The sequence below is a fragment of the Epilithonimonas sp. KH_059 genome (assembly GCF_057838485.1).
In genome coordinates this window covers 115,344-173,014 of sequence record NZ_CM174468.1, presented here as the reverse complement: position 1 = coordinate 173,014, position 57,671 = coordinate 115,344, and the positions used below count along the sequence as shown (strand labels likewise).

Below are 57,671 nucleotides of genomic sequence, written 5' to 3'. Positions count from 1 at the left end.
AGATTGATAGCTATAGCGCATTTCAAGACAACAATCATTTTGCAAAAACAGGACTTGATGACTATCTCAAATACCATGAAATTCAACTCGTGGAAATCGTAGGCCTGGCTCTAGATTACTGCGTCAAATTCACTGCGATCGATGCCTTTGATTTAGGGTATCTCACTTGTCTCCATTTTAATGGAACACGAGCAGTCAATGTAAAACCGGACAACGGACGCGATACCATCTACGAACTTTTAGAAAAGGGAGTTACTATACTAGGGTAAAAAATTTATTTACGAAACAAAAAATGCAGCCCGAGGGTTGCATTTTTTTATTTTCTAAAGGTAGGTTTTTGCCTAGAGCATTTTCAAATTGTTTACCTCTTGCTCAGTAAGAATTCTCCAATGTCCTCTTTTGATATTCTTTTTGGTTAGCCCTGAAAACATTACGCGGTCTAGGGTTTCCACTTCGTATCCTAATTTCTGGAAAATACGACGAATCACGCGATTCCATCCCATGTGAATTTCGATTCCAATCTCATTCTTTGGTTTCCCTTCAATAAAGGAAATGCTATCTACTTCCGCAATACCTTCGTCTAGACGAACGCCTTCGGAAATAATTCTTAAATCGTCCGTAGAAAGTTTACGATCCAAAGTCACGTGGTAGATCTTTTTCACATTAAAAGAAGGGTGAGTCAACTTTTTAGTTAAGTGACCGTCATTGGTTAATAGAATGACCCCCATTGTAGTACGATCTAACCGTCCTACAGGAAAAAGTCGGTAGGGAGAGGCGTTTGCCACTAAATCCATTACGGTTTTACGAGCCTTTTCATCCTTCGTGGTTGAGATGTATCCTTTTGGTTTGTTTAAAAGTACATAAACAGGTTTTTCCGGCGTAATGTTCTGACCGTCGAAAACCACTCGGTCCGTTTTCTCGACTTGGTATCCCATCTCCGTTACCACTTTCCCATTCACTTCTACAAGCCCTTGGGTAATGAGTTCGTCCGCTTCTCTTCTAGAACAAATTCCAGAGTTTGCGATGTATTTATTTAAACGGATGGTATCTTTGTGAAGGTCTTTTTCAATTTTCTTTAAACGACGTTGTTGCACAAAATTACGTCCTCTATCCTCTCCTTTTTCGTCTCCTCTAGAAAATGGCTTCCTTGGATATTTCAAATCTCCTTTCGAATATTTATCTCTAGCATCAAACGGTCTTGATCCTCCTCTTTTGGGACGTGCTGAATTAAAGGACTTTGCCTCTCCTTTTGTGAAAAGTCTAGGTTCTCTAGAAGTCTGTGGCTCCTTAGGCTCTTTTGACTCTCTTGAGAAATTGGACTCTCTCGGTTCTTGCGTGCGAGGGCGCCGATCCCCTGAAGGGCTTGGTTTGGAGGGTCTTGGTTTTCTAGGTCTATCCGATTGATTTCGATCTTGGCGCATTTAACTAATATTTTTGCAAAGATAGTGATTTTGAAAATGGCTTTTCAAGATATTTACAATCTGTGCAAGAGTCCCTTCATTGGAGTCAAAACTCTACCCTTTCGTACGACTTGCTCAAAAAAAAGGACTGCATAAAATTTACGCAGTCCTCTATTTGTATTAAAAGATTCAAGTACGATCTTATCCCTTGAAAGCTTTAATTTTCTCTGTGAGTTTAGGAATGACATCAAAAGCATCTCCTACAACCCCATAATCAGCAGATTTGAAAAACGGTGCTTCTGCATCGTTATTCACCACGACAATGGTTTTCGAAGAGTTTACTCCGGCCAAATGCTGAATCGCGCCGGAAATTCCTACTGCGATATACAAATTGGGAGCAATCGCTTTCCCTGTTTGCCCTACGTGTTCACTGTGAGGTCTCCAACCTATATCGGATACAGGTTTTGAACAGGCCGTAGCGGCACCTAGTACTTCTGCAAGCTCTTCAATCATGCCCCAATTTTCAGGTCCTTTCATTCCTCGACCGGCAGAAACCACAATTTCGGCTTCTTTTAAATCTAGCTTTCCAGAAGACTGCTCATGAGAGATCACTTTGGTGTCTTCGTTTTGTACACTTAATGCTTTTTCTGTGGTTGAACCTTGCACTGGATTTTCTTTCACTCCATAGGAGTTCTGAGATACGGTTACAATCACCTTATTACTCGTCGCAACCGCGTTCATAATTCCTTTCCCTGAAAACGCTTTACGCTTTACAGTGAAGGGAGAAACACTTGAAGGCGCTTCCATTGCATTGGTAATCAAACTATATTCCTTCGCTACAGATAGCATGGGAGCCACCGAGGAGGCATCCGTCGTGTGAGGGAATACAATTACGGAACCGTCTAGTACTTCCCCAATTGCTTTTGCAACTGCTTTTGCACTAAAATTCTTTAGTCCTTCGTCTTTAATTTCAATGACTTCCGAGGCACCGTAACGGTATAACACATCAGAAGAATCACTCGGGTTAATGGAGATTGCAGTGACACTCTCACCCGATAGGTCTGCAATTGCTTTCCCATAGGAGACGGCCTCAAAAGCTGCTTTTTTATAAACTCCGTTTATTGTTTCTGCGTAGACAAATACTGCCATTTTATTTATTTTTTCTTCGTTAATACTTAGATTAGATTACTTTCGCTTCTTCATGCAAAAGTCTTACTAACTCGTCAAGATTGTCTGGCGAAACCAATTTCACAGCCGCACGAGGCGCTACTCTTTCAAAGGTTTCCGCTTTTACGCGAACGTCTTGTTGCTGGGGTTCTACCACCTCTAAAGGCTTGCTTCTTGCTCCCATAATTCCACGAATATTTGGTATAATCACCTCTTTTTCGTCTACGAGTCCTTTCTGTCCTGCAATAACCGCAGGAAGTTTAACTGAAATGGTTTCTTTTCCCCCTTCAATTTCACGAACGGCTTTAAGCTGCGCTTCTTCTACTTCTAATCCGACGCATGCATTCACAAAAGGAGAATCTAAAAGCTCGGCAAGCATTCCGGGAACGGAGCCTCCATTGTAATCAATAGATTCCTTTCCACACAAAATAAGGTCGTATGAACCTGCACCCGCCACTTGCGCAAGAGCCTTCGCCGTTGAAAAACTATCTTGAGGATCCAAATTCACGCGTACTGCTTGGTTTGCACCTGTCGCAAGTGCTTTGCGAATAATGGGTTCATTTTCTGCCGGACCCACGTTGACTACGGTGACCTCAGCTCCTGCACTGGTTTGAAGTTGAATGGCTCTACTGAGTGCAAATTCATCTAGAGGGTTAATCACCCACTGAATCCCATTCTTATCAAGAGACTCTCCTCCCGCAGTGAAATTAATTTTCGAAGTAGTATCGGGAACACTACTGATACAGACTAATATTTTCATGTATTTATATGTATTTTAATTGTTGCTAAAATAATAAAAAAAGTCTTATGCATGCATAACAAATTAAAGTTTTACTATTCAGTGCATTACGTTCAAATTTGTTTATTTTAAATCCGGTCGACTTGGCCGAATCTCGATCTTGCTTGGAAGCGCTCTTCGATTCATCTTCAGGATACTTTCAATCAGTTCTCCAAGGTCTTCCGGTTGAATCTTCCAATGGTCTTTCATCGAGGGATCGTTTCCATTAAAATGGGAGGATACGGTTCCGGGCATAATCGTGCAAACACTAATGCCGTATTTCCGTAGATCGAGCATCGCGGCCTGAGTGAATCCCACCACACCAAATTTACTTGCATTGTAGGCTGAACCGTTCTCAAAGAAATTGGTTCCTGCTAGAGAAGAAATACTAATGTAATACCCTTTGCTTTCTTTCAAGGCTTCTACCGTAGCTTTCAAGGTATAAAACGCACCGGTCAAATTGGTGTCAATCATTTGATTCCATTCCTCGGGGGAAAGTTCATCTACCGGTTTGAAGATTCCGACGCCCGCATTGGCAATGACCACATCAATCCGGCCAAATTTATCTAGAATTGCTTTGACAGCGAGTTCTTCTTTTTCAAAATCCCGAACATCCGAAACCACGCCGATTACGTCCATCGAAATACGACTTAGTTCTAGTGCTATTTTTTGGACGTCCTTTTCACTTCGACCGCTAATGGCCACTTTGTATCCACTTTTAAGCAGAAGCTGCGCCACTCCGTAACCAATTCCTTTGGTGGCTCCGGTAATGTATATCACTTTATTTTCCATGTCCTAAAAATACAAAAAACGCCCCAAAGTAGGGGCGTTTTCCAAGAAATTAATTAAACTTTAACCTTTCGCATAATTTTCAAAGAACAAAGGAATACTCTCAATACCTTTGTAAAAATTAAACAGTCCGTAGTGTTCGTTTGGCGAGTGAATCGCATCGGAATCAAGTCCAAATCCCATAAGAACAGACTTCGCTTCAAGCACTTGTTCAAACATAGCGGTAATCGGGATACTACCTCCGCTTCGGTAAGGAAGAACTTCCTTGCCAAAGGCGGTTTCCATGGCCTGTTTCGCGGCTAAATATTCTTTGGTATCGCTAGGCAGTACATAAGGCATTCCTCCATGATGTGGAGTGACTTTCACCTTTACATTGTCGGGTGCGATTTTATTGAAATACGCAGTGAATTTTTCTGTGATTTCGTCTGGAGTTTGGTACGGAACCAAACGCATCGAAATTTTAGCAAACGCTTTGGAAGGGATGACGGTTTTGGCACCCTCGCCTGTGTACCCACCCCAAATGCCATTGCAATCGAGAGTCGGACGAATGGAGGTACGCTCAAGAGTCGTGAATCCTTTTTCTCCTTCCACCCCAGAAAGCCCAATGCTTTGCATGAACTCTTTTGGATTGTCTTTAAGGCGATTCATTTCGGTGCGCTCTTCGCTGCTTACTTCTAAAACGTTGTCGTAGAATCCGTCAATTTTAATTCTTCCGTCCTGATCAATTAATTCCCCAATCATACGAGAAAGGACATGAATAGGATTTGGAACCGCGCCTCCATAAAGTCCAGAGTGAAGATCTCGGTTCGGTCCCTCGACTTCTACCTCGACATAACTTAGGCCTCTTAATCCTGTGGTGACCGTAGGCTGTTCTCTAGAATAAATATGCGTGTCTGAGATCAGGATGCAGTCGCAAGAAAGTTTATCCGTATTTTGCTTCACAAAGCCTTCTAAACTTTTGCTTCCTACTTCCTCCTCTCCTTCTATAATGAATTTCACATTGCAAGGCAAAGAATCGGTCTTAATCATGGCTTCAAATGCTTTCACATGCATGAAAAATTGCCCTTTGTCATCCGCAGAACCTCTGGCGAACACAGCTCCTTCTGGGTGAAGTTCCGTTTTTTCAATATAAGGTTCGAAAGGGGGTTTCTTCCAAAGATCAAGGGGATCTGGCGGTTGCACATCGTAATGCCCATAAACCAAAACGGTCGGCAAAGAAGGGTCGAGGATTTTTTCCCCGTACACAATGGGATACCCCTCGGTATCGCAAACTTCTACTTGGTCGGCCCCTGCATCTTTTAGGAATTGTGCCACTTTATCCGCACAATCTAAAACATCTTGGTTGTACGCTGGATCTGCACTAATGGACGCGATTTTCAAGAGTTCGAATAATTCGTCTAGAAAACGCGCTTTGTTTTGCTCAATGTAATTTAAGGTCTGCTGCATTATCAAATATTTACGTAATGTGTAAAAATAGCAAAAATGCCTTGCGGGGGCAAGACATTTCGCGAATATTTATGAGTTTAAACCCCTAACCTGGAAACGAAATCCTTAGGGACTGCTCTTTAAAAGTAAGGAATCTCCTTAGTGCGTAGTAGCCTGAGGTTCTACCTTGGTTGAATCTGCATTTATTGCAGGAGCACTTAAGGTATCTACAGCCATAGCCGCAGGTTCCTGTTTCGCCGTACGAGATTCCTCAGAATCGTAACGCTCTACTCCATCCTCCATGGCTAATACTCCTTGATTACCACCCGCAGCAATTTTTTTACAACTTACTAAAAAGGCACATACGGCCACAGCAAATACTAGTTTTTTCATACAATAGGGATTAAATTTAAGGCCCAAATAGTTTAATATAGGCCCAAATGCATTTCGTTCGCCAAAAGTAAGAAATACTTAAGACTCCGCAAAACGATTAAATTGATTTTAATACTATTTTTCCTTTTCCAGACTGCGTAAAGATAAGGTAATTCATGCCCCCGTCTTTCAGTTTGTATTTCTTTTTAATTTCCTCCGGCTTCAAGGGATGATTTTTTGAAATAATATTGAATTGGCTGCCTTTGGGTAGCGTAGAGGGATCTGTAATTTCCATGCGCAACACACGTCCTGGAAACTCCTTTACGAGTCGATCTGACGTATAAAGATGGGTATTTTTGGCTAGTTTTTCAAGTCCAAAAACATTTGCGATATGGGAAAAAGCTCCCGATTTCAAAAGGGCGTTGTTCGGTATGTAGATATACGTTTTCGGCTCACCATAAACGGGAGTAGCCTCAGCCTCTTCTCTAGTAAATACAAAATCCGGTTCGCCCGATTCTAAATTGACGCATTTAATAAGAACGGATTTCTCCCCAAAGTCCTTTTCCATATGAACCAAAACTTCTTTGACTTCGTTTTTTACAGCGACAATCTCTATTTTGCTCACCATATCCAGAACCTCAATCAAATAAGTAAGGTCAATCAAGGGGGAGAGTTTAACGAGTATCTTTTTTGAACGCTTAAGAAGCATGGATTGAATCTCTACTAGGTTAGGGGACAAATCTTCAAGCAAAAACACTTTCTTTTTCTGTGCATCTCTTCGCGCTGGATCCAGGTAAATCAAATCAAAATTCTCATTTGAATGACTTAAAAAATCATGTAGATCGCCCGTTTGAAATTCCGCCTCTTGCCCTAGAACATTCCAATTGTGCTTTACAATCTCAATTAGAGTTGAATTCTTTTCGATTAAAACCCTGCGTGTAAAGTCTTTAGATAAAAAGAAGGAATCAATTCCAAACCCAAGGGTTAAATCCAAAAAGGACTCTCCTTTTCGCCCCCTACTTTTGTACTCCGCTGTGGCTAGGGAAGAGCTTTGTTCTAGATTTAGATGTTCGGGAAACACAATGCCCTCGGTCCGTAAAAACGGATATTTTTTGGCTGCGATTTGCCTGCCCTTAATCTGCACCACGATCTCTCGCATACTCACCTTCTCAAAGGGAGATTTCTTTAGCATCAAAGAGCGCAGATCTTCGTTAGAATGCGTGTCTATAAAAAGTTGAACCTCGGGATCGAGAAGGGAATCGTAGTCCATTTCACCGTGGGAATAGAGGGTAATTGAAGTTCTTTTAAAGTTCAAACATTTCAGAAAGTCGAACTGCTTTGAGTGAATTCGGACTGTAAAGAGATTCCACCGTGCGAATTACTTCGTGCTTAGGATATAAGTTTACGCCAATGAGCTTAATTCTACCCTCCTGAACCCAACTCTGTTCTTTGCAGGCAGATTGGTAAATCTTCTGGGTAATGGATCCGTTTTCAAAGGCTTTTTCAAATCCGCCCTCCTTTTCGATTTCCAGAAACTCTGCCCATGCTTTTTCACAAAGCTGAAGCGTTAAGTCTTCTACATAATAACTCCCTCCAAGGGCATCCTCAAATACGTTGATGAGACTTTCGTAAGCGAGCACGATTTGCTGTTTGAACCCAATTTCTCGACTCCACTCCGTACCGGACTCTAGTTTATAATCGCTCGTATACAGCGCATCGGCGCCCCCTATCATGGCTGAAGAGAGCTCAAGGGTAGAGCGAATTAAATTGTTTTCTATATCCAGCTTGGATTTGTTTCGATTGCTGGTTTGCGCAAATATATAAGGGACTCCCGTCTTGTCATATTCGCCACAGAACTGATTGAAAAGAAGTTTAAGTGCACGAATCTTGGCAATTTCAAAAAAGTAATTGGATCCTACCGAGATGCGAAACAGAACCTCCTCTAGACACTCGGGTCCAAACACCTCCACAAGTTCTTTTAATTTTCCAAGTCCCACAGCAAGCTGCTGCACCATGCTTGCTCCTGCGTTCTGATAAAGTGTCAAATCGATGCAAAGCGCGCGCTCAAATCCTTTGGCTAAGAACTCTTTGCCGAGCTGATCGCTTAGTTTCTGAGTGGACTCCTCAAAAGGTTCAACCAGGGGAAAGACCCGATTTAAGTCCGTCAGAATATGCTCGCAAAGCTCTTTACTCGTTATAAACAAGGTTTTGTCCTCAAGGTCTTCCACATTGTTCTCCAAGGTAAAACTATACACATCTTGCTCTAGACTCTCATGGTAAGGGGCTACCAAGCTACTTGACTCTTCAAGTCGGGGTAGTACTCCTCTCTCTTTCTTTTCTTTTGCATAGATAGGTTTTACCACGAGTCCTTCTAAATTCTCTTTGGAAAGACTTTCGTATAAATCCTCAAGGTTTTGCTGTTTCTTTACAAGCTCTTCCCAGGCTTCTATGGAGATAGGTTCAGACATTTACTAGGCTTTAAGGGCACTAACGAGTAGTGGCAGGTTTAATATTACTTGAATCTACGACCAAAATGAAAATCTCTTCGTCGGGTTTACGCATGAAGTAATTCTCACGTGCGTATTTTTCTTTTTCGTCCTTGTTATTCATTAACTTTCGATAAAACGAATCGTTCTTCTCGTATTCGGTTTTGTAATAGTCAAGTTGGGTTTCGTATTTGTCAATTTCTTTGTTTAAATCATTGATAACCAAATACGAAGTACTGTCAAAAAGCGTCATCCAGACCAAAAAAGCCACAATCGTAATAAAATACTTATTCAGTACATACTTCTTCAAAAGCCTTACGGTTTTGGATTTGGGTTTTAGGTCTTTGATTTGCGATTTCGACATTACATAGATTTTTTCAAAGAATTGTTAATCACTGTGGTTAAAAAGTCAATCGCCACATTGTTATGTTTCATATTGGGAACAATTAAATCGGCTTCGTTTTTTGAGGGCTCAATAAATTCCTTATGCATAGGCTTTAGGGTGGTTTGATAGCGATGCAAAACCTCGTCTAAGTCCCGTCCCCTTTCTTGGGTATCGCGGCGAATCCGGCGAATAAGTCTCTCGTCCGAATCGGCATGGACAAACACCTTCAAATCGTATTCTTTGATAAGTTCCGGGTGGGTTAATACCAAAATACCCTCCACAATCAATACATTTTTCGGCTCAATGGTTACATGGTCACCCGTACGACTGTGCGTCACAAAGCTATAGATGGGTTGATCTATGTTTTCTTTGTTTTTAAGTTTCTTTACATGGCTTGTAAGAAGCTCAAAATCGATGGATTTTGGATGATCATAATTGAGCGATTCCCTTTCATGCAGGGAAAGATGCTGGTTGTCATGATAATAATTGTCTTGTGAAAGCACGTTTACGCCTTCTGTACTAAGTTGTTGAAGAATTTTGTTTACCACTGTGGTTTTTCCACTTCCAGTTCCTCCTGCGATACCTATGACCAGCATGTTTAAATATTTTTTTACAAAGATAATATTTTAATTAAAACCAAGGAGACTTTGCCCCTACCTCCTTAGCCAATTCCAAATACAAAGTGCACCACGGCTAGAACGCGAGCGAAAAACTCTCGCACCTGGTTTCGGTAAAAGCTCTCAGGTCTGGATATATCTTGCGCATCAAAACCCAGGGCATTCATTTTCATATTTCTAGCAAAAAACAGAGCTCTAAAATTGTGGAACCCTTGGGAAACAATAATCACATTGCTTTCCAAATAAAGTTCTTTGCACCGATCGATACTCTCTTTGGTGCTCAGCCCTTTGGAATCTTTTAGAATAATATTTGCAGGGACTCCTTCTTGGTACACAAGAAAGTTCTTCATGGCGGTAGGCTCATCGTAGCCTCTGCTTTTCTCTCCACTCACTATAATCCGTTTGATCTTGCCGTGATGGTACAAAAGGGCAGCAGCCTCCATTCTTGCAATAAAATAGGGATTGGCATTGCCGCTCATGGTTTTAGGCGAAGTCCCTAAGACTAGGGCGGAGTTGCGCGGTGGAATCTTTGAAATTTTGGTATAGGTTCTCCCATTGGTTAGGGCAAAAACCCAAACATTGGCAAACATCATCACTAGAACGGCAAGTTCTAAGACTCGAAGCAAAATTTTCAATATGTTTAAAGCGACTCTCAAAGTTGATCGAAATCTAAGACAATTTTTTCTTTTAACGCGTAAGACATACAGGCTAAGATTTGCCCTCTGGATTCTTCGCTTTGGGTTAAGTATTCGTTTTCAAGAAGTTCGACCTCTCCTTCCACTAACTTGCACTGACACGACCCACAAATTCCCGATTTACAAGAAAAAGGCAGCTCGAAATTTTGAACGGATAAACTTTGCAGAAGTTTGTTTTTGTTGGAATCCAAATCGGTTTCGTGCCACTGCCCATTGTACAGAAATTTAACATGGACGGGACTAATGTGCGGAAGCTCCACCTCGACCGGATAGATATCCTCGTTATAGGATTCAAAGAGTTCAAAATGAATTTGCTTCTTGGGAATCCCGTTCTCGTAACAGGCTCTAGCGATCGATTTAATCATCTCCCCCTTTCCACAGATAAGCACGTGATCCACGGCATCCCATAGGGTAGATTCGTCGTCCGTGTCATCGATCATCATCACTTGATTAATGATCAAATGCACTTTTTTCGCGTCCAGTCTGCCTTCCAAAAAAGCATTCCCAAGCTTTTCCCTGGAATAAAAATAGTGAACGCTAAAGCGCTCTCTGTTTTCCATTTCCAACGCATCAATTTCCTCTTTGAACGCAACCTCATTTCTTGTTTTATTGCCATAAAAAAGAAAAAGGCGTGTGCGCGGCTCTGTTTTCAGTAGGGTTTTGAAATGACTTAGGATCGGCGTAATTCCGATGCCCGCGGCGAAAGCCACAATGGTTCTAAACTCATGAGGTTTTGAGACAATTGTAAAGCGTCCTTTGGGCTCGGATACCTCCAAATAACTACCCACGGGGTGGTCTTTAATTAAACTAATTGTGGAACTCTGCTCATCGTTTACTTTAATTCCTAGACTCAAAAAAGACTCTCCGCTCATACCGGTCATGGAATAATCGTTCAGGTACTTCTCCCCCTTATGCTCATACTCCAGGGTCACATACTGCCCTGCAAGAAATTCAAAATTGGATTGTAACTGCGGAGGGATTTCCAGTTCCAAAGAAAAAGTACTTTTGGTAAGTTGTTGTTTTTTCGTTATTTTTAGCGGGTGAAACACACCCTTTTTGACTTTCTGTAAAGTTGATTCCATAGGTGTAACAAAACTAAGAAAAATTATGAAAAGAATTTGCCTCCTACTCGTAGTATCCCTAAGTATAGTAGCCTGTAAAAAAGAAACCCCTGTGAACGATGCAGATCTCTCTTCTCAGACTGCAGGAGATTCTGCTAGAGCGGAGACTCAAGCTGTAGCCAGCATTAAAGAAGTTACTCCTCAGGCCTTTAGTGAATCGCTTAAGCTTTCAAACGACACGCTTTACGTCACGAATTTCTTTGCCACTTGGTGCGGTCCGTGCGTAAGAGAAATGCCGCATTTCCAAGACAAAATCAAAGAACTTGAGGGGAAAAAAGTAAAATTCACCTTTGTAAGTCTTGATGAGAAATCCGATTGGAACACCAAAGTCCCTGAATTTGGAGACAAGTATCAAATCTTAGACAAGATTGTTTTACTGGACGGCCAGGCTTTAGGTGAGGATTTTTTCAAATCCAACTTTGAGTCTTGGGAAGGAGCCTCTATTCCTTTCACTCAGTTCCGTCAGGGAATTCAAAAGAAAGAAATTGTCGGAATGATGACCCAAGAGCACATGCAGGAGCAGTTTTCTGCCTTTACCATCAAGTAACGCGGCCTCCTTTTACGAAACAAAGCAAATTGAAATCCTTCCCCCGAAAACAAGCCCTAAACTTTAAGACTTTATGTCTACTGCTTGTTGTGCTCGCTTTGGTGGGTGTGGGAATCAATTTAAGCATTGGGTATTTGGATTTATCTTGGCAAGACTTTTTTTTCTCCACTCCCAACCAAAGCATTGCTTCTCTTCGAATCCATCGAGTCCTGGTCATGATTCTGGCGGGAATAAGCATTCCCACCTCGGGGTTTTTGCTTCAAGAATACTTTCAAAACCCGCTTGCGGGTCCTTCCGTTCTGGGAATTAGTTCGGTGGCCAGTTTGAGCGTTGCACTTTATATATTTCTTTCGTACGATCTAGAAGTTCCTGAATTTTTACAAAACGGCTTTATTTCACTTACAGCCATTGTAGGAAGCTTTCTTTTGATGCTCGTACTAATGTTAATCTCTAAGCGCTTTGAGGATCCTTCTTTCTTAATTATTTTCGGGTTCCTTATTTCTGCTTTGGCAGGAGCAGTGGTCTCTGTTCTCCAAGTGTATGCGGACAATCAAAGTTTGAAAAACTACATCCTTTGGAGCTTTGGGGCAAACAATCAAGTCAATCAAAATCAACTTCTGGTCCTCGCTTTCTTTGTGATTCTAGGGTTAGGGGTGAGTTTTCGAGCTATTAAACCTTTGATAGGCAGTTCTCTTGGACTCCCGTACGCTCAAAGCCTCGGGGTCAATCTCAACCATTTAAAATACCTCGTGATTTTTGCTTCGTCTCTTTTGTCTGCGAGCGTGACCGCATTTCTAGGCCCTATCCTATTTATTGGAATTGTCGTACCCCATTTTTCAAGGATGCTTTGGAATCCTTCTAAACTATGGCACCAATGGATTTTAAATATGCTAATCGGAGTTCTCATCATGCTAGTTTTCTCCAGTATAAGTGAGCTTACGCTCTACCCTATTAATGTGATTACTTCGCTCTTTGGGATTCCAGTGATCTTGCTTATGCTTCTAAAACCGAGAACTTCCTCATGAGCCTAAGTCCTTACATAGAATTAAAAAACGTCTCAATCGGCTATAAATTTCCGCTGATTTCGAAGGTAAATGCCACTCTTTCACAAGGAGAAGTGGTACTCTTGGTAGGAAATAACGGAGTGGGCAAAACCACTTTAATGCGCTCCCTGTTAGGACAAATACCGCTTCTTGAGGGAAGCATCCTCATGGATGGCAAGAACTTAAAGAATTTAAGTTCTGTAGAAAAGGCTCACCATACCGCCGTGGTGTTTTCCAAATCGAACGTACCGCCTCAACTTACTCTCTATGACCTTGTGGCCTTAGGGAAATACATTTACTATCCCTACTACATTAAACTAAGCCAATCTCATAAGGCAGAGGTGCAGGATATTATAGACAAGCTGGGACTTGAGTCCTACCAGCATCATTTGCTCTCGCAGCTCTCGGAAGGGAATCTTCAAAAAGCTTACATCGCAAGAGCTTTTTGCCAGAACTCGCCTTTTATATTGCTCGATGAGCCTACGGCTCATTTGGATGAACTCAACAAGATCATGATCTTGAAACTTTTAAGAGATCTCGCAAAATCCTACGGGAAGCTAATTCTATTCTCTTCTCATGATTTTCGGTTGGCCAAAGAATTTGCAGACAAAATTTGGCTTATCAAAGATTCTCAATTTTACAGCGGCGTTTCTGAGGATCTACTCTCGCAGCATCAAGAACTCATCCGACCCTTACTCTTTGATTTAAACCAAGGCTTTGTTCCTCCAGAGATAAAAGCGGGCCCACTTGAAAAGGAATTACTCTACTCTTTTTTGCAAAAACATTTTCAAAGCGATTTTTCTCAATTTAAGTTTGCTTCCTTTGAGGGCAAGTGGCAAGTCCATTTAGGGGAAAAAAAGTGGACTTTATCCTCCTATGAAGAATTACAGCGACTTTTACCTACCCTACTATAAATCAACTATTTACCTACTATCTTTTAATACTATGCATGCATAGTATTATGCAGCTCATACTATTTAAGCGCTTGATAATCAACAATTAACAAAAGATTAACAATTAAAATATATTATGCATGCATAAGATTTTCTATATTTGAAATAACGCAATCACATACACAATGAAAGTTACCTCAAAGGAGAAATCCGACAACATAGATTTGATCTTAAAGTCTACGTGGCTCGCAGTTTCCAAGATGTATTCAGACATGGCTTCCGAATACGACTCGACCGCAGCGCAGGCACTCACTTTACTCAAAATAGATCCCAAAGACGGCACCCGAAGCACGAATTTGGGACCCAAAATGGCCATTGAGCCCACTTCCCTCACCCGAATCGTGAAACTTTTAGAAGACAACGGGTATATATACAAAGAAAAGACGCAGCACGACAAGCGTGAGGTCATTATCAAACTCACGGAGAAAGGACTTCAACACCGGGACATTTCGAAAGATGTCGTTCTTAACTTCAATCAGATTATCGTGGATACAGTAGACAAGGAAAAACTCAAGGTTTTTCGAGAAGTGATGTCCACCATCTTAGAAACCGCTAAGCTATTAAACAATAAAAAGAAATAAATGAAACGCAGAATCAAACACGTGAGCGTTCTTGGATCTGGAATTATGGGATCTGGCATCGCAGCGCATTTCGCCAATATCGGCGTCGAAGTCCTGCTGTTAGACATTGTTCCAAATGAGCTCAATGCCGCAGAACAAAAAAAAGGCCTTAGCCTAGAGAGTAAAGCTGTACGTAATCGCATTGCGAACGAAAATTTAGAAAAGCTTAAAAAAGCAAACCCCGCTTTATTGTATTCCCCTACGTTCGCCTCCCGAATTAAGACGGGTAATTTTGAGGACGATTTAGAAAAGATTAAATCCACCGATTGGATTATTGAAGTGGTTGTCGAACGCATAGACATCAAGCGTTCGGTCTACGAGAAAATCGAGCAGCACAGAAAAAAAGGAACTCTGATTTCAAGCAATACTTCCGGTATTCCTATCAACCTTTTGGCTGAGGGTCGTTCGGAGGATTTCAAAGCCCATTTCGCGGGCACCCATTTCTTTAACCCTGTACGTTATTTGCCTCTACTTGAAATTATCCCTACGAAGGATACCCAGAGCGATGTTCTCGATTTCTACATGGAGTATGGATCTAAATACTTAGGCAAAACGACCGTTCTTGCAAAAGATACTCCTGCCTTTATCGCCAACCGTATTGGAGTTTTCTCCATCATGAACTTGCTTCATTCGGTAAGCGAACTAGGTTTAAACGTTACCGACATTGATAAACTAACAGGGCCTGTCATTGGCCGACCTAAATCCGCGACTTTCCGAACTGCGGATGTCGTCGGGTTAGATACCTTAGTGCATGTGGCAAAAGGCGTTCACCAAAGCGGAGTTGAACCGAACAATTTCAACGATGTTTTTCAACTTCCCGCATACATCGAAACGATGATGCAGAATCAGTGGTTAGGATCCAAATCCGGGCAAGGCTTCTTTAAAAAAGTGAAAAACAAGGACGGGTCCTCAGAAATCCTAGGCTTAAACCTCCAAACCATGGAGTACGAAGTGCAAGCAAAATCCAGTTTCCCGACCCTTGAACTCACCAAAGCAATTGATCGCCCCATTGACCGATTTAAAGTCTTAATTGGCGGAAAAGACAAAGCGGCTGAATTGTACCGAAAATCCTTCGGTTCCCTATTCGCTTATGTTTCTCATAAAATTCCAGAGATTTCAGACGAGCTGTATAAAATTGACGATGCGATGAGAGCCGGGTTTGGATGGGAAAACGGTCCGTTTGAGATTTGGGATGCCATTGGCGTAGAAAAAGGAGCAGCCCTTGCAAAAGAAGCAGGGTATGAAGTAGCTCCTTGGGTTCAAAATGTCAAGTCCTTTTACCAAGTTGACGACCAAGGACACAAACAGTTCTATACGCAAGAAGAGGAATCCTATAAAGGCGTCCCAGGACAAGAATCCTTTATTATCCTTGACAACATCCGAAAAGAAAAAACGCTTTGGAGCAATTCAGGAGCGGCCATTGTCGATTTAGGGGATGGAGTTATCAATTTTGAAATCCGTTCAAAAATGAATTCCTTAGGCGGCGAAGTTCTGGACGGACTAAACCGCGCCATTGAATTAGCGGAGAAAGACTACGAGGCCCTCGTAGTGGGTAACCAGGGGACGAATTTCTCTGTGGGAGCCAATCTGGCTATGATCCTAATGATGGCTATCGAGCAAGATTGGGACGATTTGAATATGGCCATTTCTTACTTCCAAAAATCCATGATGAGAGTTCGCTACTCCAGTGTTCCCGTCGTGGTGGCTCCCCATGGGATGACCCTTGGTGGTGGATGTGAAATGACCATGCACGCGGACCGAGTAGTCGCCGCAGCAGAAACCTACATTGGTCTTGTGGAAACAGGAGTGGGTGTAATCCCTGGCGGAGGTGGAACCAAAGAGTTCACCTTAAGAACCTCAAAAGAATTCAGCAAAGACGATGTGAAAACAAACCGTCTGCGCGATGTCTTTATGAACATCGCTATGGGAAAAGTAGCCACTTCTGCGTATGAAGCCTACGATATGGGAATTTTAGAACCTCACAAGGACCTTGTGGTGGTAGACAAAAACCGACAAATCAAGGAAGCGAAGAAAGTCGCTCTTCTTCTTGCTGAGCAGGGCTATACTCAGCCTATTGAACAAACCGTCACGGTGCTTGGAAAAGATGCCCTTGGAATGTTCTATGTAGGGACCGACCAAATGCTTGCAGGACGTTATATTTCAGAGCACGATAAGAAGATTGCGGACAAATTAGGCTACGTGATGGTTGGAGGAAACCTTTCTGAACCTACAGCCGTGAGTGAGCAGTACCTCTTAAACCTGGAACGTGAAACCTTCCTACAGCTCTGTGGGGAACGCAAAACGCTTGAGCGTATCCAGTATATGTTACAAAAAGGGAAACCCCTACGTAATTAATCTTTCATCTTAAAGAACAAAAAAATGTCAAAAGCAGCATATATCGTAAAAGGCTATAGAACAGCCGTAGGAAAAGCGCCCAAAGGAAGTTTGAGGTTCACAAGACCCGACGTCATGGCCGCAAGAGTAATTGAAAAACTAATGGCAGAATTGCCCGGTTTAGACAAAAACAGAATCGACGATTTAATCGTAGGAAATGCCATGCCTGAAGCCGAACAAGGGTTAAATGTCGCTCGTTTGATTTCCCTGATGGGACTCAACACGGAAAAAGTGCCTGGAGTGACAGTCAATCGCTACTGCGCCTCGGGTTCAGAAGCCATTGCCATTGCAAGTGCGAAAATCCAAGCAGGAATGGCCGATTGCATTATAGCAGGAGGTACGGAAAGTATGAGTTACATTCCGATGGGAGGCTACAAGCCCGTGCCTGAAGCCGACATGGCTAAAGCGAATCCCGATTACTATTGGGGAATGGGCTACACGGCAGAAGCTGTAGCCACTCAATTTAACATTTCTCGTGAACAGCAAGATGAGTTTTCATTCCGTTCGCATCAAAAAGCGCTAAATGCACTGGCGGAAGGGAAATTCGAAAGTCAAATCGTTCCTTTGCCTGTAGAGTATACTTTTTTGGATGAGAACCAAAAGGTACAAACCAAAAAGTTTGATTTCAAACAAGACGAGGGTCCACGAAAGGACACGTCCATGGAAGGACTTGCTAGACTTCGCCCTGTTTTTGCAAACGGAGGGAGTGTCACGGCCGGAAATTCATCTCAAATGTCTGACGGAGCTGCCTTCGTGATGGTTATGTCAGAAGATATGGTGAAAGAACTGGGGCTTGAACCTCAAGCGAGATTGGTGGCCTACGCAGCCGCTGGGTTAGAACCAAGAATCATGGGAATGGGTCCTTTGTATGCGGTTCCAAAGGCCTTAAAGCAGGCGGGACTTTCCTTAAAAGACATGGACCTTATTGAACTGAACGAAGCCTTCGCTTCGCAGTCCGTGGCACTGATCAAAGAACTGGATCTAAATCCAGACATTTTAAATGTCAACGGTGGAGCCATTGCACTTGGACACCCGCTTGGATGCACAGGAACGAAACTTACCGTACAACTAATGAACGAAATGAAAGCCCGAGGAGGAAAATACGGAATGGTGACCATGTGCGTAGGAACCGGACAGGGCGCAGCCTCTATTTTTGAAATACTATAACGAATAAAAAGTAAAAACAATGAGCGATACTGAAAACCGCACAATAAAAGGGGGTGAATTCCTAATCAAGGACATCCCAGCAGAAGAAATTTTCTCTCTAGAGGAACTTTCAGAAGAACAAAAAATGCTTCGCGATTCCCTTAAAGAATACATGGAACGTGAGGTCGACACAAAAAGAGAACGATTTGAGAAGAAGGATTATGCTCTGACTGAGGAGTGTATGAAACAACTTGGAGAACTTGGGGCTTTAGGAATTGCGGTTCCTGAAGCGTACGGCGGACTTGAAATGGGCTTTGTCACTACCATGCTTACCTGCGATGTGGTCTCAGGTTCAAACGGTTCTTTGGCTACCGCCTACGGTGCCCATACCGGAATTGGAACTCTCCCTATCCTACTCTATGGAACAGAGGAGCAAAAACAAAAATACTTACCGGCTTTAGCGACGGGAGAAAAGTTTGGTGCTTACTGTTTAACAGAACCGGACGCAGGATCCGATGCAAATTCAGGAAAAACCAAAGCAAAACTCTCCGCAGACGGAACTCACTATCTTGTGACAGGACAAAAAATGTGGATATCGAATGCAGGGTTTGCGGATACCTTTACTTTTTTCGCCAAAATTGAAGACGATAAAAACATCACCGGATTCGTGATCAATCGATCCGAACTTGAAAATCCAGAAAGCCTTACTTTAGGAGAAGAAGAACACAAACTGGGAATTCGCTCCTCCTCGACTCGTCAGGTCTTTTTCAATGAAATGAAAGTACCGGTAGAGAATTTACTTGGAGAAAGAAACAATGGATTTAAAATTGCCCTAAACGCACTGAATGCAGGACGTATCAAATTAGGAGCTGCCAATTTAGATGGACAAAGACGCATAACGAATCTTTCAATTGCGTACGCAAAGGAAAGAAAGCAGTTCGGCGTATCGATTTCCACCTTTGGAGCTATTCGTAAAAAAATAGCAGAAATGACGACGGGTATTTTTGTTTCGGAGGCCGCCGCGTACCGCGCAGCGAAAAACGTAGAAGACAAAATCAAAGAGAATGCAGCCTCTGGAATGGACCATCAGAAAGCAGAATTGAAAGCTTTAGAAGAGTTTGCAGTAGAATGTTCGATCTTGAAGGTTTACATCTCGGATTTAACCCAACACATCGCCGACGAAGGAATTCAGATTTACGGTGGAATGGGCTTCTCCGAAGACACTCCAATGGAAGCTGCATGGCGTGATTCCCGTATCGGTAGAATCTACGAGGGCACGAATGAAATCAACCGTCTACTAGCCGTAGGGATGCTAATCAAAAAAGCCATGAAAGGCGAACTTGATTTACTAAATCCTGCGATGGCGATCGGAAAAGAGCTGATGGGAATTCCCTCGTTTGATGTTCCCGATTTCTCCGAGTATATGTCGGAAGAAAAAGTGGTTCTTCATAACTTGAAGAAAGTCTTTTTAATGGTTTCTGGAGCTGCGCTTCAAAAATACATGACGGAGATTGAAAACCAACAGCATTTGCTTCTGAATGCCTCTGAAATCTTAAACCAGATTTACATCGCTGAATCCGCAATTCTGAGATCAGAAAAACATTTTTCAACCGATTCTGTAGAAGCGAACATGGCCAGACTCAATCTTTACAAAGCGGTGGAGAAAACCATCGTGGCAGCAAAAGAAGGAATTGTATCGTTTGCAGAAGGTGACGAACAGCGTATGATGCTTTCGGGTCTTAGACGATTCACGAAGTATACAAACACACCGAATGTAGTGGAGTTAACCGAGAAAATTGCGGCTCACTTCATTGACAAAGGAGCCTATTAAAAAAGAAGTATCCTTATTGAAAATAGTAGCCGTCTCAATACTGAGGCGGCTATTATTTTTGTAAATTATTTATAACAAAAAACTTTATTTCTTGTTTCTATTCGTACTGCTCGGCTCGTTTTACTGATTTCGTATTAGTACTTCGGGTCTATTTCATAACCACATAGGATGGATCCTCTAGAATATGAATGTCAATCACGGCATCTGCGTTGTTTAATAACTTTCGACAATCTGGACTTAGATGTTTTAAATGCAAAGTTTTGCCTTGTTTTGAATAGCGCTCGGTTAATTTATTTAGCGCATCGATTGCAGACATATCCACCACTTTGCTTTCCTTAAAATCGACCACAACTTTTAAAGGATCCCCTGAGGGATCAAATTTCTCGAGAAAAGCAGTTGTCGAGCCAAAGAACAATGGGCCATAGATTTCATAATGTTTCACACCTTCCGTATCGAGAAATTTACGGGCTCGAATGCGTTTTGCACTTTCCCAAGAAAACACAAGTGCGGCGAGTATTACCCCGATTAAAACGGCTAATGCCAAATTATGGCTAATGACTATGATTAAGGCCACTAGCACTCCGATCAAAATATCGGCTCTAGGCATCTTACGGATAATGCGAAAACTTGCCCATTCAAAAGTTCCAATGGCCACCATCATCATTACTCCGACCAAAGCGGCCATAGGGATTTGATCAATCACAGGACCCGCCACGAGAATAATTAACAAAATGCTTAGTGATCCAATGATAGCAGAAAGTCGTGTACGCCCTCCTGCACCAAGATTTACCATGGATTGAGCCACCATGGCACATCCGCCCATGGCACCAAAGAATCCATTGGTAACATTTGCTACACCTTGCGCCACAGCCTCTTTGTTGGAGTTTCCTTTCGTGGCCGTAATCTCGTCTACCATGTTTAAGGTCAAAAGACTCTCAATTAGTCCTACCCCAGCCATGACCAAAGCGTAGGGGAAAATAACCTGAAGAGTTTCGAAAGTAAAAGCTACATTGGGCACATGAAACTCGGGAAAGGAACCACTAACTGATGCAATGTCTTGAACTTGCCGAGTATCGATTCCCAGAAAATATACCAGGGCAAAAACCACCACAATAGCCACAAGAGAAGAGGGAACTACTTTTGTGAATTTAGGAAGCAGATACACAATAGCAATGGTCAAAAGAGTTAGAAATACCATTAAATAGAGGGCCGAGCCTTGTAACCAGCTTTCCGTTCCGTTTTGGAAAACCTTAAACTGTGAGAGTTGGGCCATGAAAATGATAACGGCAAGTCCATTCAAAAACCCATACATGACTGGCTGCGGAATTAAACGTACTAATTTTCCTAATTTTAAAACGCCGACTATCACCTGAATAAGACCTGCTAAGACCACGGCTGCCAAAAGGTACTCCACGCCGTGTGAACTCGCAAGCGCCATGAGTACTACAATAGTCGCCCCCGCTCCCCCTGAGACCATTCCAGGTCTACCTCCTAGAACTGCTGTCACAAGTCCCATTAAAAAAGCAGCATACAGTCCCGTTAAGGGTGAAAGACCTGCTAAAATAGCAAAGGAAAGAGATTCCGGAATCATCGTCATGGCCACGGTGAGACCTGCGAAAAGTTCATTTTTGAAATTTATTTTTTTTCGAAAATCAAAGAGATTGATTACTTTCTCCATAGGGACACGTTCAATAGGTAGGGATTAATTCAAAAAAATCTGAGAGAAAAGACTACTCACCCTTTCCATCTCCGACCTTAGTCCATAGACGAGCATGAGTTTTAGTTTGAAAAGAATAGGTTCCATCCCTGAGCTCAGCGCGGCCCATTGGGTTTCCGGTATTATGCTATAGCACTTTCCGTTTTGTTCCACAAAAAGAGCATTATCTACTAGCGAAACCCGAATGCGACTTACCACTTGGTAAAACGAAGTTTCGCTAAGTCTTTTAAACCCATCCATGCTTAATTCTTGACAAAGCTTATTAAATATTATTTGGCCTTCCGGCGATAAACTCATAGTAAAATCCGTTTTCGAGTTCAAAACTACTTAATAAGATTTAATTTAAAGACCCTTGCTCCTACTTTTTCACGAAAAATTGACACAATTAGTTTTTGTTCAAAACCAAAATAATAGTTAAATTTACTTTTCGGAACTTTCCCTTATATGACAAAACAAGAACTATTACACAAAGCAATTAAGATTGCCAACAAAGCGCACAAAGGTCAAACCGACCGCTATCACGCTCCTTACATAGCCCATGTTTTAAGAGTCTCCGCCGCAGGTCGCACACTCGACGAAAAAATTGTTGGAGCACTTCACGATGTGGTTGAAGACTGCCCAGAGTACAATTTGGAATACCTTGAAAGCGTTGGGTTTCCAAGCTATATACTCTTTGCCGTGAAATGCTTAAGCAAAATGGATCCTGAAGAAAGCTATAGCGACTTTATTTTAAGAATTGAAGCCTCCCCACTTGCCATTTCTGTCAAACTAAATGATTTAAGAGACAATATGGATCTTGCCCGGTATCCCGATGAACTTAGTTCTCACGATTTCAAGAGACTTCAAAAGTACCACAATGCGTACCGGTATTTAATTGCGAAATACTAAATGGAAAGTTAATCTGCGCTTGGGAAGCTATAGTCTTTTTCGTCGTCCGTGGAATCGATATTAATATTGAGCGCGAAATAAATGAAATTTATATTTTTATTCCCCTTGGAGGCAAATTCTCTTTGCCACAAATAACCGCCTGCGAGCCCAATGGTTTCGTCAACCTGATACCCTATACCACTATACAAACGATTCCGGGAGAAGGCATGCTCTGTTTTTGAAGGCGTAAAAAAGATTTCGTTGTACGCATTGACAGAAAGAGCTCCGGGTTCGATTTTCTTTTTATTTAAGGGCACCGAAACGTTTAAACGGTAACGAAATCTTGTTCTACCGCTTTTCTTATCTACGTCGGGTTCGTAAAACCAACTTTTCTCCGCTCGCACTCTATTTTCAAACTTGACGACTCCTTTTTGCAGGTTCACCACGTCTTGCAACCAAATTCTAAATTCTTCTTTGTCCAAATTATGCTCGGAATAATTGGCATACCTTCCGATTCCCAGCAAAGGTTTGTGATTGGAAGTTAAATTATACCCCAACCCTCCTTTGACTTCATAGTAGTCAGGATACGAAAAATCCTCAATTCCTCTTAGCTGAATTTCCCCAAAAACAAAAAATTTCGGGTGGAATTTGTAATTAATGCTCATCGAATTGTAGCTCGAGAGCTGCGCGCTATGAAGAACTGCCCAGAAAAAAGCAAGGAAGATGGATATTTTTTTCATGGGCGTAAAAGTACGAATTTTTATTGATTCTCTTTATTTGAAATCAAGTCTCATACTTGCTCCCACTTGAAAATAACGGCCCGGCATCGGTACGCCAAAGGCTTCGTGGTACTGCGTATTCGTTAAGTTCTGCAACAACAGAAAAAGTTCCACCTGTGAAAGCTCGTACTGCAGTTTCGCATCGAGGAGGTGATAACTATATCCGTCTGCTCTCGATTGGAAACGGTACACCCACTCACTGGTAAGATGCTTTGTCAAGCGATTCTCAAGTTTTCCGATTACCTGATGACGTTGATGATCGAGTACATATTTGGAAATCTCTGCTTTGGTGTCAAGCTCTTGATTTAAATAAGTATAGCCTAGGGAATAAGACTTTACGAAACGATTCGGTCGCATGGAGAGCTCAGCCTCAAATCCGAGGGTAGAAATATTCCCTACGTTTTGAGCCACCCAAGGATCCATAGGCTCGTTTTTAATCCAGTCAATTCCATTCTTCGTTTCTCGACCAAAGACACTCGCCTTGGCAAGAATCCCCTTATGCAAATACCGATATCCAAACTCATAGCTAAATGCATTTTCAGGACTTAAATCGGGATTTCCTATCTCGGTTTTGCTCACATAATACAAGTCTGTAAAAGTCGGGATGCGATGGACTCTTGCGGCGTTTGCATAAAGTTTATGGCTAGGATTAAAGTTGTACCCTAGATCAAGACCCGGATAAAAGAAGGAACCCACGCCAGAGTAATTCGCCCAAGTGATTCCAGGGACAATTTGCAATTCTTCCTCGAAGAAGGAAAAATGATGCTCAAAGAATCCTTGCGCTAAGAAACGGTTTCTTCCCCCAAGATTGTTACTCGCTAAATCCTCTTGTCTTAGTTCGATTCCAACACCGGAATACCCAAGTTTCGATGGGATTCCCACATTAATTTCCCCACCGTACGTATTGCCAATGTGCATATTTCGATAGCCCTGTGGCATGGCGCGGTCATACAGGTAGAGATCTTGTCCTCTTCGCCAAAATAGATTTGATTTAAGCTGGACCTTCCCCACGGCTTTCTCCAGTCCAATACTTACAACAGAAGCCTGAGTTTCTTCGTATTGTTCCGTGGCCAACGGCGAGGCATAAAACCCATTGGCTCCAAATTTCCTCTCCGTGAATCCTGCTTGAAATTTAAGTTTTCCCTCAGGGATACGAAGTTCATTTTGATAAAAAACATTTTGAATTTTATAATCGGTATTGTGTCGATAGCCCTCTGAGGCACTTGTTGAGGTTTGAAGTAAATGCCGGAAATTTTCCGTTCCTAGCGCAGCACTTGCGCTGAGTCCGTAGGAAGAGTAGTCCCCTAGTTCCGCTTTGATTCGAACATGATCCTTTTCACTTATCCTTGTGACTACATTGACAACCCCTGCGAATGCATTGTTACCAAAACGCCGCGCAGCAGGGCCTTTTACAATTTCAATTCTCTCTACATTCTCTAGATCCACAGGTATGTTAAAGGAATTGTGTCCAGTTTGCGCGTCGTTCATGCGGATTCCGTTAATCAAAATCAGGGTTTGTTCAAAAGAGCCTCCCCGAATTGAGACATCCGATTGAACACCGGACACGCCTCGGCGCTGTACATCAAGCCCTAAGGTTTGCTGCAGAATTTCATCCAAACTTTGCGCAGGAGAACTTTCAATATCCCGTCGGGTGATTACCACCGTATTTTCATTGAGAGTTTTATAAGAAAGTGACATGAATTTCCCTTCAATAGAAACTTCCTCTAATTCGGTTTCTTGACTCTGCCCAAAAAGGGACATCCCAACAAAAAGGGCGAAAATCGCGACTCTGGATCTTTTCATAAATGTAAAATTTTAACAAATAATCTAAAATTGTATAATCTAATAAATTGCCAAAAACACTTTATTGATGAGTATTTTGCGCAATTTTAGGGGCAAATATAATTATGTTTTTCGCAATACAACAAGGATAATTACACTATTTATCTATGGAAATTCTAATTTAAATTGGCGAAACCTATAAGAGCACTAATTCAGAAAATGGTTCCAAAGATTCTTCCCATCAATGCACCGCACTAGGCAAATATTTTTGCGTAATTTTGTGCTCTCGAATTTCAACATGAAAACATCTGATGCTATCGATATTAAGAAGGAGCTATTTGTCAAAAATGCCCATCTTAACAATCTCAAACATATTGACGTCCTGATTCCCAAAAACAAACTCGTGGTGATTACAGGCGTTTCCGGAAGCGGAAAATCTTCTCTTGCCTTTGACACCATTTATGCCGAGGGTCAAAGGAGGTACGTGGAAAGTTTAAGTTCCTACGCAAGACAATTTTTGGGCAAACTAGAAAAACCCAAAATTGACGACATCAAGGGACTAGCACCCTCCATTGCCATTCAACAAAAGGTAATTTCCTCTAATCCTCGATCCACGGTGGGTACTTCCACGGAGATCTACGACTATCTGAAATTGCTCTTCGCGCGAATTGGAAGAACCTTTTCACCCGTATCGAACCGCGAGGTCACCAAAGATACGGTGACAAGCATTATAGACTTTCTAAAAACCCAAGAGAAAGAAACCCCTTTTCTACTTCGTGTCCCGCTTCGTTTTACAAAAGCAGATTTCAGTGAAGTTTTGAAAACCTTGAAACTCTCGGGATTCAACCGACTTGAGGTCGATGGAAATGTAGTGGCTATTGAGGATCTTGAAAGCTTTGGATTTGTTCCTGAGCCTAAAATGGAAGTAAATCTACTCATTGAGAGGTTTTTCTATCAAGAGGAAGAAAGCTTTCTTCAACGTTTAGCCGATTCAATCCAACTCGCCTTTTACGAAGGAAGAGGCAATCTTTCGCTTAAAAACACGCAAACCCAAGTAGTTTTTGAATTTTCCAATAAATTTGAATTGGACGGCATTGAATTTCTAGAACCCAATGTTCATTTCTTTAGTTTTAACAACCCTCTAGGCGCCTGCCCTACCTGTGAGGGCTACGGAAAAGTGATTGGAATTGATCCCGATTTGGTGATTCCTAACAAAAGTCTTTCTTTGTACGAAGATGCGGTGGCTAGCTGGAGAGGAGAAAGCATGAGCGAATGGAAGAAAGAATTTATTAAAAAAGCACAAGACTTCCCGATTCATAAGCCTTACAATGAACTCTCCAAAGAGCAAAAGAATTACTTATGGAAAGGAGACGGTTCTAAAAACTTCCCTAGTATTGATCGCTTCTTTGCAATGGTGGAAGAAAACCTATACAAAATTCAGTACCGTGTGATGCTTTCGCGCTACCGCGGGAAAACCCTTTGCCCTACATGCGAAGGGCTACGACTTCGAGAAGAAACCCAGTGGGTCAAAGTAGACTCCCACTCTATTCAATCCTTAATCGAGCTGCCTTTGGATGAACTCCAAGTGGTAATGGAATCACTTGAACTAAACCCTTACGATCAAGAGGTGGCCAAAAGATTGCTTTATGAAATTCGAACTCGAATTGATTTTCTTTTAAAAGTAGGACTAGGCTATTTAAATTTGAACCGAACCTCCAATACCCTTTCCGGTGGAGAGAGTCAGCGAATCAATTTAGCCACAAGCCTTGGAAGCTCCCTCGTAGGGTCCATTTATATCCTCGATGAGCCCTCTATTGGACTCCACTCGAGAGACACCGAAAACTTAATCCATGTTCTAAAAAATCTTAGAGATTTAGGCAATACTGTGATTGTGGTGGAACACGACGAAGACATCATGCGCGCAGCGGATTATATCGTTGACATTGGTCCAGAGGCTGGCTACTTAGGTGGGGAACTTGTGTTTGCAGGGGATTTTACTGCCCTCAAGAACGCCGATACCTTGACCTCTAAATACCTAACCGGAAGACTTGAGATTAAAGTCCCAGCCAAAAGAAGAGAACCCAAAGAATATGTAAAAGTTCGAGGGGCTCGAGAAAACAACCTCAAAAACATGGATGTAGATCTACCCCTTGAGATGCTTACGGTCATTACCGGGGTTTCAGGAAGTGGAAAATCTACTCTCATGAAAGACATTGTGAAGAATGACATTCAAATTCAACTGGGACATGGAGGGAAACAAGGGGATTATGACAGTGTAAGTTTTCCTAAAAAATTAGTGAAAAACCTAGAGCTTATTGATCAAAATCCAATTGGGAAATCTTCCCGATCCAATCCCGTTACCTATCTAAAAGCCTACGATGACATTCGAGAGTTATTTGCAAAGCAAAAACTTTCCAAAATGATGGGATACAAAACCAAGCATTTCTCTTTCAACGTGGACGGCGGACGATGCGACGAATGCAAAGGAGAAGGCGTCATTAACGTGTCCATGCAGTTTATGGCAGACATCGAAATTGAATGTGAGGTTTGCAAAGGCGCGAGGTTCAAAAATGAGATTCTCGAAGTTAAATTTGACGACAAAAACATTTCAGACATCCTTCACCTCACGGTGGACGAAGCCCTTGCGTTTTTCCAAGACAACGAGGAAACCAAAATCGTGACCAAATTAAGACCGCTCCAAGATGTGGGTCTTGGTTATTTGCAATTAGGACAAAGCTCCTCTACTCTTTCCGGTGGGGAAGCCCAGCGTATAAAGCTGGCCTCTTTCCTTGTGAAAGGGTACACGACAGACAAAACCTTATTTATTTTTGACGAACCCTCCACGGGGCTTCATTTCCATGACATTCAAAAACTACTTACTTCCCTACAGGCTTTGATTGAACTGGGCCATTCGGTCATGGTCATTGAACACCAACCCGATATTATGAAATCAGCCGATTACATTGTGGACATCGGTCCTGAGGCTGGAAAACACGGCGGTGAGCTGGTTTTCACAGGTACACCCGAGGAACTTGCAAAAAACAAAGAGTCTCGCACGGCAGAATATGTCGCTGAAAAACTATAGATAAATCATGCTGATTTACAAATTGTTACCATCGATTAATCCACAAAATTTTGTGGATAAGACGTGAATCTTAACATTCTATTCATTTGGACTTTCATTTTTTTAAGTATCTTTGAAATGTACTCGAAAAAGAAAATCAAATGAAAATTCATTTTCCCATCGTAGAAATCCTCAAATATCGAAGATAAAATCTAGAGAGAAGCACCGTCGGCTTCTCTTTTTTGTTGTTGTTTAATCAAAAAAATGAGATGTCTTTATCTAGCAAATCCGTTCGGGGAGAACGGATTTGTTTTTCGTTGAGAATCTAGTATAGACTTCCTTTGCAAGGTTATTTCTTGAAAAGGGCAAGGATCTTCTTCTCGAATAGATTAAAGACAAGTCCACTTAATATAAAGGCGGACGCGCTTAGCTTCCATGGGGTTAGTTCTTCCCCAAGAAAAAGAGCCGTACTTAGAAAACCAACCACGGGAATCAAAAGGGTGTACGGAACTACAACCGAAGTGGCATACTTGTTCATTAAAAAAGCCCAAAGCCCATACGCTAAATGGGTAGAGAAATAAACCACATAAAGTACGGCCCCTACCGTCACCCACGAAATCTTCTGAATGGATTGTACAATGAGCTCGGGCCCGTCTACCAAAAACGAAGTCGCAGCCATAAAAGGAAGGGCAATCAAATTGCCCCAAACCACAAGGGCCAAAGGAGAGTCTGCATTAATCTTTTTCGTAAAGATATTTCCTAGTGCCCAAGATAGCGCAGCTAGAACCGTGAGCACCAAACCAATGAGAGTTACGCCTCCACCTACCTTCGAGGCCACGATCCCTAACCCTATAAAGGAAATGAGAGATCCTGTAATTTTAATAATCCCCGGTTTTTCATTAAAAAGCAAATAGGCTAGTCCAATCGAAAAGAAGACCTGGACCTGCACCACCAAGGAGGCAAGTCCGGGTGACATTCCAAAGTAAATGCCACTAAACATCAGTCCAAACTGAATGGCAAAATTAAAAAGTCCAAAGGCTACCAGAGTAAGAAAAGGCGCTTTGGGTCTAGGAAGAAAAAACACAAAAGGAATCGCAGACATCGCAAAACGAATCGTACAGAAAAGAAAGGGAGGAAGTTCCTTCAAGCCCACAAATATGGCGATAAAATTGAGTCCCCAAACCAGGACCACTAAAAGCGCAAACAAAAGATGTTTTGTAGACAAATGAGTAGCTGCGCTCATGGATTGAATTTCATATTAGGGTTTGTGTTAATGGAACTAAATTTGTTCTTGTCCAGTTCTTTTTGCGCGGTCCTGACTAGAAGGGCTTTTACCTTGATCGTCCTCGCTTAATTCTTCGGTAAAATTACGCAACAAAACCCTTAAATATCTATTTCTGCGCTTCTAATTTTTATTCTTCCAATTAAGTTAGATTTAAAGCGCTCATCGTATTGATTTTAGGAAAGTTACTCTCCACCAACGTTATGTGAATTCCCCAAATCCCATTCGCATTTCTACCCTCAACAGACTAAATTCATTCACCCAACCCCTATGAATATCGCTATGCACCGCACATCATAGCCAAATTACCATTTAATTTTTTTACCTTTAAAAAAAATTTGATATTTATGAGAAAACCAATTGTTCTATTGTTTTCCGCTTTTATCCTCAGTAGTTGCGCGGTCAACATGGGGTACGACGGAAAGGCATTTAAATCTTCTTACGAATCTATTAGTGCCCAGGATTTGAAAAAACACCTTTATATCGTAGCATCCGATGAGATGGAAGGAAGGGCTACCGGAAGCGAAGGGCAGAAAAAAGCGGGAAATTACCTGATTTCTGAATATGGGAAAATTGGGGTTTCTCATCCCGCATCGATGAGCAATTTCTATCAAAAAATTCCTTCTGCCTATTTCGGAAATCGTAGAGGAGCCACGCATCCTGATTCCGAAAACATTTTAGCTTATATCGAAGGGTCTGAAAAGCCTGAGGAACTTATCGTAATTTCTGCACATTACGATCACGTTGGTAAAAACAAGGAAGGAGTTGTATACAATGGAGCCGATGATGACGGAAGTGGTACAGTAGCCCTTCTTGAAATTGCAGAAGCTTTTAGCAAAGCTAAAAAAGACGGAAAAGGTCCTAAAAGATCGATTCTATTCCTTCACGTAACCGCGGAAGAAATTGGACTTCAAGGTTCTCGTTTCTATACAGAGAATCCCGTATTTCCTTTAGCCTCTACAGTTGTGAACTTAAACATCGACATGATCGGAAGAAGTGATCCTGAAAACGAAGGAAAGGATTATGTTTATGTAATCGGTTCTGAAATGCTTTCTTCGGAATTAAAAACCATTAATGAGGCCGCAAATAACAAAACGACGAAATTAGATCTGAACTATAAATACGACGATCCAGCGGATAAGATGAGACTATACTATAGAAGTGATCATTACAATTTCGCGAAGAACAATGTGCCTGTCGCTTTTTATTTTGACGGAATCCATGCCGACTATCACAAAACGACCGACACTCCTGACAAAATCGATTACGATCTACTTCAAAAGAGAACGCAACTCGTTTTTGCCACAGCGTGGGAACTTGCAAACCGTGACAACCGAATTATTGTCGACGGAAAGAACACAAGATAAACGAAAACAAAATAACACAAAGTCCCCAACTGCTCTTGCATTGGGGATTTGTTATTTGTATTTTTGTGTTCCCTATTTTCAATAGTAGGCGCAATCTAATGCCCTTTCAAGGCTCCATAGTTCAACGGATAGAATAGAAGTTTCCTAAACTTTAGATCCAAGTTCGATTCTTGGTGGAGTCACGAGCTAAGTTTGAAACTGTTTTTCAAAGTAGCACCTAAACTAATTCACCTTGGACTGGTTTCGAAATTCTACGGGTGTAGAGCCCACCTCATTTCGAAAGTACTTTCCAAAATGGGAATTGTCGCTAAATCCCAATTCCAAAGAAACTTGACGAACCGATAGATCGGAATGAGCCAAAAGTCGTTTGGCTTCTAAAACGGTGCGGTTTTTTATTAAAGTACCCGCCGCTTTTCCTAGTACTTCCTTCACCACCGCATTTAAATAGTTCGGGGTAATGGAAAGGAGCTTCGCGTAATCCTTTGTTAATTTCAGTTCTCTAAAATGCTGTCCAACCAGCAATACGAATTCCTGTACGAGGGCACTTTTGTGGTCTGTTTTATTATTGCGGTAGTTCGACTGCTCTGGACTTTGTTGAATCTTTAAAACGCATGCCTTCAGAAAAAGGCAAATGATTTCATTTGAAAACTCTTGGCCTTTTAAAAACTCGTAATATATACTTTCAAAAAGAACAGTCCAAGAACCCATTTCTTCTGGTGCCACATCAATATAGCTAGGCAAATTGTCTAACGCAGAGTCGCTTTTAATGGATTCATTTCCTGTATAAATTAGATTGTAGAAGGACCTAGAGAATAAAATCACATACCCTTTTAAATCTCCCTGCACGTTCCAGGAATGAATCTGATCATAATTGATAAAGAACAGTCGTCCTGCATTCAGTTCATACTCTTCAAAATCAATTACATGTGATCCATGTCCTTTTAAAGTGAAGATGAAGGTATAGAAATTATGACGGTGCGATTTTGAGAGGTGCTCTGCATCTTTCAAAAAGGTTTCAAATTCATATATGTTAAATCCATCGAAATCGCTTGCAGAACCTCGAATTGTATCAATCGTATATTTTTTAGGTGTTTTATTCCCTTTCATTTGTGAAGCAAAATTACCGAGTAAAGATAAAAAATACCAGCCAATCCTAGCCTAAAACTGCAAAGCAAACTTAGAAACAAACCTCAGGACCACTAGGCTTCGTGCAGAGGTTCTAGATTTTTGTAATCTTCCTCTAGCATTTTTGTAACGTAGTCCGAGTTCATTAAACTCAAAAGCCCCATATAGTTGATCTTGAAAGTCATGAAATCCCCAACCTTGTAAGGCCTATCTGAATTCTCAAGGTCCATTACAAGCATGTCCGAACTTCCGCCAATGATATTCAAATCCGGATCTGTCGGGGTAAGGTCACTTGGATTCATTTCTAAAAGTCCAATGTCCAGCAAGGCTCGTCTTGTGCTCTCCGAAAAATCTTGATCACTAAAATCCTTTTGTTCTCCTGTTAAGTTAAGGCCCAGGGTTCCCTCAGGGACATTGGGTTTGTTTTTAATCTCAATGATCTCTGCATGAAGCATAAAAACATCTTGGTGCATGGCCTCAATCTCTGTACTATCAAAGACATCCGTACCAAAATAGAGACTCTCTCCCACTCGGAAGTGGTTAATGTAAGAAGGCAGCTCGTTTCGAAGAATCAAGGGAATCGTCACAGAAGCACCGCCAGAGACATAAGGAATCCGGATTCCAAATTTCTGTTCAATCTCTAGTTTGCTTTCGTGAAGCTCCTTCATCTTTTCGTAGTCCGGTAGCACACCATTGAGACAAGTCAAATTGGTTCCGATACCGACAATCTCAATATTTGGAAGATCTTTGATCTTCTCAAAGAAACTTAAGAGGCGGCCGCGGACGACTCCTTCTCTTAACTCTCCCATCTCGACCATAATGAGTGTCTTATGAATCTTGCCAAGCTCAACCGCTCGTTTAGAAAGGTAGACCAACGTCTCTACTTCCGTATTAAAACTAACGTCTGCATACTGCAAAATATCATCCGCAAAAGTTATTGGAACCGGCTTTATATAAACCGTTTGGACTTCAGGCGAGATCCGTTTGATTGCCTCTAAATTAGAGATTCGAGAATCACAAAACTCTTCGATTGGAAGACTAAGTACTTCTTTTAAAAAGACCTCATTGCCACAAAGCACTTTGGTCACGATACTCCATTCAATGTAATGCTTCTTAAAGAGCGAGTCTAGGAAGAAGAAGTTATGATGGAGCTTTTCTTTATTAAGGGTTACAATGGACATACCTAGGAATTAAGTCTCATTTCGAGATACTTCGAAGTAAAGCCCAGTTTTTCATAGAGCTTTCTTGCAGGATTATCGGGCTCGCAGTGCAGAGCGATACCGCCTTCACAAACTTTAATGGTCTCTTCCATAAGGGTACGACCAATTCCTTTTCCACGATAGTCCTTATGGGTAGCGATATAGACTAGAATATTAGCCGGTATATATCCATCCATTCCTGTTTGGTTCACAATAACAGCGCCCACCAAGGTGGCCCCGTCTTGTGCGAGCAAAAGGTGTCCGCCTTTTCCGTTTGCAAAATCGGAGATATAATCTATCGATTTTGATATGTCTTCTTTGGAATCTCCAAATTCTTGGAGGTGCTCAAAAAGGAAGGACACAACCTCTTCTTGATGAGACTTTGAAATTTCAACATTTGAAAATTTTATAATTTGCATTGTAATGTTTTTTAAAGTTATACCGGGTACATTGGGTATGGAATCTGAACGTAAGTCTGAACCAAATTCTCAGGTTCATTCTTACGGTAAAAGAGCACAGGCACTTCGGATTTACTAATAATGTTTTCCGTAAAGTTATTTTTAAATAACTTCTTAAGACTTCGCTCTGTGGTCACATTTACTGCGAGTAGATCAGGACCGAATTTTGAGACTTGTGCTAGGATTTCCTTGGCAGGACTGTCGGTGGTTACCGTATCGACTCTTCCCACCTCAAGTTTTTTGCGTCGCATTCTCACTTTCAAGAATTTAAGCGCATTTCCAATCGGACGACTATCTTCCTCTCTTTTCTGAGAAGACCTCACTCCGAACAGATGCACAGTCGCCTTTTTTCGAAGCAGTACGGGCATCAATGAATTTAATTTTGAGATAACCCCGTCCACTTCTCTCACTGGGTAAATCACACTTCTAAGTTCCTTAATTTCACAGAATTCAGGAACTGTAATGACAGGCACTTCGCTCTGACTCACGACCGAATACGCTTTGTTTGTCGAAAAAAGGTTCGTAATCTTCTTGAGCCCTACGCTCATAAGAACTAAGTCTATGTTTTGTTTAGGAACGTAATCTCTAACGACAGCCGTTAACTCTCCTACCTGAGACTCTATAATCACAGGAATGTTCGCCTGGGACTCAATGGTTTCTTTTAGCTTTTGTAATTTTCTTTCTGAACGTTCGAGAATTGCAGCACCATGAAAAAAGAATTTCCCAGAAAAGGCGCTACCCGAACCTAATAAATTTGAATCCACCACATGCAATAGATGCAGTGTGGCTGAGTTTTGGGTTGCAATTTGCACCGCAAGATTAACCACGTTTAATGGGTTCCTTGAAAAATCCAAGGGAATTAAAATCTTTTTTATATCATGCTCCATAATTTCCATACGGTGCAAAGATAAAACAGACCATCTTTAAACTATGGGTAAATAATTACTGTTTATGGTACAATTTATCTTAATACCCGTTTGGAAGGGACTTCGATGAACCTTTCCTTCGTAAATCTCGAAAAATCGCCCTGTTTCAATAAATTCAAAATGATAGTACGGAATGCTCGGGTTTAAACGAAATCATTCTATCTTTTTTAAAAAATCAATTCCACTTCTAATCCTTCACTAGGTTATGGATAACAAAACAAAACCCGAGGCTGTAGCCTCGGGTTAAAGTTTTTAAGAGAAACTTAATTATTGTGCAATCGCACCTAATACTCGCTTCATGAAATGATTTGCAGCATCACGCTCACTCATTCCACCGTCTACCATAGACTTCATCTCCATTGCGCCACAAATATTAGAAATAATCTCACCAATGGCTTCTCTTTCTTCTTCTTTCACTGCTGGGGAATCCGCATAAATCTCAAGGACTTCTAACGCATTCTCCATCGCTTCATTGGAAGCTGATTTTGCTAAATTTTTATAAACCGGCAATTTCATTAGTAATATCTTTTAAATGTTCTTCTTTAGAAGTTACGACTTGATTTACGAAAGAACCATTGTTGTAAATGGCAAACGTAGGTAAATTGGTAACTTCCGCTAATTTTCTGCTCTCTGGGTATTTCTCCGCATCTACATAAACAAACTGTACTTCTGGATTTGCTTCCGCTAGTCTTTTTACTTTTGGCTTAAGCAATCGACAGTTTCCACACCATGCAGCACCAAATTGAACTAGCACTTTAGGGTTCTGGGATAATACCTCTTGTAAATTATCTTCTGTTGCTTCTATAAACATATGAATAGTATTTGTGTTTGATTTTTGGTGTTTAAACGAATTAGTTCAAACTCACGTTGCTAGACAAATAATCTGCAACTCCTTCTTTCGTTGCAGCCATTGCTGTTTTTCCTTCTTCCCAGTTTGCTGGACAAACTTCTCCAAATTTCTCAACGTGAATAATCGCGTCTAGAAGTCTTACGTACTCATCGATATTTCTACCTAGTGGTAGGTCATTGATTGTTTCGTGTCTTACCACTCCGTTTTTATCGATAATGAAAGTTCCTCTGTAGGCTACAGGAAGACCTTCAAATACAACTTTACCTGTTTCGTAATCACTTACATACTCTCCTGCTAATACTCCGTAATCCATGGAAATCGTTTTTGCTAAGTCTGCAACCACTGGGTATTTAACTCCTTCGATTCCACCGTTGTCTTTATTCGTGTTTAACCAGGCAAGGTGTGTTTCTTCTGAATCCGTTGAAACCGCTACTACCACTGCATCTCTTTTTTCAAATTCCGCTAATTTCGCTTGAAATGCATGAAGTTCAGTTGGACACACAAACGTGAAATCTTTTGGGTAAAAGAATAAAACGATGTTTTTCTCACCGATTGGTAATTTGAAATCAGAAACGATCTCTTCTCCGTCTAATACAGCTGGAGCTAAAAATTGTGGAGCTTGTTTTCCTACTAATGACATAATATATATTGTTTTTAAGTTCGCTGCAAATTTACGGCACTTAGGCCTCAAACTAAAACTTAATCAATAGATAAATACAATGAGAGAATTCGAATAATTAATAGGCTTTGTCTTCTTAAATCTGCGCATACCATTTGCAACAGAAGGTATGCGAAGGCAAAGACCCAATTCTTTTGCACGAAGTAAGGTCTAATTTAATTTTACTTTTATTTTAATGCAATAGAATCTGTATATCGATCGAGAGGATGTATTCCTCTCCTGTATTAGAATGAATTCCAGAACTAAATTTTAACCCCGCATTAAATTCCATTTTCACTTTTTGTTTCCGCATTTTCTTAAAATGGCTTTTTCTGACCTTAAACCATCGTCTTTTTTAAAAGATCATTGACAGTGTGGATGCTGAAAAATCACCGGTGTTTTTGTTAAAGGTCAATGGGTTGACAAGATTTAGCGAAATGAAATACATTAAATAAAGCTAAATATGACTGGAAAAAGAGGAAGGAAATTAAAAATAAAATCGGACACGAAACAGAACATATAAATCTTGACCTATTTTGATTTTTATTGATACTGCGCCAAAAAAAACGCTGTAAACATTTAAATTTACAGCGTTCTAGCTTATTTTGGTTTCCCAACCAGCGGAGAGAGAGGGATTCGAACCCCCGGACCTGTTACAGTCAACGGTTTTCAAGACCGCCGCATTCGACCGCTCTGCCATCTCTCCAAAAAACGAATAATTTCGTTTTCAGTGGTGCAAATATAAAGAGGTTTTCACTTTTGCACAACTATTTTACAAAGATTTATTACAACACCCTTATATTCAAGGTGAAAAATTAAGATTTGCCCGTATACATCCCTAGATAGACGGCTAATATCCCTCCTATTACGCTTAGAAGGACGTATAATAAGGCAATTGGCATCTGTGAATTCTGCATCAAGTTAGTCGTTTCTGAGGCAAAAGCGGAGAACGTCGTAAACCCACCACAAAAACCACCGATCAAAAAATATTTAGCGCCTGGTTCTTTCAAGAAAAAAACAGAGAAAAGTCCAATTAAGTAACACCCTATAAGATTTACTGTGAACGTTCCTATAGGAAAAGACCCGATGGATCCTAATTTTGGTGTATAAGCGGATACTAAAAAGCGAAGTACGCTTCCAAGTCCTCCACCTAAGAATACAAGAACTAGACTTTTCATTTCTTTCTAGTCTAATTCCGCAAGATACTTCTCGGCATCCATTGCTGCCATACATCCAGAACCGGCAGCCGTAATTGCTTGACGATAAATGTGATCTTGTACATCTCCGGCTGCAAAAACACCCGGTAAGTTGGTACGAGTAGAACCTTTCTCCGTCACAATGTATCCATTTTCATCTGTGGTAATCTGCTCTTTAAAGACCTCTGTATTGGGTTTATGTCCAATCGCAATAAAGATCCCATGCACCTCAATCTCCGAAATTTCGTTCGTTTGATTATTAAGGACTTTAGCTCTTTCCACCAGTCCGTTTTCTCCTTCAATTCCTACCAATTCATGAAAATATTTCACTTCGATATTCGGGGTGTTTTCCACACGGTGAATCATGGCTTTGGAAGCTCTGAATTCTCCTTTTCTAACAAGCATGGTTACTTTACTCGTTAATTTCGCCAAATAGGTGGCTTCTTCCGCTGCCGTATCTCCTCCACCGACAACGATGACATCTTTTCCCTTGTAGAAAAAGCCATCGCAGGTAGCGCATGCAGAAACCCCTCCACCAGAATAAGTCTTCTCGTCTTCCAAGCCTAAGTATTTTGCTGTGGCACCGGTAGAAATAATTACAGTTCTAGCTTTTAATTCCTTCTTTCCAGCCCAAAGTGTATGAACACCTCCTCTCTCTGAAGAAAATTCAGCCTTGGTAATCATTTCATAATGCACTTTGGTATCAAAACGCTCTGCCTGAGCCTGCAGCTGAAGCATCATTTCAGGACCTGTAACCCCCTGCGGATACCCGGGGAAGTTATCTACTTCGGTTGTAGTCGTTAACTGACCTCCTGGTTCAAGACCTGTATAAAGTTCTGGTTTTAAATCCGCTCTAGCCGCGTAAATCGCAGCCGTATATCCTGAAGGGCCGGACCCTACTATAAGGCAGTCTAAAATGCTTTCCATAAGTATTTGTCTATGTTTATATATGTTTACTTGCCCACAATTGGGCTCATTTTAAAAAATCAACGCTCAAAAGTCGTGATATTATCTGACTTTTTGCAGCTTTAATTCATGCATTCTGTCAATGATGCAAATTCAATAATTCATACGGTTACAAGTCGACTTTTACTTTGTCGACATTCAATATTTTGTAAACCAATTCACAGAGTAACTCCCCACTGTCAACAGCAGCAGATCCCACTCCACGTTCTCTCATATGGTAATCTCGAATAATTGATATCACACGGGTCGCTTGCTTTAAGTTATAACGCGAGGCCGCATCTCGCACCTCGTTTAGAAAAAAAGCATGACCCAGCCCCATGGTTTTTAAAACATCCTGCTGAGGCAATCCTTTCATGGTGTGAAAGAAGATGATATTGCAAAAATAGCGGTAAAACAAAGTGGAAGTTCCTCCACTGGATTTCGAGGACTTACTCATGAAATACGCAATTCGCATCGCTTTTTCCTTGTCTTTTTGTCCTATGGCTTTTTGAAGTTCGAAACTATTGAACTCTTTGCTAATTCCAATGTGGGTCTCTACTACTTTCCCATCGAGAACTTGATTTTCCTTTAAAATCAATTTGAGTTTGTCTAGTTCCGAGCGGATTCGAGAAAGATCATTTCCAAGATGGTCTGCCAGTAGTGCGGGAATGGAGGGCTCTACGGGAATTCCTAGTTTTTTGCATTCATTGGTGATCCACGCTCCAAGTTGATAGTCTTTAACCGGTTCACTTAAGAAAGCCATGGACTTCGACTTAAGCTTCTTCATGAACTTTTTACGTTCGTCCATTTTCTTGTGCTTGTAGGCCAGCACTAGGATAGTCGTAGGAATGGGATTCTCTACATAGGAACTGAATATTTCGCCTGCTTTCTCGTCAAACCGTAGATCTTGAGCCTCTTTTACAATAATAAGATTATAGTCTCCCATCATTGGAAATTGCTGCGCATAGGAAATGATTTGAGCTAGGTTTGTTTCCTTCCCATAGAGCACGGTTTGGCCAAAAGCCTTTTCGTCCTCTTGCAAAACTTCATTCTCTAACACGCTCACAGCCAAATCAATAAAGTAAGGTTCCTCACCGTGAAAAAAATAGATCGGAAGAAGTTCTTTATTTTTAATATTTTTGATGAGTAAATCTAATTCTTTCATACCTGTGCAAGTGCCAAAACTGAATTTTCCGAGGGACTTTGATTTTGCGATCCGTAGAGACAAAGATAAGTTTTTTATTTATGATTCAGTTCGCAAGACTTCGCTTTTACTTACCCCTGAGGAATGGGTAAGGCAGCATTGGATTCACTATTTCCTTCATGAGAAAGGCTATGCGCCTTCTTCCTTATTGTCTGAAAAAAAAATAACCCTTAACGGTCTTACCAAACGGCTAGATTTGGTTGTGACGGAGAAAACACGACCCAAAATTCTAATTGAATGCAAAGCCCCTAAAATACCGCTTTCGCAAAGTACCTTTGAACAAATTGCCCGCTACAATTCAATTGTCAAGGCAGAAACCATTCTCCTTAGCAATGGGCTTAATCATCTACTCGCTAAAACCACTGATAAAGGTTACGAATTTATAAAATTTGAATTTTAATTCTTCATGAGCACCCTATTTACAAAAAATCGATTTTTGTCCATTGTACCTCTTTTGGTCTTTGTCGTTACCTTTCTTGGATTTGGAATTTACAACCAAGATTTTTATGCCCTTCCTTCCCCTTTGGCTGCTCTCATGGGAATTGTGGCAGCCTTTGTTTTATTTAAAGGCACCCTTCAAAAGAAAATGGATACCTTTTTAAAAGGTTGTGGTGACGGACAGATTCTTACCATGTGTATTATCTATCTCCTTGCTGGCGCTTTTGCTGCGGTTTCGAAAGCGGCAGGCAGTGTCGATAGCATTGTGAATTTAGGAATGACCTATATATCCCCGCAATATTTTGCAGCCGGTATTTTTGTGATTGCCTCTTTCCTTTCTTTTGCCTCGGGAACTTCCGTAGGATCCATTGTCACGCTAGGTCCCATTGTGATTGAACTGGCAAGTAAGAGCGATTCTCCACTAGGTTTAGTGGGCGCCGCTCTCTTATGCGGAGCGATGTTTGGAGACAACCTTTCCATTATATCCGACACCACCATTGCGGCCACACAAAGTTTAGGTTGTGAAATGAAAGATAAATTTCGAGCAAATTTCAAACTCGCATTGCCTGCTGCGATTCTCGCACTTGGCTTTTTTATTTTTGCAGGTCGAAACGGATCTCCAAGTCCTATCGAGACCCCAAACCTGCATTTTGACCTTTTGTTAATTCTGCCCTACCTTATTGTCATTGCTTTAGCCCTGAAAGGAATCAATGTTTTTGTGACCTTATTTTTGGGGCTAGTTTCTGCCGCAATGCTTGGATTGTGGAACTCTAGCTTTGATTTCCTAACTTTAAGCAAGACCACCTACCAAGGATTTACCGATATGTCTGAAATCTTTTACCTATCTCTTTTGACAGGAGGTCTTGCCGCACTCGTAGAAAAAGCAGGAGGAATTCAGTATATTTTAAGTGCAATCAATCGACTCATCTTCGACAAAAAGAGCGCTTCTCTTGGGATTGGAGCACTTGTCAGTGCCACGAACCTTTGTGTCGCGAACAACACAATTGCGATTTTAATTTCGGGTAAAGTGGCAAAGGAAATCAATGACAAGTACGAGCTAGAAGCTAAAAACTCAGCCTCCATTCTGGATATTTTCGCCTGCTATATTCAAGGGTTTATTCCCTATGGAGCCCAGGTACTCATTCTAATATCCTTGAGTGGTTTTAAAATTGAGTATGTAGATCTTCTCTTAAATTCTTACTATCTTCACCTTCTACTTATTATAGCCCTTGGCTTTATCTTTTTCAAGAAGAAACCAGGGTCCAATGAACCATTAAAAACCGCTCATGATTAAAAACATCATATTTGATTTTGGAGGAGTCCTGATGGACTGGAACCCAAGATATTATTTCAAAGACTATTTCCAGGACGATGAAAAGATGGAATACTTTTTAGATTCTGTGGCCACAAATGAGTGGAATGCACAACAAGACAAAGGTAGACTCCTTAGTGAGGGAACGGATATACTTTTGAAACAGCATCCTCAGTGGGAAAAAGAAATTCGAGGGTACTACGACAACTGGACCACGATGCTTCGGGGAGAAATCCCTCACGGAGTAAGCGTTTTGAAAGAACTCTCCCAAACCTCTTATCATTTGTATGGGCTAACCAATTGGTCGCACGAAACCTTCCCCTATGCTCTGGAAAACTATGACTTCTTTCAACTTTTTGATGGAAAAATTGTCGTTTCTGGAGAGGAAAAATTAATAAAACCAGATCCTGAACTTTGGCACGTTTTACTTAGGCGTTATGAACTACAACCTGAAGAGTCCGTATTCATAGACGATAATTTTGAGAATTGTAAAACGGCAAAGAGTCTTGGCTTTCTTACCGTTTGGATTACAGAATCCACGGATTTAAAAAAGGAACTGATAAGTCTAGGAGTAGAGTTTAATTAATTTACGATTCTTCTCGATGCACGAGATCGGGCGAGAAAGCAGGAAGGCAAATGGAAACGTATTCGCATTCCTTAGAAAAGGGATTGCTATATCGTACTCTTGCTCCCTTCTCAATTAAGATGCTTTGTCCCTCTTCTAAATCGAGGACTTCCCCCTCGATTTCAAATCGTTTTTTGCCTCGCACAATCAGGGTGTATTCATCAAATTCGGGAGTCTGGAAGGGTTCAATCCAACCTTTTGGAGCCTTCATATGGGCTATGGATAAGCCCGGCGTTCCCATGGAATTCCCCCAATGTTCGAGAATCGTTTTCCCATCCGTGGTGGGTACGCGAAAGGGCGATTTTTGAACTTTATACTTTGGCATCTGGCGTAAACGTTAGTTTGGTTTCCTCTTTGATGACAGAGAGAACAATATGGCTGTGGTACTGGCCTATGTTAGGAATGTTCGCCACGACTTCCGTCATAAAACGGTTGTATTCTTTGATGTCTTTCGTCACTACCTTAATCATATAGTCGTAAGTCCCCGAAAGGCTTACTACCTCCAAAACCTTCGCTTCGGACATGATTTTGGTTTCAAATTCTTGGAGCCTTTCTAGGGACTGCTCTTTTAAGGTAATATTGCAATAGGCCGTCAGCTCAAAGCCCGCCTTTTCTTTGTTGATTACGGCGACGTACTTTTCAATAACCCCCGAACTTTTCATATTTTTAATACGCTCGTAGGTGGGTGAAAAGGAAAGTCCTACTTTTTCGGCTAAATCTTTCACCGAAATCGTGGAGTCTTCTTGCAGTAAGTTTAGGATTTTTTGATCCGTGGCATCAAGAGGTTTCATTTTTAAAATTTTTGTACACGTCGTTAAATTCATGGACGATTCGCTCTAAACTTAGATTTCCAATACTTCCAATGTGGGTATGAGAAAGACTCTTTTTTTGATAGTGGTAAGTCCCATTTTCAATCGAATTTCCTACTTTCCGATAGGCCTTGCGAAAACTATCTCCCTGAAGAACGAGCTCATTAATTTTTTCAACGCTGAAAAGATACTCATATTTTTTCTCATCCAGAAGATCTTTTTTCACCTCCATGTAGCCTAACATAAACTCCATGATTACGATAGAATCTTTTAAATCCGCGAGGGCAGGAAAAAGAATTTCTTTGGTGAGTTGATAATCCCGGTTGTACCCTGTCATTAGGTTATGACTTAACAAAGTTAACTCTGTAGGAAGAGCCTGAATTCGAGAACACTTTCCTCGAATCAATTCAAAAACATCTGGATTTTTTTTATGGGGCATGATGCTGCTACCGGTGGTAAGATCATCAGGAAACTCCACAAATCCAAAATTCTGATTGCTAAAAAGACATAGATCGTTCGCTAGTTTTCCAAGCGTAGAGGCAAGAGAGGCCATGGCGAAGGAGAGGGTCTTTTCCGCTTTGGTTCTTGTCATTTGAGCATAAATTGAATTGACATTCATCTTCTCTAAACCCAATTCACTTGTGGTATAATCTCGATCCAAGGGAAAACTAGAGCCGTATCCGGCGCCTGAGCCTAAAGGGTTTTTTGAGACAATGCTATAGGCTGTGGCAAGTATTTCAAGGTCTTCGCTAAAGGATTCGGCAAACGCACTAAGCCAGAGCCCAAAAGAGGAAGGCATTCCAATTTGAAAATGGGTATACCCGGGCATGAGTTCCTTCTCGTATTTTCCAGCGAGAGAAATTAAAGTACCAAATAAAGAGCTTGTGGCCTGCGCGAGGCCTTTGGCCTCTTCCCGTAGAAAAAGCTTAATGGCCAATAAAACTTGGTCGTTGCGAGAACGTCCTGTATGGATCTTTTCACCCGGAGCCCCTACAGCCTGAATGAGAGAGAGTTCAATTTGAGAATGCACATCCTCTACCCCAGGTTCTATTTCAAAGTTCCCAGATTCAGTTCGGTCCAGTAGAATTTGTAGATGCGCAAGGATTTCACTGAGCTCCTGCTTTTCAAGGTACCCAATTTTAGAGAGCATTTTCACATGCGCGGTGGTTCCGAGAATATCATATTTAGCAAGTTGCAAATCAAATTCAGGGTCCTTACCGACTGTGAACTTTTCAATAATTTCTAGTCCTTTGCTCTTCGTAGAATTTTTTGCCCAAAGTTTGGTCACCTTGGCCTTCTCACTTGAAGTGTTCATATTTTAATTTTTTTTGGATAGAAATAGCTCAGTCAAAAGTCCGATATACTCCTGAACTCCGTTGTATAATTCTGCTTTGTAAATAAATTCGTCTGCCGTATGGGATCTGGTGGAATCTCCAATGCCCATTTTCACAGAATCAAAAGGCATAAGAGCCTGATCTGAGATCGTAGGAGATCCATAAAGCGTATGTCCTTTTGCCTGTGCAGAAAGAACAATTGGATGATCCAAATTAATCTTTGAGGAATTCAGTCGTAAAGATCTAGCCTTCACCTTTGCCTCCAATAGCGATTCAAAATAAGCGACCACCTCCTGATTCGAATAAAACTCATTGGTTCGTACATCAACGGTGAAATTCGTTTGGTCAGGGACCACATTATGTTGGTGGCCTGCAGAGACCATCGTGACGGTGGATTTTACCTCGCCCAGAAGGTCAGAGCATTTTTCAAATTTCGCATTACTTACCTTTTCAATTTCCTTAAGGGCTTTGTAAATCGAATGATCTGTATTGGGATGCGCTGCATGCGAGGGCGTGCCTGAAACCATACAATCTAAGACCACGAGTCCCTTTTCTGCTACTGCCAATTGCATCTGCGTGGGCTCGCCCACTATTGCAAAATCAATTCTACCCAAGTCTTTTAAAATGCTTGCAATTCCATTCTTCCCTGAAATTTCTTCCTCGGCACTTGCCGCGAAAATAAGATTATAAGGCAGCTTTTTTCGATAGAAGAACACAAAACTAGCCCATAATCCCACGAGAGAAGCTCCCGCATCGTTACTTCCCAGCCCATAGATTTTTCCCTCCTCCTCATAGGCCTCAAAAGGATCTCTCGAATAGGATTGGTTCGGTGCGACCGTGTCGTGGTGGGAGTTGAGTAGGATCGTTGGAAGTTTAGGATCAAAATATTTATTCCTTGCCCAAAGGTTGTTTTCTTTTCGCTGAAAAGGAATCTTCTCCATGGTAAAGCAAACTTCTAAAAAATCAGCCGTCTCATTTTCATGGGTACTGAGCGAGGGGGTTTCAATGAGTTTCTTTAAAATTATCTCGCTTTTACGCTGTAATTTTTCTATCATGATTCAAGGATTAATTGGGTTCCTACCTTCCGATCAATGAGCGCGGACTCAAGTCCTGTACTTGACAAAATTTGCACTCTCGCCACTCCTTTTTCTAAGGCCTTAAATCCCGTTTCTAATTTTGGAAGCATTCCTTTTGCCACCTTTTGGCTTTCTTTTAAATTCAAATACTCTTTCTTCGAGAGTACAGGAATAAGGCTTTTTTCCTCGTTCACATTGAGCAAAACCCCTTCTTTTTCAAAACAGTAAAGTAGACTGACCTCATAGCTCTCTGACAATTTAATCGCAATTTCTGAAGCTAAGGAGTCTGCATTCGTATTCAAAAGTTCATACTCCTCTCCTAGCGTCAAGGAACAAACAATCGGAAGCACCCCTAAACTCAAAAGTTGAGAGAACACTTCTAGATTTACATTTTGCACATCGCCTACTTGTCCGTAATCTACTGGGCTTACTTCTCTTTTTTTCGATTGAACGGATTTTAAATCCGCTCCGCTTAGTCCTAAAGAAGTTAGTCCAGAAGCACTAAATTTCGCTACGAGTTGTTTGTTGAGAAGTCCTGCGTACACCATGGTACAGAGTTCAAGGGTTTCCTTAGTGGTTACCCGACGTCCATCCACCATTCGCTGCTCGATTCCGAGTTTCTTTGCATAGTGATTTAAAAGGGTTCCACCGCCGTGTACAAGAACCAAGTTTTGAGGTTTGTGCTTTGAAACAATCTCAATTACCCGATTTAAGGCCGAAAGAGAATTTAGGATTTCGCCTCCTATTTTAAGGACCTTTACCTGCTGCTTTTCCATCCCTACTTTATAAAGTTCCTTCAAGGGTTCGTTCGAGTACGGTCTGCATAGCCACGGTACGATTGAAAGCTTGCTGATACACTAGGGAATTCTCACTATCCAATAGCGCATCGCTCATCTCCAGATTGCGTCGAACAGGAAGACAATGCATTACTTTAGCCTGAGGGTTCTTTTTTAGAAAATCCTCCTGTAACAACCAGTTTTTTTGCACACTCGGCATGGTGCCATAGTTTTCAAAAGAAGACCAGTTCTTCACATAGACAAAATCCGCATTTTCAAGAGCTTCTTCTTGATCATGATAGACCTTGGCTCCTTGTACAAATTCGGGACTTAAATCGTATCCTTCGGGATTTGCAATAGAGAAATCAACCTCTGCTGCATTCATCCATTCTGCAAAGGAGTTGGGCACACACTGAGGAAGCGCTTTGGAATGGGGCGCCCAGGAAAGAACGACTTTTGGTGCACGTTCTAATTTCCAGTTTTCCTGAATCGTGATTAAATCCGCAAAACTCTGAAGCGGATGCCGAGTGGCAGATTCTAAGGAAATCACAGGGACTTTTGCGTAGGTGACGAAGCTTTTAAAGACATCTTCGCTGTAGTCTTTTTCGCGGTCGCTAAGACCCGGAAAAGAACGAAGTCCGATAATATCGCAATATTCACTTAATACTCTCGCGGCTTCTTTCACGTGCTCCGAGCTACTGCCGTTCATCACTTCTCCGTCTTTAAATTCCCAAGTCCAAGCCTCGGAACCTGGACTCACCAAAAGTACCTGCATGCCTAAATTCGCAGCGGCCTTTTGACTACTAAGTCTCGTTCTTAAACTAGGATTTAAAAACACAAGACCTAAGGTTTTATTTTGACCTCCTTTTGAATTGCCGTAAAGATCTTTTTTGAGCTCATGGGCATGCAAAAGAAGCTCCTTTAGGTTGGTCACATCAGCGAGGGATGTAAAGTTTTTCATGATAAAATTTGTTTTAAAGCGTGAAGCAAAGCATCGACCGCTTTTTTGTTTATAGTTAAAGGGGGAAGAAGTCGCATCGTTCGGGGGTTTGAAGCACTGCCCACCAAAATACCGTGCTCAACTCTTAATTGCTGCGCAATAACAGAGGCCGGCCCTTGGAAATCAATTCCCACCATAAGGCCCTTGCCACGAACCTGCTCGATCTGAGAAATTTTACCTAATTCTTCCAATAAATAATCTCCTAGGTTCGCAGCGTTTTTAATAAGACCTTCATTTTCAATTACTTCTAAAACTGCAATGCACGCTGCACAGGCAAGGTAATTCCCTCCGAATGTAGTCCCCAGCATCTTTTTTTGCGAGGGAATTCGAGGGCTAATAAGCACACCTCCAACCGGAAACCCGTTCCCCATCCCCTTGGCAATTGTAATTAGATCAGGCCTAAGGGTGCTGTGTTGATGAGCGAAGAACCGACCGCTTCTAGCGTAGCCACTTTGCACTTCGTCGAGAATCATAAGGAATCCATGTTTTTTAGCTAACGTTTCAATCGTTTCAAGCATCGAAGAAGAAGGAAGGTGAACACCTCCAATTCCTTGAATTCCTTCTATAATCACACCTGCCAAAGAGTCTTTGTGCTCTTCCACAATCTGTGAAAACATTAGTGGGTTGTTAAACTCACAGAATATAAAATTCTCAGATTCATTGACGGGAGCCACAATTGAGGGATCGTCCGTGGCAGCCACTGCGGCAGAAGTTCTTCCGTGAAAGGCACCGTGAAACGCAATGAACTTTTTCTTCCCTGTAAAAAAAGAGGCTATTTTAAACGCATTCTCATTGGCCTCTGCGCCGGAATTGCAAAGAAACAGCTCATAATCCGCGTATCCACTTACTCTTCCCAAAAGTTCAGCCAACTTCTCTTGCAATGGATTTTGCACTGAGTTCGAGTAGAATCCGATTGAACTCAGCTGCTTGGAAAGAGATTCTTGGTAGTGAGCATGGCTATGCCCAATCGAAATCACGGCATGTCCTCCATAAAAATCCAAATACTGTTTACCGTTTTCATCCCAGAGATAGCAGTCTTTTGCTTTCACGATCTCTAAAGGAAGTCGAGAATAGACTTCAAATAATTTCATAATCCCTTTCTTTAAGGTTCTTATACTTTTTTCTTAATACACAGAAGCTTTTAACTGAAGTCCACAGGTGGGAGAAAGTCCTAGCATGAGGTTCATATTTTGTACCGCTTGCCCCGAGGCTCCTTTGATTAGATTGTCAATTGCTACGTGCACCGCCAAATCTTGCCCTACTTGCTCTAGGTAGATCAAAGCTTTGTTCGTGTTTACAACTTGTTTTAAATCAATCGGACCAGGAGAAACATGCACAAAATCGGAGTATTTGTATGCGTATTTATACGCTTCAATCACTTCGGACGAGGGTTTCTGAGTTTTCAGCATTAAGGTCACAAAAATCCCTCGGGTAAAGGCCCCGCGCCAAGGCACAAATTGAAAATCTATCGGTTTTTCCTGTACCACTGAGATTCTTTTTAAGATCTCATCGTTGTGTTGATGTGTAAAAGTCTTATACGGAGAAACATTGCCCGTACGCCAATTTGCATTTGTCGTATGAACAAGGGATTTGCCTGCGCCGGTGGATCCTGTAATCCCCACGCAGCTCACTTTGTCGATTTCTTGGATTTTCGCAAGCGGCAAGAGACCTAGTTGGATAGCGGTCGCAAAACAGCCCGGATTCGCAATGTGCGTAGCCTTTGCAATTTGATCCTGGTTAAATTCACTCAGGCCGTAGACAAATTTACTTTCGTCCCAAAGTTCATCCACCCGGAAATCATTGCCTAAATCTATAATTCTAGTACCTGTTCCCAAGTGCTCGTTATTTTCTGCCATCCAATTTCGGCTCTCGCCATGAGGAAGGCATAAAAAGATAACGTCTGCGGGCTCAATAATTTCTTGAAACACTAAAGAAGTCTCCCCTAGTAGATCTTTATGTACCTCTGAGACCGGTTGCCCTTGCATACTGGTAGAGGTTAAGAAGGAAATCTTTACGTAGGGATGGTAGAGAAGAATTCGTATTAGCTCTCCTGCCGTCACTCCGGTTGCACCTACAATGCCAACCGCTATTTGATTTTGCTCTTTACTCATGACTGTGAATTTGATGGTATATACTTAGGGCATTGGCGTAAATCTTAGAAAATCCTTTTGCATCCTGTGCGCTCCACCCCTTATTCACTTCTCCATACACGCCTGCGGCGCTCTGCATTAAATCATTAGGAGATTCTATTCCCTGAAGCGTAAAATAATGAGGATTAAGCTCAACAAAGACCTTCCCTGAAACCTTGTCTTGGGAGCTTTCGAAAAAGGCTTCGAGGTCTTTCATCACAGGATCTAGCACCTGCGCATCGTGCAGGTAATTGCCATACTGAAGCGCCAATTGGTCTTTCACGAGAAGCTGAGCTTTGCTAAGGGTATGCTTTTCTAGCAGATGGTGAGCCTTTAAAAGAATCATCGCTGCAGAGGCTTGAAAACCGACTCGACCTTTGAGTCCGATAATGGTATCTCCCACGTGGATCTCTCGTCCAATCCCGAAGGGCTGCGCTAAAGATTCAAGATATTGGATAGCCTCTATGGGCATTGAAAACTTTTTATCGTCCACCCCTATAACTTCTCCTTTCTCAAAGGTAAGACCTACTACAAGGGACTCTTTTGCTGTGACCTTTGTAGGATAAGCCTCTTGAGGCAAGGGGAGGTTTGAACTTAAGGTTTCTTTTCCTCCTACGGAGGTTCCCCAAATTCCTTTATTGATGGAATACATGGATTTTTTAAAATCCATTTGGAATCCATGGGACTGTAAAAACTCAATCTCCTGCGTTCTCGAATAGTTTAAATCTCGGATTGGAGTTAAGATTTCTACAGTAGGACAAAGAATTTGAAAAATCGAATCAAAACGGATTTGATCATTTCCGGCCCCTGTACTACCATGGGCTATATAAGTAGCTCCAATCTTCTTTGCATACAGAGCAAGGGCTGAAGCCTGATAGACTCTCTCTGAGCTAACAGAAAGCGGATAGGTATTGTTTTTAAGCACATTTCCATAAATCAAAAACCGAAGACAGTTTTGGTAGTAGGTCTTTTGCTCATCCAGTACATGAAAACTAGCCGCACCTAGTTCAAGTGCCCTTTTTTCTATTTCTTTCAATTCCTCGGGGCTAAACCCTCCGAGGTTTACCAAAACAGCATGCACCTCCAAATTCATACTCTTTGAAAGATACACCGAACAAAACGACGTGTCAAGCCCACCACTGTAGGCCAAAACTACTTTTTCCATAACCATTGTTTCTTATTTTTAAATTTTGCAAACAGCGGGAGACCTGCTTTTTTACTTTTTGTTAAGACCGGATCTTGAGCCCCTTTGTTCTTTTGGGCATGGGGATCGAAAAGCATAGCGGTGCACAGGCAGTTCTTTCGCTCTTTGCTTTTTAGAATTTCATAATTCACGCAACTTTCGCAACCCTTCCAAAACACATCGTCCTGGGTTAGCTCGTCATAAGTAACGGGAGCATAGCCTAGATCGCTGTTGATTTTCATCACAGCTCTACCCGTGGTTAATCCAAAGATCTTGGCTTGCGGAAATTGTGCTCTAGAATACGCGAATGTGGCAAGTTTAATTTTCTTGGCAAGTCCCTTTTCACGGAACTTTCTTTTGACAATTAAGCCTGAATTGGCGACATAGGTTTTATCGCTCCAGGTTTCAATATAACAGAATCCTGCCCACTCTCCTTTTGTAGTAAAAGACATGATTGCTTTGTTCTCTTCAATCTTTTGCTCCACATAGGAGGCACTGCGTCTCGCAATGCCGGTTCCTCTTGCAAGGGCTGATACTTCAATTTCTTGTAAAATTTCAGGCACATATTTTTTATGGGATGTTTGCGCCACGATTACTGTAAATTCAATTTCTTCTTCCACTTTTATCTAAAACAAAGTGCAAATTTAGATAATTTACCTTTACTTACAAAGAACAAAAGATAAATTATTTTAGAAAGAAGCTTAAAAAGGGTTTTTAATCTGAATAGTGTGGAATTGGAAGAAATTTTATCTATAGAAAAAACAGCCCCTTTTGATATCCGTCTATTGAGTTTCTTGTCGCTTATTTTTTGGCGAATATCGTTTCAATTCATTATAATCAACTGTCTATTCTTCGGGTACAGCAAATAACAAAAAGCCGCCTCAAAATTATATTGAGGCGGCTACTCTGTTTTACTAAGGATTTCCCTAGTTCTTTTTATTTAATTTCTTGAATTTAAAATAGGAAACGGTAGCTAAAAGAAGCATAGAACCAGTTCCTATGTAAACCCATGCCGGTACCGGAACTGGATCTCCTGCTGCGTAGGAATGGAGTCCACTTAAGTAATAGTTCACTCCGAAATAGGTCATAATAATTGAAGAAATGGCAAACATGCTTGCTACGTGGAACGCCCATCTTCCTCGAAGACCCGGTACGAGACGCATATGGAGAACAAAAGCATACACCATTACAGAGACAAAAGCCCAAGTTTCTTTCGGGTCCCAGCTCCAATAACGTCCCCACGATTCATTCGCCCAGATTCCCCCTAAAAAGGTTCCTACTGTTAAGGCATAGAGTCCAATGGTGAGGGACATCTCTGACACAATGGTGAGTTCCTTAATCGTTCTTTCGTTATGCAGTTTGTAGATATTCTTATTTGCAAGAAGGTAAAACACGAGGCATATAATTGCAATCACGAAGGAGAGTCCAAAGAACCCATAACTCGAAGTAATGATCGCTACGTGGATAATTAGCCAATACGATTTAAGAACCGGTACAAGCGGTGTAATCTGGGGATCCAGCGCAGAGCCTCCATGAGCAAAGCCCATCATAATCACCGCAACCATAAATCCAGCTGCCGGAATTAAGGCATTTGAATTACGGTACAAGGCAAACCCGGCTGTAATTCCAACCCAGGAGATAAATACGATTGCTTCGTATCCATTGCTCCAAGGAGCGTGTCCTGAAATGTACCAACGTCCTATTAAACCAAGTAGTTGCAAGAACCAACCGATTGCACCAATATAGAGAACAACCTTTATGAGTTTCGCGATGATGGCTTTCTTCTTAAATAGATCCACAAAACCTAAAAGGATGAGAAGTCCTCCAATTAGGGTATAGAATATTAACAAACGGAAGTTGATATCCACCTCATTCATGAAGACCTCCGCCTTTACTTTTGAATCGCTAGGAACTACATTTTTCCCCCAAGTTTGTTGGTAATTTGAAAGGTCTTGAAGTGCGGCATCTGCCTCAGCCCAATTTCCTGTTTGCTGTGCGTGAAGCACAGAGGAGAAATAAGGACCCATCACTTTTTGGGATTCCATGTCCGGTTCAAAATTTTGATCTAGCCAAGAATGCCATGTAGAGTTTGGATCGTTCTTCACCGGAACGATTCTCATGAATTGACCTGAGAAAAATTCATTAAAAATTTGAACTCTTTCGTTTACAGAAATTACTTCTTTATCGTAATTGGTTTGCTCTGCTGGTTTCTTTGCAAACGCAGCATTATAATCTTCCTCAAGAACGTAATTCAAATTTCCATTCTGATCCGATGGGAACAAATTCATAAGGGCTGTATACCCCTCATCATTCGCTTTGGTTTTTCTCTTGAGTTCGTCTCCTCCTTTGGTTCCCACTTTAATAAGGGGTACCATAGTCCAACTTGGTGTATCGGTATTAATGGATAAAAACCACTGCTCAGGAGTTAATTCCTTATCCCCTGTTCCTTTAAACTTATCTTTTTTATAAAGTTTACGAAGTACATTTAAAGCTTGTGTGCTCATCGGAACAATTCTTCCCTCGTAATTCTGTACGAGCAAATAAGCAAACTTATCCGCGTGCTCTTTGGAAATTCTAGATTTCCCGATGGCTTCGTCCGCCGAGATTACTCGTAGGGCCGTCATCGACTGTGCAATTGAATTCTGATTCGAAGCCTGTGGCTGGGTGGAAGCCGTAGCATTCGAATCGGTCGCATGAATCGTACCGTCCTCATGGGCATGGGTCGAGGCATTGGCTGCGCTTTGATTCGTAGCCCTCATTTGTGGACTTCCGTCTGAGGTGCCATGAGTTTCTATTTTCTGCGCATTAAGGCCGACGCTTAAAAGCAGTAAAAGCGCAAGAGTCGTATTTTTACGATTGATGTTCTTTAGCATGGTATTTAATTTTGAAAAGTGAGTGCCTTTCCAAAAGAAGATAATAAACATGGAGGTAAAGAGTAAGAAATACCCAATGTACGTCACAAGTGTTCCCCAATAATCATGGTTCACAGACAGGTGAGTTCCTCGTCTATCTTGGTCAAAACTGGCTTGGAAAAATCGATACCCCTTGTGATTAAGTACATGGTTCATGTAAATTTTATAAGGCGTCTGTTTTCCCTCGTCAATAATTTGAATGTGACTTTCGTACGCACTTGGAGAAGAACTTCCTGGATAGGTTTCCATCACAAAGTCATCTAATTTAAGTGCAAACGGTGTAGTGTAAATCTTAGGACCAAAGCCTAGCATAATGTTGATTCCGTCCAGGGTAATTTGTTTATACAAATTAGGATTTCCTCTTTCCACGACAAGCTCGACCTGTTGGGTTGTTTTTGGCCCTTGCACTTCTACAGTGAGTGCATCTGGGACAGCTTTGTCCTTGTTTCGATCTCCTTCAAAAGCAAGAAGGGAACCTTTTGTAAGTCCTTCTGGAACTACAATTCGAATGTCGTTAATTGTGTAGAGACTTCGAAGTGCCAAAGGCTCATAAACATTTGCCTTTACAGAACCACTGTCCTGCGTTGCCATGACCATATATTTAGAATCAACGGGTGTTTTCAAGGATAACGAACCGTCCGCATCTTTTTTAAACTCAATCGCTCCTTCAATCGGATTATTGAAACTCACGAGAGTTCCGTTTAAGGATTTAGACTCTCCTTCTTTCAAATAATAGTTGAGTCTTCCGCGATCGCCTGTTGTCACAAAGTGAAGGTACTCCTGCCCATCGGCACTCGCCACCAAACTGTCTTTTTTACGCTGGATATATTCAAGTGCTTTCACTTTCACTTTCTCTCCATGAAAATCATAATTGGCTTTAAAGTTATGATGAATAGGGGACATCATATACTGAACATCCTTATAACTAAGAACATCGCCTGATTTTTCCATTTGAATCTTAAAGAAGGTCTTGTCCGTAATAATTTCGTTCGAGGTTTCCCCTTCTCTAATGAGCATAATGCCCTCAAAACTAATGTATCTTGTAATGGCACCTCCTAAAAACAGAAGGATAAAGGACAAGTGAAACACGAGTACTGGCCACTTTTCTTTGCGCCACAAACGATAGCGTCCTATGTTTCCAATAAAGTTTAATATTAACAGAACCATCACCGCTTCGAACCATTTGGCCTCGTAAACAAGTGCCTTTGCCGTTGGGGTACCGTAATCGTTCTCTAGAAATGTGGCATAACCCATTGCTCCCGCATAAACTAAAAGCAGAACCGCCATGGTTCTAGTCGAAATTAAAATGCTTTGAATCTTTTTCATAATCTTGACGTTACCGACCTTAGAGTCGATTTTTACCGTTTGGATGCAAAAATACGCCCTATAATCTTAACACACGAATTTCCATCAAGATATTTCCATCTAAATTTGAGTCAAATCCCTGCAAAAGTTGGAGATTAGATATTCTGCTGCGATGGCCAAATTCTAAAGTAAAAACATTAAATTTGCCAAGATTGAACTTATGGAAAAGAAAATTAAAACCCCCTCTACAAGCCGCACGCTTAGCGATAACAAAACGCTTTCGAAACCGCGCATCTTTTTTGGCCTGTTTTTTATTCTACTGAGCCTCATACTCTTTTTGTCCTTTATTTCCTTTTTATTCAATTGGAAAGCGGACCAAAGCCAAGCAGGTAGCATGCTAGACAAAACAATAAAGTCCTCTAATTTCATTGGGAAGTTAGGCGATTATCTGGGCAACTTGTTTATTTTCCAGAGCGTAGGAATCGCAGCCTTCCTCGTTGCCTTCCTAATTTTAATGCTGGGTACCCTTATCTTAAAAAAGAAATATTTCAAACCTTGGAAAACCATTGGTCATTCCCTCTTTTTCATTTGTTGGCTTCCTATTTTCCTAGGAGCAGTCACCCAAGGAGAAGGTGTATTAAGCGGAGTTTACGGCTATCAAATCATGGATTTTTTAGCCTCCATGATTGGAAGTGTAGGACTATGGCTTGTATTAGGTTCCAGTATAGCACTTTACTTTATTCTTGAGTTTAATTTAAGACCCAGTGCAATCAAAAAAAGACTTAACGATATTAACGATAGTACCCTTGGAAAAGTCAAAGAATTTTTGCCAAGTTCAAATTCATTTGATCAAGAAGAGGAAATCGAAGATGAGACTGAGGAAGATTCTCTAGAATCTAAAACCCAGACTAAAACAGAGCCTAACTCCCCTCTTAGTGCTCAAAAAGAAACCTTGGCTAGTAGCGCTATTTCACTCACCCCCACACTAAACAACCCCGTGAGCGCAGTTCCAAAAAAGGAATTGAGTGAAAAAACAGAAACGACAAAGGAGGACTCCTTTGACTTCAACGTGGAAATTGCAAAGGAGGAAGATCAGTGGGATGAAATGGCACAAAAATCTGCAGACCTTGTGAAGGAATATGGACTTTTCGATCACCGATTGGAACTAGCCAAATTTCAAATGCCCACCCTCGAACTATTGAAAGACTATGGAAACGAAGAAATTTCCATTAACCAAGACGAACTAGAAGAAAACAAAAACAGAATTGTGGGACTGCTTAAAAACTTTAATGTAGGAATTTCCGAAATTAAAGCGACCATAGGTCCCACCGTCACACTTTACGAGATTGTGCCCGATGCTGGAATTCGGGTTTCTGCCATTAAAAAACTGCAAGACGATATTGCTTTAAATCTTTCAGCGCATGGGATTCGGATTATTGCCCCTATGCCAGGCAAGGGGACCATTGGAATTGAAGTGCCCAGAAAGAACCCAACCATGGTGTCTATGAAAAGCGTTCTCGCTTCTCAAAAATTCCAAAATACGGACATGGATTTGCCAGTGGTTTTTGGGAAAACCATTTCAAACGAAATCTTCATGGCCGATTTAGCCAAAATGCCTCACCTTCTGATGGCAGGGGCAACCGGTCAAGGAAAGTCTGTGGGGATTAATGCGATTCTAACCTCACTTCTCTACAAGAAACACCCAAGCGAAATTAAATTCGTGATGGTGGATCCTAAAAAAGTGGAGCTAACCCTTTATTCGAAAATTGAGCGCCATTACCTAGCCAAACTGCCGGGTACGGACGAAGCGATCATTACGGAAAACTCAAAAGTAATTGCCACACTGAACTCCTTATGTGTGGAAATGGACACTCGATACGATCTTCTAAAAAATGCATTTTGTCGTACCATTAAGGAGTATAACAAAAAATTCTCTGAACGAAAGCTGAATCCTGAAAACGGACACCGATACCTACCCTACATCGTTTTGGTAGTGGATGAATTTGCAGATCTAATTATGACGGCAGGGAAAGAAGTGGAACATCCAATTGCCAGACTAGCCCAGCTAGCAAGAGCCGTGGGTATTCACCTGATTGTAGCCACACAAAGACCTTCTGTGAACGTAATTACAGGGATGATTAAAGCGAACTTCCCAGCAAGGGCTGCTTTCCGTGTGATTTCCAATGTCGATTCCCGTACGATTTTAGATTCCCCTGGTGCCGAGCAACTCATCGGAAAAGGAGACATGCTTTATTTTAACGGAAATGAAATTGTTCGACTCCAGTGTGCCTTTGTTGACACCCCGGAAGTAGAAAGGATTGTGGATTACATTGGAGCTCAAAAAGGATACAGTTCGGCAATGGTTCTTCCAGATCCTCCCCAAGAGGAAGGTTCTTCAGGCACCGTTGAGTTTGATCCCAACGAAAAAGATGCCCTCTTTGAACAAGCAGCCAAAATTGTGGTCTCTACCCAACAAGGTTCCACCTCGATGCTTCAACGTCAATTAAAACTTGGATACAACCGAGCGGGTCGCATCATGGACCAATTGGAAGCAAGCGGTATCGTCGGTGGGTTTAATGGAGCCAAAGCAAGGGAGGTTTTGATTACGGATTTAAATGCTTTGGAACAATTTTTGGAAGAATTGCGCCCGTAAGCTAGGAAAGACTTGAAGTCGCAGCCTAAGGGCTGCCGGTTTAACTTTTGAAGAACTAGCTTATCCAAGAAAGAGTAATTCACAAAATTGAAAGTAACAATGATAAAAAAAATTGCCATAGCACTAGGAACCTTTGCATTTCTAGGTACCTTAAGCGCGCAGAGTGCGGATCAAAAATCGAGAACGATTCTCGATGCGGTTTCCAAAACCTATAAATCCAACCAAAACACGTACTTTAAATTTGCATACGGAACCGGTCCTTCAGGGAAGGTCACCCAAACGCAGACCGGGATCTTCTATACAACTCCCTCCAAGTACAAGCTAACGATTATGGACACCGAGCAACTTTTTGACGGATCCAAAGTATACAACATTAGCAAGGACGATAAGGAAGTCACCATTGCGAAGGCTTCTGGGAGCGAGATGATGTTCTCGCCTACCAATTATTTAGATACGTACAAGACCAATTACGAAACGACCTATGTCGGGAAACGCCAGCTCAATGGAGTTCAAACGGACCTCATTAAGCTAACCCCCGTAAAAAAGAGTGGGATTAAATATGTATTTATCTACGTAAACTCGCCGAAGAATCAACTGGTAAAAGTGGAACAGTATTCTTCAGACAACCAAGTGGCCGTAATTGCCATTCAGGACTACCGTGCAAACCAAAAATTAGAGTCTAATTTTTTCCAGTTTAACCGTCAAGCGTATCAAAATTATCTGATCACGGAATTATAATTCAAAAAATCCATAGAGAATAGAGTCACAAAGTTTTTGCTTTGTGACTTTTTAAGTATTTTTGTCCCAATGAAATTACTAGACCGCTATATAATTAAGACCTTCTTCGGGCCGTTTCTTTTTATCTTCAGCGTGCTGTTCTTCATTTTCATTGTGAACATCATCTGGATTCAGATGGCACAGTTCATGGGCA

Annotated in this window: 54 protein-coding genes, 2 tRNA genes and 1 pseudogene (2 of these 57 cut by a window edge); 18 read left to right on the top strand and 39 right to left on the bottom strand. The window is 41.4% G+C overall.

What is annotated here, in order from left to right:
* Positions 1-269, top strand: partial view of a bifunctional nicotinamidase/pyrazinamidase gene (pncA, locus tag AC3IRX_RS00805; protein ID WP_489210617.1) — the end only. It extends 337 nt beyond the left edge of the window; 269 of the gene's 606 nt are visible here — the last part of the coding sequence; its start codon lies beyond the left edge, outside the window; it ends in the stop codon at positions 267-269.
* A gap of 72 nt (positions 270-341) precedes the next feature.
* Here pncA and AC3IRX_RS00800 read toward each other — a convergent pair whose 3' ends face one another.
* From AC3IRX_RS00800 to AC3IRX_RS00745, 12 genes are all read right to left on the bottom strand, one after another.
* Positions 342-1,421: a pseudouridine synthase gene (locus AC3IRX_RS00800; RefSeq protein ID WP_489210616.1), complete on the bottom strand. Its 1,080-nt coding sequence runs from the start codon at positions 1,419-1,421 to the stop codon at positions 342-344.
* Between the two features lie 180 nt (positions 1,422-1,601).
* The gene (locus AC3IRX_RS00795) at positions 1,602-2,549 is read right to left on the bottom strand and encodes an electron transfer flavoprotein subunit alpha/FixB family protein (protein ID WP_489210615.1); all 948 of its coding nucleotides are present in this window, start codon (positions 2,547-2,549) and stop codon (positions 1,602-1,604) included.
* 31 nt (positions 2,550-2,580) lie between these two features.
* Entirely contained in the window at positions 2,581-3,327 is a 747-nt protein-coding gene (locus AC3IRX_RS00790; RefSeq protein ID WP_459084085.1) for an electron transfer flavoprotein subunit beta/FixA family protein, read from the bottom strand.
* A 102-nt stretch (positions 3,328-3,429) separates the two neighbouring features.
* Entirely contained in the window at positions 3,430-4,137 is a 708-nt protein-coding gene (locus AC3IRX_RS00785) for an SDR family oxidoreductase (RefSeq protein WP_489210614.1), read from the bottom strand.
* 60 nt (positions 4,138-4,197) lie between these two features.
* Positions 4,198-5,580 carry a dipeptidase gene (locus AC3IRX_RS00780; protein WP_489210613.1) on the bottom strand — a complete coding sequence of 461 codons (1,383 nt, stop codon included), beginning with the start codon at positions 5,578-5,580 and terminating at the stop codon, positions 4,198-4,200.
* Between the two features lie 138 nt (positions 5,581-5,718).
* Positions 5,719-5,952, bottom strand: coding sequence for a hypothetical protein (locus AC3IRX_RS00775; protein ID WP_489210612.1), 234 nt, complete (start codon positions 5,950-5,952; stop codon positions 5,719-5,721).
* Between the two features lie 97 nt (positions 5,953-6,049).
* Positions 6,050-7,201, bottom strand: coding sequence for a THUMP-like domain-containing protein (locus AC3IRX_RS00770; protein WP_489211493.1), 1,152 nt, complete (start codon positions 7,199-7,201; stop codon positions 6,050-6,052).
* Positions 7,202-7,235: 34 nt separating this feature from the next.
* Positions 7,236-8,399, bottom strand: coding sequence for a methylmalonyl-CoA mutase family protein (locus tag AC3IRX_RS00765; protein WP_489210611.1), 1,164 nt, complete (start codon positions 8,397-8,399; stop codon positions 7,236-7,238).
* Positions 8,400-8,418: 19 nt separating this feature from the next.
* Positions 8,419-8,781, bottom strand: coding sequence for an FtsB family cell division protein (locus AC3IRX_RS00760; RefSeq protein ID WP_489210610.1), 363 nt, complete (start codon positions 8,779-8,781; stop codon positions 8,419-8,421).
* Positions 8,781-9,398: a uridine kinase gene (udk, locus tag AC3IRX_RS00755; RefSeq protein ID WP_489210609.1), complete on the bottom strand. Its 618-nt coding sequence runs from the start codon at positions 9,396-9,398 to the stop codon at positions 8,781-8,783. Before udk ends, AC3IRX_RS00760 begins: the two co-directional genes overlap by 1 nt.
* 65 nt (positions 9,399-9,463) lie before the next feature.
* Complete coding sequence (locus AC3IRX_RS00750) at positions 9,464-10,012, bottom strand: SanA/YdcF family protein (RefSeq protein ID WP_489211492.1); 549 nt, start codon at positions 10,010-10,012, stop codon at positions 9,464-9,466.
* A gap of 59 nt (positions 10,013-10,071) precedes the next feature.
* Positions 10,072-11,196 (bottom strand): 2Fe-2S iron-sulfur cluster-binding protein, encoded by a 1,125-nt coding sequence (locus AC3IRX_RS00745; RefSeq protein WP_489210608.1) that lies wholly within the window; start codon positions 11,194-11,196, stop codon positions 10,072-10,074.
* Between the two features lie 25 nt (positions 11,197-11,221).
* On the opposite strand from AC3IRX_RS00745, the gene AC3IRX_RS00740 reads away from it, so the two are divergent.
* The 7 genes from AC3IRX_RS00740 (at position 11,222) to AC3IRX_RS00710 (ending at position 19,769) form a co-directional block, all read left to right on the top strand.
* The gene (locus tag AC3IRX_RS00740) at positions 11,222-11,782 is read left to right on the top strand and encodes a TlpA disulfide reductase family protein (protein WP_489210607.1); all 561 of its coding nucleotides are present in this window, start codon (positions 11,222-11,224) and stop codon (positions 11,780-11,782) included.
* A gap of 29 nt (positions 11,783-11,811) precedes the next feature.
* Positions 11,812-12,807 (top strand): FecCD family ABC transporter permease, encoded by a 996-nt coding sequence (locus AC3IRX_RS00735; RefSeq protein WP_489210606.1) that lies wholly within the window; start codon positions 11,812-11,814, stop codon positions 12,805-12,807.
* Entirely contained in the window at positions 12,804-13,739 is a 936-nt protein-coding gene (locus AC3IRX_RS00730) for an ABC transporter ATP-binding protein (RefSeq protein WP_489210605.1), read from the top strand. The genes AC3IRX_RS00735 and AC3IRX_RS00730 overlap by 4 nt, the downstream gene beginning before the upstream one ends.
* Before the next feature lie 164 nt (positions 13,740-13,903).
* A complete protein-coding gene (locus AC3IRX_RS00725; RefSeq protein ID WP_489210604.1) occupies positions 13,904-14,359 on the top strand; it encodes a MarR family winged helix-turn-helix transcriptional regulator in 456 nt (151 codons plus the stop codon).
* Entirely contained in the window at positions 14,360-16,753 is a 2,394-nt protein-coding gene (locus tag AC3IRX_RS00720; RefSeq protein WP_489210603.1) for a 3-hydroxyacyl-CoA dehydrogenase/enoyl-CoA hydratase family protein, read from the top strand.
* Positions 16,754-16,777: 24 nt separating this feature from the next.
* Positions 16,778-17,959 (top strand): thiolase family protein, encoded by a 1,182-nt coding sequence (locus tag AC3IRX_RS00715; RefSeq protein ID WP_489210602.1) that lies wholly within the window; start codon positions 16,778-16,780, stop codon positions 17,957-17,959.
* 19 nt (positions 17,960-17,978) lie between these two features.
* A complete protein-coding gene (locus AC3IRX_RS00710) occupies positions 17,979-19,769 on the top strand; it encodes an acyl-CoA dehydrogenase FadE (protein WP_489210601.1) in 1,791 nt (596 codons plus the stop codon).
* Between the two features lie 148 nt (positions 19,770-19,917).
* Here the strand turns inward: AC3IRX_RS00710 and AC3IRX_RS00705 are convergent, their stop codons facing one another.
* Both AC3IRX_RS00705 and AC3IRX_RS00700 read right to left on the bottom strand, forming a co-directional pair.
* The gene (locus AC3IRX_RS00705) at positions 19,918-21,447 is read right to left on the bottom strand and encodes a SulP family inorganic anion transporter (protein WP_489210600.1); all 1,530 of its coding nucleotides are present in this window, start codon (positions 21,445-21,447) and stop codon (positions 19,918-19,920) included.
* A gap of 24 nt (positions 21,448-21,471) precedes the next feature.
* On the bottom strand, positions 21,472-21,783 hold the full coding sequence (locus tag AC3IRX_RS00700; protein WP_459112608.1) for a hypothetical protein: 312 nt from the start codon (positions 21,781-21,783) through the stop codon (positions 21,472-21,474).
* 147 nt (positions 21,784-21,930) lie between these two features.
* Between AC3IRX_RS00700 and AC3IRX_RS00695 the strand changes: the two genes are divergently transcribed.
* On the top strand, positions 21,931-22,374 hold the full coding sequence (locus AC3IRX_RS00695) for a phosphohydrolase (RefSeq protein WP_489210599.1): 444 nt from the start codon (positions 21,931-21,933) through the stop codon (positions 22,372-22,374).
* Between the two features lie 8 nt (positions 22,375-22,382).
* Here the strand turns inward: AC3IRX_RS00695 and AC3IRX_RS00690 are convergent, their stop codons facing one another.
* On the bottom strand, positions 22,383-23,093 hold the full coding sequence (locus AC3IRX_RS00690) for a DUF2490 domain-containing protein (protein WP_489210598.1): 711 nt from the start codon (positions 23,091-23,093) through the stop codon (positions 22,383-22,385).
* 33 nt (positions 23,094-23,126) lie between these two features.
* On the bottom strand, positions 23,127-24,935 hold the full coding sequence (locus AC3IRX_RS00685) for a TonB-dependent receptor plug domain-containing protein (RefSeq protein WP_489210597.1): 1,809 nt from the start codon (positions 24,933-24,935) through the stop codon (positions 23,127-23,129).
* Between the two features lie 277 nt (positions 24,936-25,212).
* Between AC3IRX_RS00685 and uvrA the strand changes: the two genes are divergently transcribed.
* Positions 25,213-27,999: an excinuclease ABC subunit UvrA gene (gene uvrA, locus AC3IRX_RS00680; protein ID WP_489210596.1), complete on the top strand. Its 2,787-nt coding sequence runs from the start codon at positions 25,213-25,215 to the stop codon at positions 27,997-27,999.
* Between the two features lie 328 nt (positions 28,000-28,327).
* Here uvrA and AC3IRX_RS00675 read toward each other — a convergent pair whose 3' ends face one another.
* On the bottom strand, positions 28,328-29,221 hold the full coding sequence (locus AC3IRX_RS00675; RefSeq protein WP_489210595.1) for an EamA family transporter: 894 nt from the start codon (positions 29,219-29,221) through the stop codon (positions 28,328-28,330).
* Between the two features lie 386 nt (positions 29,222-29,607).
* On the opposite strand from AC3IRX_RS00675, the gene AC3IRX_RS00670 reads away from it, so the two are divergent.
* Both AC3IRX_RS00670 and AC3IRX_RS00665 read left to right on the top strand, forming a co-directional pair.
* The gene (locus tag AC3IRX_RS00670) at positions 29,608-30,627 is read left to right on the top strand and encodes a M28 family metallopeptidase (protein WP_489210594.1); all 1,020 of its coding nucleotides are present in this window, start codon (positions 29,608-29,610) and stop codon (positions 30,625-30,627) included.
* A 110-nt stretch (positions 30,628-30,737) separates the two neighbouring features.
* A tRNA-Arg gene (locus AC3IRX_RS00665) sits at positions 30,738-30,809 on the top strand.
* 40 nt (positions 30,810-30,849) lie between these two features.
* Here the strand turns inward: AC3IRX_RS00665 and AC3IRX_RS00660 are convergent.
* From AC3IRX_RS00660 to holA, 11 genes and pseudogenes are all read right to left on the bottom strand, one after another.
* Positions 30,850-31,734 carry an AraC family transcriptional regulator gene (locus tag AC3IRX_RS00660; RefSeq protein ID WP_489210593.1) on the bottom strand — a complete coding sequence of 295 codons (885 nt, stop codon included), beginning with the start codon at positions 31,732-31,734 and terminating at the stop codon, positions 30,850-30,852.
* Between the two features lie 92 nt (positions 31,735-31,826).
* Positions 31,827-32,933, bottom strand: a complete 1,107-nt coding sequence (locus AC3IRX_RS00655; protein WP_489210592.1) for an alanine/ornithine racemase family PLP-dependent enzyme — start codon at positions 32,931-32,933, stop codon at positions 31,827-31,829.
* Positions 32,934-32,935: 2 nt separating this feature from the next.
* The gene (locus AC3IRX_RS00650; protein WP_489210591.1) at positions 32,936-33,370 is read right to left on the bottom strand and encodes a GNAT family N-acetyltransferase; all 435 of its coding nucleotides are present in this window, start codon (positions 33,368-33,370) and stop codon (positions 32,936-32,938) included.
* A 17-nt stretch (positions 33,371-33,387) separates the two neighbouring features.
* Positions 33,388-34,296, bottom strand: a complete 909-nt coding sequence (locus AC3IRX_RS00645; protein ID WP_489210590.1) for a universal stress protein — start codon at positions 34,294-34,296, stop codon at positions 33,388-33,390.
* A gap of 306 nt (positions 34,297-34,602) precedes the next feature.
* Positions 34,603-34,851 carry a DUF6952 family protein gene (locus tag AC3IRX_RS00640; protein WP_459084117.1) on the bottom strand — a complete coding sequence of 83 codons (249 nt, stop codon included), beginning with the start codon at positions 34,849-34,851 and terminating at the stop codon, positions 34,603-34,605.
* Positions 34,832-35,161, bottom strand: a pseudogene (locus tag AC3IRX_RS00635) (thioredoxin family protein); the annotation flags it as partial. The pseudogene AC3IRX_RS00635 and the gene AC3IRX_RS00640, both read right to left, overlap by 20 nt.
* 25 nt (positions 35,162-35,186) lie before the next feature.
* Entirely contained in the window at positions 35,187-35,825 is a 639-nt protein-coding gene (locus tag AC3IRX_RS00630; RefSeq protein WP_459084119.1) for a peroxiredoxin, read from the bottom strand.
* A gap of 639 nt (positions 35,826-36,464) precedes the next feature.
* A tRNA-Ser gene (locus AC3IRX_RS00625) sits at positions 36,465-36,549 on the bottom strand.
* Positions 36,550-36,658: 109 nt separating this feature from the next.
* A complete protein-coding gene (gene crcB, locus AC3IRX_RS00620; RefSeq protein ID WP_459084120.1) occupies positions 36,659-37,021 on the bottom strand; it encodes a fluoride efflux transporter CrcB in 363 nt (120 codons plus the stop codon).
* Positions 37,022-37,027: 6 nt separating this feature from the next.
* A complete protein-coding gene (trxB, locus tag AC3IRX_RS00615) occupies positions 37,028-37,966 on the bottom strand; it encodes a thioredoxin-disulfide reductase (RefSeq protein WP_489210589.1) in 939 nt (312 codons plus the stop codon).
* 148 nt (positions 37,967-38,114) lie between these two features.
* The gene (gene holA, locus AC3IRX_RS00610) at positions 38,115-39,149 is read right to left on the bottom strand and encodes a DNA polymerase III subunit delta (RefSeq protein WP_489210588.1); all 1,035 of its coding nucleotides are present in this window, start codon (positions 39,147-39,149) and stop codon (positions 38,115-38,117) included.
* A 4-nt stretch (positions 39,150-39,153) separates the two neighbouring features.
* Here holA and AC3IRX_RS00605 point away from each other — a divergent pair, with 4 nt between their 5' ends.
* Genes AC3IRX_RS00605 through AC3IRX_RS00595 form a run of 3 tightly spaced genes read left to right on the top strand, consistent with a single transcriptional unit; the run spans position 39,154 to position 41,524 of the window.
* Positions 39,154-39,588, top strand: coding sequence for a type I restriction enzyme HsdR N-terminal domain-containing protein (locus AC3IRX_RS00605; protein ID WP_489211491.1), 435 nt, complete (start codon positions 39,154-39,156; stop codon positions 39,586-39,588).
* Between the two features lie 6 nt (positions 39,589-39,594).
* Positions 39,595-40,920, top strand: coding sequence for a Na+/H+ antiporter NhaC family protein (locus AC3IRX_RS00600; protein WP_489210587.1), 1,326 nt, complete (start codon positions 39,595-39,597; stop codon positions 40,918-40,920).
* Entirely contained in the window at positions 40,913-41,524 is a 612-nt protein-coding gene (locus AC3IRX_RS00595) for an HAD family hydrolase (protein ID WP_489210586.1), read from the top strand. The genes AC3IRX_RS00600 and AC3IRX_RS00595 overlap by 8 nt, the downstream gene beginning before the upstream one ends.
* Position 41,525: 1 nt before the next feature.
* On the opposite strand, the gene AC3IRX_RS00590 is transcribed toward AC3IRX_RS00595, so the two are convergent.
* From AC3IRX_RS00590 to AC3IRX_RS00540, 11 genes are all read right to left on the bottom strand, one after another.
* Positions 41,526-41,888: a cupin domain-containing protein gene (locus tag AC3IRX_RS00590; RefSeq protein WP_489210585.1), complete on the bottom strand. Its 363-nt coding sequence runs from the start codon at positions 41,886-41,888 to the stop codon at positions 41,526-41,528.
* Entirely contained in the window at positions 41,875-42,354 is a 480-nt protein-coding gene (locus AC3IRX_RS00585) for an Lrp/AsnC family transcriptional regulator (RefSeq protein WP_489210584.1), read from the bottom strand. The genes AC3IRX_RS00590 and AC3IRX_RS00585 overlap by 14 nt, the downstream gene beginning before the upstream one ends.
* Positions 42,341-43,687, bottom strand: a complete 1,347-nt coding sequence (argH, locus tag AC3IRX_RS00580; RefSeq protein WP_489210583.1) for an argininosuccinate lyase — start codon at positions 43,685-43,687, stop codon at positions 42,341-42,343. Before argH ends, AC3IRX_RS00585 begins: the two co-directional genes overlap by 14 nt.
* A gap of 3 nt (positions 43,688-43,690) precedes the next feature.
* Positions 43,691-44,761: a M20 family metallo-hydrolase gene (locus tag AC3IRX_RS00575; RefSeq protein WP_489210582.1), complete on the bottom strand. Its 1,071-nt coding sequence runs from the start codon at positions 44,759-44,761 to the stop codon at positions 43,691-43,693.
* A complete protein-coding gene (gene argB, locus AC3IRX_RS00570; RefSeq protein WP_489210581.1) occupies positions 44,758-45,558 on the bottom strand; it encodes an acetylglutamate kinase in 801 nt (266 codons plus the stop codon). Before argB ends, AC3IRX_RS00575 begins: the two co-directional genes overlap by 4 nt.
* A 7-nt stretch (positions 45,559-45,565) precedes the next feature.
* A complete protein-coding gene (locus AC3IRX_RS00565) occupies positions 45,566-46,519 on the bottom strand; it encodes a Rossmann-fold NAD(P)-binding domain-containing protein (RefSeq protein ID WP_489210580.1) in 954 nt (317 codons plus the stop codon).
* The gene (locus AC3IRX_RS00560; RefSeq protein WP_489210579.1) at positions 46,516-47,649 is read right to left on the bottom strand and encodes an aspartate aminotransferase family protein; all 1,134 of its coding nucleotides are present in this window, start codon (positions 47,647-47,649) and stop codon (positions 46,516-46,518) included. The genes AC3IRX_RS00565 and AC3IRX_RS00560 overlap by 4 nt, the downstream gene beginning before the upstream one ends.
* 33 nt (positions 47,650-47,682) lie before the next feature.
* Positions 47,683-48,669: an N-acetyl-gamma-glutamyl-phosphate reductase gene (gene argC / locus AC3IRX_RS00555; protein WP_489210578.1), complete on the bottom strand. Its 987-nt coding sequence runs from the start codon at positions 48,667-48,669 to the stop codon at positions 47,683-47,685.
* The gene (locus AC3IRX_RS00550; RefSeq protein WP_489210577.1) at positions 48,662-49,858 is read right to left on the bottom strand and encodes an argininosuccinate synthase; all 1,197 of its coding nucleotides are present in this window, start codon (positions 49,856-49,858) and stop codon (positions 48,662-48,664) included. Before AC3IRX_RS00550 ends, argC begins: the two co-directional genes overlap by 8 nt.
* The gene (locus AC3IRX_RS00545; protein WP_489210576.1) at positions 49,840-50,490 is read right to left on the bottom strand and encodes an N-acetyltransferase; all 651 of its coding nucleotides are present in this window, start codon (positions 50,488-50,490) and stop codon (positions 49,840-49,842) included. Before AC3IRX_RS00545 ends, AC3IRX_RS00550 begins: the two co-directional genes overlap by 19 nt.
* Positions 50,491-50,796: 306 nt before the next feature.
* On the bottom strand, positions 50,797-54,108 hold the full coding sequence (locus tag AC3IRX_RS00540; protein WP_489210575.1) for a cytochrome c biogenesis protein: 3,312 nt from the start codon (positions 54,106-54,108) through the stop codon (positions 50,797-50,799).
* 199 nt (positions 54,109-54,307) lie between these two features.
* On the opposite strand from AC3IRX_RS00540, the gene AC3IRX_RS00535 reads away from it, so the two are divergent.
* The 3 genes from AC3IRX_RS00535 to AC3IRX_RS00525 all read left to right on the top strand — a co-directional run.
* Entirely contained in the window at positions 54,308-56,740 is a 2,433-nt protein-coding gene (locus AC3IRX_RS00535; RefSeq protein ID WP_489210574.1) for an FtsK/SpoIIIE family DNA translocase, read from the top strand.
* A 99-nt stretch (positions 56,741-56,839) separates the two neighbouring features.
* Entirely contained in the window at positions 56,840-57,478 is a 639-nt protein-coding gene (lolA1, locus tag AC3IRX_RS00530) for an outer membrane lipoprotein periplasmic chaperone LolA1 (protein ID WP_489210573.1), read from the top strand.
* 69 nt (positions 57,479-57,547) lie between these two features.
* Positions 57,548-57,671, top strand: partial view of an LptF/LptG family permease gene (locus tag AC3IRX_RS00525; RefSeq protein WP_489210571.1) — the 5' end (the start) only. Its footprint extends 1,334 nt past the window's final position; the window shows 124 of its 1,458 coding nt (coding positions 1-124); its start codon is at positions 57,548-57,550; its stop codon lies off the right edge, out of view.

Excerpts from the sequence above, each read along its gene's own strand:
- AC3IRX_RS00730 (WP_489210605.1), top strand. The coding sequence starts at position 12,804 with ATGAGCCTAAGTCCTTACATAGAATTAAAAAACGTCTCAATCGGCTAT.
- crcB (WP_459084120.1), bottom strand. The coding sequence starts at position 37,021 with ATGAAAAGTCTAGTTCTTGTATTCTTAGGTGGAGGACTTGGAAGCGTA.
- argH (WP_489210583.1), bottom strand. The coding sequence starts at position 43,687 with ATGAACACTTCAAGTGAGAAGGCCAAGGTGACCAAACTTTGGGCAAAA.
- AC3IRX_RS00780 (WP_489210613.1), bottom strand. The coding sequence starts at position 5,580 with ATGCAGCAGACCTTAAATTACATTGAGCAAAACAAAGCGCGTTTTCTA.
- AC3IRX_RS00775 (WP_489210612.1), bottom strand. The coding sequence starts at position 5,952 with ATGAAAAAACTAGTATTTGCTGTGGCCGTATGTGCCTTTTTAGTAAGT.
- AC3IRX_RS00785 (WP_489210614.1), bottom strand. The coding sequence starts at position 4,137 with ATGGAAAATAAAGTGATATACATTACCGGAGCCACCAAAGGAATTGGT.
- AC3IRX_RS00655 (WP_489210592.1), bottom strand. The coding sequence starts at position 32,933 with ATGTCCATTGTAACCCTTAATAAAGAAAAGCTCCATCATAACTTCTTC.
- AC3IRX_RS00740 (WP_489210607.1), top strand. The coding sequence starts at position 11,222 with ATGAAAAGAATTTGCCTCCTACTCGTAGTATCCCTAAGTATAGTAGCC.
- AC3IRX_RS00535 (WP_489210574.1), top strand. The coding sequence starts at position 54,308 with ATGGAAAAGAAAATTAAAACCCCCTCTACAAGCCGCACGCTTAGCGAT.
- AC3IRX_RS00590 (WP_489210585.1), bottom strand. The coding sequence starts at position 41,888 with ATGCCAAAGTATAAAGTTCAAAAATCGCCCTTTCGCGTACCCACCACG.
- AC3IRX_RS00695 (WP_489210599.1), top strand. The coding sequence starts at position 21,931 with ATGACAAAACAAGAACTATTACACAAAGCAATTAAGATTGCCAACAAA.
- holA (WP_489210588.1), bottom strand. The coding sequence starts at position 39,149 with ATGAAAGAATTAGATTTACTCATCAAAAATATTAAAAATAAAGAACTT.
- AC3IRX_RS00540 (WP_489210575.1), bottom strand. The coding sequence starts at position 54,108 with ATGAAAAAGATTCAAAGCATTTTAATTTCGACTAGAACCATGGCGGTT.
- AC3IRX_RS00560 (WP_489210579.1), bottom strand. The coding sequence starts at position 47,649 with ATGAAATTATTTGAAGTCTATTCTCGACTTCCTTTAGAGATCGTGAAA.
- AC3IRX_RS00770 (WP_489211493.1), bottom strand. The coding sequence starts at position 7,201 with ATGGACTACGATTCCCTTCTCGATCCCGAGGTTCAACTTTTTATAGAC.
- argC (WP_489210578.1), bottom strand. The coding sequence starts at position 48,669 with ATGAGTAAAGAGCAAAATCAAATAGCGGTTGGCATTGTAGGTGCAACC.
- AC3IRX_RS00700 (WP_459112608.1), bottom strand. The coding sequence starts at position 21,783 with ATGAGTTTATCGCCGGAAGGCCAAATAATATTTAATAAGCTTTGTCAA.
- AC3IRX_RS00650 (WP_489210591.1), bottom strand. The coding sequence starts at position 33,370 with ATGCAAATTATAAAATTTTCAAATGTTGAAATTTCAAAGTCTCATCAA.
- AC3IRX_RS00660 (WP_489210593.1), bottom strand. The coding sequence starts at position 31,734 with ATGAAAGGGAATAAAACACCTAAAAAATATACGATTGATACAATTCGA.
- uvrA (WP_489210596.1), top strand. The coding sequence starts at position 25,213 with ATGAAAACATCTGATGCTATCGATATTAAGAAGGAGCTATTTGTCAAA.
- AC3IRX_RS00725 (WP_489210604.1), top strand. The coding sequence starts at position 13,904 with ATGAAAGTTACCTCAAAGGAGAAATCCGACAACATAGATTTGATCTTA.
- AC3IRX_RS00790 (WP_459084085.1), bottom strand. The coding sequence starts at position 3,327 with ATGAAAATATTAGTCTGTATCAGTAGTGTTCCCGATACTACTTCGAAA.
- AC3IRX_RS00720 (WP_489210603.1), top strand. The coding sequence starts at position 14,360 with ATGAAACGCAGAATCAAACACGTGAGCGTTCTTGGATCTGGAATTATG.
- AC3IRX_RS00690 (WP_489210598.1), bottom strand. The coding sequence starts at position 23,093 with ATGAAAAAAATATCCATCTTCCTTGCTTTTTTCTGGGCAGTTCTTCAT.
- AC3IRX_RS00640 (WP_459084117.1), bottom strand. The coding sequence starts at position 34,851 with ATGAAATTGCCGGTTTATAAAAATTTAGCAAAATCAGCTTCCAATGAA.
- AC3IRX_RS00685 (WP_489210597.1), bottom strand. The coding sequence starts at position 24,935 with ATGAAAAGATCCAGAGTCGCGATTTTCGCCCTTTTTGTTGGGATGTCC.
- AC3IRX_RS00710 (WP_489210601.1), top strand. The coding sequence starts at position 17,979 with ATGAGCGATACTGAAAACCGCACAATAAAAGGGGGTGAATTCCTAATC.
- AC3IRX_RS00745 (WP_489210608.1), bottom strand. The coding sequence starts at position 11,196 with ATGGAATCAACTTTACAGAAAGTCAAAAAGGGTGTGTTTCACCCGCTA.
- AC3IRX_RS00565 (WP_489210580.1), bottom strand. The coding sequence starts at position 46,519 with ATGAAAAACTTTACATCCCTCGCTGATGTGACCAACCTAAAGGAGCTT.
- AC3IRX_RS00760 (WP_489210610.1), bottom strand. The coding sequence starts at position 8,781 with ATGTCGAAATCGCAAATCAAAGACCTAAAACCCAAATCCAAAACCGTA.
- AC3IRX_RS00550 (WP_489210577.1), bottom strand. The coding sequence starts at position 49,858 with ATGGTTATGGAAAAAGTAGTTTTGGCCTACAGTGGTGGGCTTGACACG.
- AC3IRX_RS00630 (WP_459084119.1), bottom strand. The coding sequence starts at position 35,825 with ATGTCATTAGTAGGAAAACAAGCTCCACAATTTTTAGCTCCAGCTGTA.
- lolA1 (WP_489210573.1), top strand. The coding sequence starts at position 56,840 with ATGATAAAAAAAATTGCCATAGCACTAGGAACCTTTGCATTTCTAGGT.
- AC3IRX_RS00765 (WP_489210611.1), bottom strand. The coding sequence starts at position 8,399 with ATGTCTGAACCTATCTCCATAGAAGCCTGGGAAGAGCTTGTAAAGAAA.
- argB (WP_489210581.1), bottom strand. The coding sequence starts at position 45,558 with ATGGAAAAGCAGCAGGTAAAGGTCCTTAAAATAGGAGGCGAAATCCTA.
- AC3IRX_RS00585 (WP_489210584.1), bottom strand. The coding sequence starts at position 42,354 with ATGAAACCTCTTGATGCCACGGATCAAAAAATCCTAAACTTACTGCAA.
- AC3IRX_RS00675 (WP_489210595.1), bottom strand. The coding sequence starts at position 29,221 with ATGAGCGCAGCTACTCATTTGTCTACAAAACATCTTTTGTTTGCGCTT.
- udk (WP_489210609.1), bottom strand. The coding sequence starts at position 9,398 with ATGCTGGTCATAGGTATCGCAGGAGGAACTGGAAGTGGAAAAACCACA.
- AC3IRX_RS00705 (WP_489210600.1), bottom strand. The coding sequence starts at position 21,447 with ATGGAGAAAGTAATCAATCTCTTTGATTTTCGAAAAAAAATAAATTTC.
- AC3IRX_RS00795 (WP_489210615.1), bottom strand. The coding sequence starts at position 2,549 with ATGGCAGTATTTGTCTACGCAGAAACAATAAACGGAGTTTATAAAAAA.
- AC3IRX_RS00575 (WP_489210582.1), bottom strand. The coding sequence starts at position 44,761 with ATGATAGAAAAATTACAGCGTAAAAGCGAGATAATTTTAAAGAAACTC.
- AC3IRX_RS00670 (WP_489210594.1), top strand. The coding sequence starts at position 29,608 with ATGAGAAAACCAATTGTTCTATTGTTTTCCGCTTTTATCCTCAGTAGT.
- AC3IRX_RS00645 (WP_489210590.1), bottom strand. The coding sequence starts at position 34,296 with ATGGAGCATGATATAAAAAAGATTTTAATTCCCTTGGATTTTTCAAGG.
- trxB (WP_489210589.1), bottom strand. The coding sequence starts at position 37,966 with ATGGAAAGCATTTTAGACTGCCTTATAGTAGGGTCCGGCCCTTCAGGA.
- AC3IRX_RS00800 (WP_489210616.1), bottom strand. The coding sequence starts at position 1,421 with ATGCGCCAAGATCGAAATCAATCGGATAGACCTAGAAAACCAAGACCC.
- AC3IRX_RS00750 (WP_489211492.1), bottom strand. The coding sequence starts at position 10,012 with ATGATGTTTGCCAATGTTTGGGTTTTTGCCCTAACCAATGGGAGAACC.
- AC3IRX_RS00715 (WP_489210602.1), top strand. The coding sequence starts at position 16,778 with ATGTCAAAAGCAGCATATATCGTAAAAGGCTATAGAACAGCCGTAGGA.
- AC3IRX_RS00600 (WP_489210587.1), top strand. The coding sequence starts at position 39,595 with ATGAGCACCCTATTTACAAAAAATCGATTTTTGTCCATTGTACCTCTT.
- AC3IRX_RS00595 (WP_489210586.1), top strand. The coding sequence starts at position 40,913 with ATGATTAAAAACATCATATTTGATTTTGGAGGAGTCCTGATGGACTGG.